The organism is Candidatus Dependentiae bacterium (assembly GCA_018266175.1).
Taxonomy (GTDB): Bacteria; Babelota; Babeliae; order Babelales; family RVW-14; genus JAFEAY01.
Genome location: JAFEAY010000021.1, coordinates 115,344 through 173,014 on the forward strand (window position 1 = coordinate 115,344; position 57,671 = coordinate 173,014).

The 57,671-nt window shown below is 38.2% G+C and carries 48 protein-coding genes (2 of these 48 cut by a window edge); 32 read left to right on the plus strand and 16 right to left on the minus strand.

The annotated features are described in order from the left end of the window. The 10 genes from JST56_04660 to JST56_04705 all read left to right on the plus strand — a co-directional run. On the plus strand, positions 1–340 hold the 3' end of the coding sequence (locus tag JST56_04660) for a trypsin-like peptidase domain-containing protein (protein MBS1988258.1). The gene continues 1,286 nt to the left of window position 1, outside the view; the window shows 340 of its 1,626 coding nt (coding positions 1,287–1,626); the start codon falls outside the window, past its left edge; the stop codon is at positions 338–340. 135 nt (positions 341–475) lie between these two features. Then, complete coding sequence (locus JST56_04665) at positions 476–1,153, plus strand: hypothetical protein (GenBank protein MBS1988259.1); 678 nt, start codon at positions 476–478, stop codon at positions 1,151–1,153. Positions 1,154–1,256: 103 nt separating this feature from the next. After that, positions 1,257–1,442 (plus strand): ferredoxin, encoded by a 186-nt coding sequence (locus tag JST56_04670; protein MBS1988260.1) that lies wholly within the window; start codon positions 1,257–1,259, stop codon positions 1,440–1,442. A 41-nt stretch (positions 1,443–1,483) separates the two neighbouring features. Then, positions 1,484–3,094 (plus strand): acyl--CoA ligase, encoded by a 1,611-nt coding sequence (locus JST56_04675; GenBank protein MBS1988261.1) that lies wholly within the window; start codon positions 1,484–1,486, stop codon positions 3,092–3,094. Between the two features lie 10 nt (positions 3,095–3,104). Beyond that, positions 3,105–4,382 (plus strand): HlyC/CorC family transporter, encoded by a 1,278-nt coding sequence (locus JST56_04680; protein ID MBS1988262.1) that lies wholly within the window; start codon positions 3,105–3,107, stop codon positions 4,380–4,382. A 103-nt stretch (positions 4,383–4,485) separates the two neighbouring features. Next, on the plus strand, positions 4,486–5,286 hold the full coding sequence (locus JST56_04685) for a hypothetical protein (GenBank protein ID MBS1988263.1): 801 nt from the start codon (positions 4,486–4,488) through the stop codon (positions 5,284–5,286). 92 nt (positions 5,287–5,378) lie between these two features. After that, complete coding sequence (locus JST56_04690) at positions 5,379–6,164, plus strand: hypothetical protein (GenBank protein ID MBS1988264.1); 786 nt, start codon at positions 5,379–5,381, stop codon at positions 6,162–6,164. A 153-nt stretch (positions 6,165–6,317) separates the two neighbouring features. Next, positions 6,318–7,196 carry a hypothetical protein gene (locus JST56_04695; protein MBS1988265.1) on the plus strand — a complete coding sequence of 293 codons (879 nt, stop codon included), beginning with the start codon at positions 6,318–6,320 and terminating at the stop codon, positions 7,194–7,196. A gap of 172 nt (positions 7,197–7,368) precedes the next feature. Next, entirely contained in the window at positions 7,369–8,682 is a 1,314-nt protein-coding gene (locus tag JST56_04700) for a hypothetical protein (GenBank protein MBS1988266.1), read from the plus strand. A gap of 12 nt (positions 8,683–8,694) precedes the next feature. Continuing rightward, positions 8,695–9,987, plus strand: coding sequence for a hypothetical protein (locus JST56_04705; protein ID MBS1988267.1), 1,293 nt, complete (start codon positions 8,695–8,697; stop codon positions 9,985–9,987). Here JST56_04705 and JST56_04710 read toward each other — a convergent pair. Together JST56_04710 and JST56_04715 are read right to left on the minus strand one after the other, a co-directional pair. Next, positions 9,959–11,242, minus strand: a complete 1,284-nt coding sequence (locus JST56_04710; GenBank protein ID MBS1988268.1) for an APC family permease — start codon at positions 11,240–11,242, stop codon at positions 9,959–9,961. The genes JST56_04705 and JST56_04710 overlap by 29 nt on opposite strands. Before the next feature lie 5 nt (positions 11,243–11,247). Then, positions 11,248–12,543 carry an APC family permease gene (locus tag JST56_04715; GenBank protein MBS1988269.1) on the minus strand — a complete coding sequence of 432 codons (1,296 nt, stop codon included), beginning with the start codon at positions 12,541–12,543 and terminating at the stop codon, positions 11,248–11,250. A 192-nt stretch (positions 12,544–12,735) separates the two neighbouring features. Between JST56_04715 and JST56_04720 the strand changes: the two genes are divergently transcribed. The 11 genes from JST56_04720 to JST56_04770 all read left to right on the plus strand — a co-directional run bounded on the left by JST56_04720 (position 12,736) and on the right by JST56_04770 (position 26,325). Next, complete coding sequence (locus tag JST56_04720) at positions 12,736–13,704, plus strand: hypothetical protein (GenBank protein ID MBS1988270.1); 969 nt, start codon at positions 12,736–12,738, stop codon at positions 13,702–13,704. 84 nt (positions 13,705–13,788) lie between these two features. Continuing rightward, the gene (locus tag JST56_04725) at positions 13,789–14,538 is read left to right on the plus strand and encodes a hypothetical protein (GenBank protein MBS1988271.1); all 750 of its coding nucleotides are present in this window, start codon (positions 13,789–13,791) and stop codon (positions 14,536–14,538) included. A 90-nt stretch (positions 14,539–14,628) separates the two neighbouring features. After that, positions 14,629–15,435 carry a hypothetical protein gene (locus JST56_04730; GenBank protein ID MBS1988272.1) on the plus strand — a complete coding sequence of 269 codons (807 nt, stop codon included), beginning with the start codon at positions 14,629–14,631 and terminating at the stop codon, positions 15,433–15,435. Positions 15,436–15,595: 160 nt separating this feature from the next. Continuing rightward, a complete protein-coding gene (locus JST56_04735) occupies positions 15,596–16,456 on the plus strand; it encodes a hypothetical protein (GenBank protein MBS1988273.1) in 861 nt (286 codons plus the stop codon). A 155-nt stretch (positions 16,457–16,611) separates the two neighbouring features. Continuing rightward, on the plus strand, positions 16,612–17,664 hold the full coding sequence (locus JST56_04740; protein MBS1988274.1) for a peptidyl-prolyl cis-trans isomerase: 1,053 nt from the start codon (positions 16,612–16,614) through the stop codon (positions 17,662–17,664). 154 nt (positions 17,665–17,818) lie between these two features. Further along, positions 17,819–18,793, plus strand: coding sequence for a hypothetical protein (locus JST56_04745; GenBank protein MBS1988275.1), 975 nt, complete (start codon positions 17,819–17,821; stop codon positions 18,791–18,793). An 84-nt stretch (positions 18,794–18,877) separates the two neighbouring features. Continuing rightward, positions 18,878–20,083 carry a UDP-N-acetylglucosamine 2-epimerase (non-hydrolyzing) gene (wecB, locus tag JST56_04750; protein MBS1988276.1) on the plus strand — a complete coding sequence of 402 codons (1,206 nt, stop codon included), beginning with the start codon at positions 18,878–18,880 and terminating at the stop codon, positions 20,081–20,083. Between the two features lie 26 nt (positions 20,084–20,109). Further along, complete coding sequence (locus JST56_04755) at positions 20,110–21,417, plus strand: nucleotide sugar dehydrogenase (GenBank protein ID MBS1988277.1); 1,308 nt, start codon at positions 20,110–20,112, stop codon at positions 21,415–21,417. A gap of 26 nt (positions 21,418–21,443) precedes the next feature. Continuing rightward, complete coding sequence (locus JST56_04760) at positions 21,444–23,672, plus strand: bi-domain-containing oxidoreductase (protein ID MBS1988278.1); 2,229 nt, start codon at positions 21,444–21,446, stop codon at positions 23,670–23,672. A gap of 207 nt (positions 23,673–23,879) precedes the next feature. Continuing rightward, positions 23,880–24,791 (plus strand): hypothetical protein, encoded by a 912-nt coding sequence (locus JST56_04765; GenBank protein MBS1988279.1) that lies wholly within the window; start codon positions 23,880–23,882, stop codon positions 24,789–24,791. 166 nt (positions 24,792–24,957) lie between these two features. Further along, positions 24,958–26,325, plus strand: a complete 1,368-nt coding sequence (locus tag JST56_04770; GenBank protein ID MBS1988280.1) for a hypothetical protein — start codon at positions 24,958–24,960, stop codon at positions 26,323–26,325. A gap of 82 nt (positions 26,326–26,407) precedes the next feature. Here the strand turns inward: JST56_04770 and JST56_04775 are convergent, their stop codons facing one another. The 6 genes from JST56_04775 to JST56_04800 all read right to left on the minus strand — a co-directional run bounded on the left by JST56_04775 (position 26,408) and on the right by JST56_04800 (position 34,807). Then, positions 26,408–27,310 carry a hypothetical protein gene (locus JST56_04775; protein ID MBS1988281.1) on the minus strand — a complete coding sequence of 301 codons (903 nt, stop codon included), beginning with the start codon at positions 27,308–27,310 and terminating at the stop codon, positions 26,408–26,410. Between the two features lie 28 nt (positions 27,311–27,338). Next, positions 27,339–29,279 carry a DNA mismatch repair endonuclease MutL gene (gene mutL, locus JST56_04780; GenBank protein MBS1988282.1) on the minus strand — a complete coding sequence of 647 codons (1,941 nt, stop codon included), beginning with the start codon at positions 29,277–29,279 and terminating at the stop codon, positions 27,339–27,341. After that, positions 29,276–29,941, minus strand: coding sequence for a hypothetical protein (locus tag JST56_04785; GenBank protein MBS1988283.1), 666 nt, complete (start codon positions 29,939–29,941; stop codon positions 29,276–29,278). The genes mutL and JST56_04785 overlap by 4 nt, the downstream gene beginning before the upstream one ends. A 29-nt stretch (positions 29,942–29,970) precedes the next feature. Beyond that, positions 29,971–30,489, minus strand: coding sequence for a hypothetical protein (locus JST56_04790; GenBank protein ID MBS1988284.1), 519 nt, complete (start codon positions 30,487–30,489; stop codon positions 29,971–29,973). 205 nt (positions 30,490–30,694) lie between these two features. Further along, positions 30,695–33,160 (minus strand): outer membrane protein assembly factor BamA, encoded by a 2,466-nt coding sequence (gene bamA / locus JST56_04795; protein MBS1988285.1) that lies wholly within the window; start codon positions 33,158–33,160, stop codon positions 30,695–30,697. A gap of 108 nt (positions 33,161–33,268) precedes the next feature. After that, positions 33,269–34,807: a hypothetical protein gene (locus JST56_04800; GenBank protein ID MBS1988286.1), complete on the minus strand. Its 1,539-nt coding sequence runs from the start codon at positions 34,805–34,807 to the stop codon at positions 33,269–33,271. Between the two features lie 268 nt (positions 34,808–35,075). Between JST56_04800 and JST56_04805 the strand changes: the two genes are divergently transcribed. From JST56_04805 to tsaB, 3 genes are all read left to right on the plus strand, one after another. Next, the gene (locus JST56_04805) at positions 35,076–37,913 is read left to right on the plus strand and encodes a hypothetical protein (protein ID MBS1988287.1); all 2,838 of its coding nucleotides are present in this window, start codon (positions 35,076–35,078) and stop codon (positions 37,911–37,913) included. A gap of 222 nt (positions 37,914–38,135) precedes the next feature. Beyond that, complete coding sequence (locus JST56_04810; GenBank protein ID MBS1988288.1) at positions 38,136–38,318, plus strand: hypothetical protein; 183 nt, start codon at positions 38,136–38,138, stop codon at positions 38,316–38,318. A gap of 6 nt (positions 38,319–38,324) precedes the next feature. Next, a complete protein-coding gene (tsaB, locus tag JST56_04815; protein MBS1988289.1) occupies positions 38,325–39,029 on the plus strand; it encodes a tRNA (adenosine(37)-N6)-threonylcarbamoyltransferase complex dimerization subunit type 1 TsaB in 705 nt (234 codons plus the stop codon). Position 39,030: 1 nt separating this feature from the next. Here tsaB and JST56_04820 read toward each other — a convergent pair whose 3' ends face one another. Then, positions 39,031–39,699, minus strand: coding sequence for an RsmE family RNA methyltransferase (locus JST56_04820; protein MBS1988290.1), 669 nt, complete (start codon positions 39,697–39,699; stop codon positions 39,031–39,033). Between the two features lie 100 nt (positions 39,700–39,799). Beyond that, on the minus strand, positions 39,800–40,237 hold the full coding sequence (locus JST56_04825; protein MBS1988291.1) for a hypothetical protein: 438 nt from the start codon (positions 40,235–40,237) through the stop codon (positions 39,800–39,802). Positions 40,238–40,354: 117 nt separating this feature from the next. Here JST56_04825 and JST56_04830 point away from each other — a divergent pair, with 117 nt between their 5' ends. The 5 genes from JST56_04830 (at position 40,355) to JST56_04850 (ending at position 46,755) form a co-directional block, all read left to right on the plus strand. After that, complete coding sequence (locus JST56_04830) at positions 40,355–41,923, plus strand: 2,3-bisphosphoglycerate-independent phosphoglycerate mutase (GenBank protein ID MBS1988292.1); 1,569 nt, start codon at positions 40,355–40,357, stop codon at positions 41,921–41,923. Positions 41,924–41,995: 72 nt separating this feature from the next. Then, complete coding sequence (locus JST56_04835) at positions 41,996–42,976, plus strand: sulfotransferase domain-containing protein (GenBank protein MBS1988293.1); 981 nt, start codon at positions 41,996–41,998, stop codon at positions 42,974–42,976. A gap of 60 nt (positions 42,977–43,036) precedes the next feature. Further along, complete coding sequence (locus JST56_04840; protein ID MBS1988294.1) at positions 43,037–44,050, plus strand: sulfotransferase domain-containing protein; 1,014 nt, start codon at positions 43,037–43,039, stop codon at positions 44,048–44,050. A gap of 28 nt (positions 44,051–44,078) precedes the next feature. Continuing rightward, a complete protein-coding gene (locus JST56_04845) occupies positions 44,079–45,398 on the plus strand; it encodes a glycosyltransferase family 4 protein (protein ID MBS1988295.1) in 1,320 nt (439 codons plus the stop codon). A gap of 46 nt (positions 45,399–45,444) precedes the next feature. Further along, entirely contained in the window at positions 45,445–46,755 is a 1,311-nt protein-coding gene (locus JST56_04850; protein MBS1988296.1) for a glycosyltransferase, read from the plus strand. A 9-nt stretch (positions 46,756–46,764) separates the two neighbouring features. Here the strand turns inward: JST56_04850 and JST56_04855 are convergent, their stop codons facing one another. The 4 genes from JST56_04855 to JST56_04870 all read right to left on the minus strand — a co-directional run bounded on the left by JST56_04855 (position 46,765) and on the right by JST56_04870 (position 51,635). Further along, positions 46,765–48,189, minus strand: a complete 1,425-nt coding sequence (locus JST56_04855; GenBank protein MBS1988297.1) for a serine/threonine protein phosphatase — start codon at positions 48,187–48,189, stop codon at positions 46,765–46,767. Further along, positions 48,189–49,535: a hypothetical protein gene (locus JST56_04860; protein MBS1988298.1), complete on the minus strand. Its 1,347-nt coding sequence runs from the start codon at positions 49,533–49,535 to the stop codon at positions 48,189–48,191. The genes JST56_04855 and JST56_04860 overlap by 1 nt, the downstream gene beginning before the upstream one ends. 135 nt (positions 49,536–49,670) lie before the next feature. Beyond that, positions 49,671–50,948, minus strand: a complete 1,278-nt coding sequence (locus JST56_04865; GenBank protein ID MBS1988299.1) for an APC family permease — start codon at positions 50,946–50,948, stop codon at positions 49,671–49,673. 102 nt (positions 50,949–51,050) lie between these two features. Further along, positions 51,051–51,635, minus strand: a complete 585-nt coding sequence (locus JST56_04870; GenBank protein ID MBS1988300.1) for a biotin transporter BioY — start codon at positions 51,633–51,635, stop codon at positions 51,051–51,053. 201 nt (positions 51,636–51,836) lie between these two features. Here JST56_04870 and JST56_04875 point away from each other — a divergent pair, with 201 nt between their 5' ends. Beyond that, positions 51,837–53,825, plus strand: a complete 1,989-nt coding sequence (locus tag JST56_04875) for a sodium-translocating pyrophosphatase (GenBank protein MBS1988301.1) — start codon at positions 51,837–51,839, stop codon at positions 53,823–53,825. A gap of 73 nt (positions 53,826–53,898) precedes the next feature. Here JST56_04875 and JST56_04880 read toward each other — a convergent pair whose 3' ends face one another. Further along, complete coding sequence (locus JST56_04880; GenBank protein ID MBS1988302.1) at positions 53,899–54,573, minus strand: hypothetical protein; 675 nt, start codon at positions 54,571–54,573, stop codon at positions 53,899–53,901. A gap of 197 nt (positions 54,574–54,770) precedes the next feature. On the opposite strand from JST56_04880, the gene JST56_04885 reads away from it, so the two are divergent. After that, complete coding sequence (locus JST56_04885) at positions 54,771–55,571, plus strand: hypothetical protein (protein MBS1988303.1); 801 nt, start codon at positions 54,771–54,773, stop codon at positions 55,569–55,571. Positions 55,572–55,603: 32 nt separating this feature from the next. Here JST56_04885 and JST56_04890 read toward each other — a convergent pair whose 3' ends face one another. Further along, the gene (locus JST56_04890) at positions 55,604–56,842 is read right to left on the minus strand and encodes a hypothetical protein (GenBank protein ID MBS1988304.1); all 1,239 of its coding nucleotides are present in this window, start codon (positions 56,840–56,842) and stop codon (positions 55,604–55,606) included. Positions 56,843–57,025: 183 nt separating this feature from the next. Here JST56_04890 and JST56_04895 point away from each other — a divergent pair, with 183 nt between their 5' ends. Continuing rightward, positions 57,026–57,671 carry the beginning of a DUF1343 domain-containing protein gene (locus tag JST56_04895; protein ID MBS1988305.1) on the plus strand. 2,036 nt of this gene lie beyond the right edge of the window, so the window shows 646 of its 2,682 coding nt (coding positions 1–646); its start codon is at positions 57,026–57,028; the stop codon falls past the right edge of the window.

Here is a 57,671-nt window from a genome sequence, read left to right on the forward strand (position 1 = left end):
ATCAATGATTAAGTACAAAGAAAGCGACAAACAGCTTGAACCTCGTGTTTGCATCACCAGCATACTACCTGACTCTCAGGCACATAAAACAGAGTCATTCAATTCTGCAGACCTGATCATCAGCACGGTTAATGAGATTCCGATCAAAACTATAACCGATTTCCGTGAAGCCGTTACTGCAAGCATAGGAAGGGAATATCTGGTTATTCAAACTGAAGGAGGCTCTCTGGTTGCCCTTTCAATAAAAAATATTATTGAACAGGAACCTATTCTAGCAGCACGCCACCACTATAAAATATCTAATCTAGTCAAAATTTTTGAAGAAAAAAGCGATTTTTAAGCTAAAATAAGCTCTATTTTACATAATTAAACCTGCCATGAAATGCCCTGGCAATATGATTAAAAACAAGTTAAACTGATTTATAGAACTGAACTTTTCTAACAGATAATATTTATTACTCGAAGGGTACCCGTAGTGTCAAAACTAGAAAAAGTAATCGAACAAACAACATTTTTACTTGAGAAGCAACGTCAAGCTCATCAAGAATGCCAAACAGTTTTTGAAGATCTTCTTGCGTATGTAACCAAGAAAATAGATGCTGCTCATGATGAAGAAGAAGTTGAAACGCTTGAAAACATTCATGACATTCTTGCTGGTCAAGCTGAACAGCTTACAGAAGATGCTGGTGGGGACATTAGCTTTTTGACTGAGCACATTAAAGCACTCAAAAAAATTCGTGAAGTCAAAGATGCTGCAAAAGCTACTGAACTTTTAAATGCTTTGATTGATGAACAAGAAGAAATTCTTGAAACAACCGATTTCAAAGATGAAATTACACGCGAATCTGAAGTTGCTAAAGATCAACTTCTTGCAATGGTTGCCGACCTAAAAGATGCGCTTGAAGAAGGCAATTCTAAAGAAGTTGAACTCTATCTTGAATCTCTCTTCCAAGGCGAAGAAGATGCTGATGGCTGTGAAGATGATGAAGACGGCGAGCATGACGAAGATGAAGAAGATGGCTGTGGATCTTGCTCTGGTGGATGTGAAACTGGCGGCGGATGTGGCACAGGAAAATGTTGCTCTTCTGATGATGATGAAGAAGGCGATGACATCTTTTCATTTTTAAATAAAAAAGATGATAAAGATCACTAAACTCTAACACAATGCTGTTGCATCCAAGTGAGTGATCGTGATAGGCTTACTTTTTAGAATGTATTCAGATACCGTTTAGATTGATCAGAAAAAGGCTTTTGTTATGAAAAAAGTGTACATTACTCCTGGATGCATTTCATGCGGAACATGCGAGCAGATTTGTCCAAAGGTTTTCAAGGTTAAGAATGTTGCCGAAGTTATCGAAAACGCTGACCTTAAAGAAAATGCTGAACTCATTACAGAGGCAGCCGACATCTGCCCGGTTAACGTCATTAAATACGAGGAATAATTACACCTGTGCTCTACTATACTATGATAAAACGGTTTTTTATGGGTACTTTTCAAAACATTAAAGCTCTGTTTTTTGAAACAACATCTCCTGTAGATGATGCATTCTATTTTGAGCAAATCAAAAAACGATTCAACATCGACCCAAATGGCTTGTATGCCGGCAGAATTCTGCACGAAGCATACAAGCTCTATCCTGAAAATGATGCATTGATCGATAAAGATCGTTCTTTAAAATATAAAGAATTCTTTTATCGCTCAATCTGCTTGAGTAAAAAATTTCAAGCTATGAATGTTACAAAAGGCGACAGAGTTTTACTCTTTTTTGAAAATTCTGTTGAGCTCTACATCGCTTATTTTGCTGCGTGGCAAGTTGGCGCTGTTGTTGTTCCTGTTAACATTTTTTTACACGAAAAAGAGCTTGTCTACATTATTCAAGACTCTGAGCCTAAGCTTATTACTGCATCATCATCGCTTATCCCAAACATTGAAAAACTTCTTACAGGGGGTGCTCTTGCCACACTCCCACCGGTATTGAGCTCAAGTGATATTGATATAGAAAGCAAGTTGCCAGAAACAGCCGATCAAGAAATGCACAATTTTTCAATAGTCGATCTTGGTTATGATGAAATGTGCACTCTTCTTTACACCTCAGGAACAACAGGCTCTCCCAAGGGTGTTATGCTTTCATCGCGAAATATTTTAACCAACACCATGCAAGGCTATGCTCGATTCATGCTCTGCGGACTTACCGATAAAGAGCGTTTTTTCTGTGTATTACCACTCTTTCACGTTTTTGCTCAAAACACTTGTCTATGGCTTCCTGTTATGACCGGATCAAGCGTTGTGATTGTACGCAAAATTGATCGTAAACTTATTCTTGAAGGTCTTGCAAAAAAGCCTACTGTATTTTTTGGGTTTCCCGCTTTATACGGCCTCCTCTGCCTTATGAAAAACGCACCCCTCGATTCAATTAAGCTGTTTGTTTCAGGAGCAGATATGCTGCCCGATAAAATTAGAGCAGCCTTTGCGATCATTTATGGTAGAAGAATTTGTTCAGGTTATGGCCTGTCTGAAGCATCTCCGGTTGTTGGTGTAAATCAACAAAATACCAGTTTGGCTACAAATATCATCGGCAAACCTGTAGCAGGGCTTACATGTGATATTCGGGATGAAGAGGGCGTATCGGTAAAACAAGGAAATATTGGTACACTCTGGATTAAGGGTGAAAACGTTATGATGGGTTACTATAAATCTCCAGAATCTACAAATCTTGTTTTACGTGATGGTTGGCTTAATACCGGAGATTTAGCATCCATTGATGAATGTGGAAATCTCGCAATTACCGGTAGAATTAAAGATGTAATCATTCATAAAGGGTTTAATATTTATCCTGCTGAAATTGAAAACATCCTCCTCATGCACCCTATTGTTTTTAAAGCGGCTGTTATCGGGCATGAAGAAGAGGCTTCAGGACAAGTTCCTGTTGCTTATGTTGCGGTAAAAAACCGCACACCAGATCTTGAAAAAGCACTTCGCGATTTATGCAACAATAATCTGGCATCGTATAAAATCCCACGTAAATTTATTTGTCTTGATGACCTTCCAATGAATGCAACCGGTAAAGTAGACAAGAAGCAACTCAGAATATAGGAGTTTAGTTATGTCCATTTTGACCGAAATTATATTATTTTTTACGGCACTTACCTTTTCAGCGCTATTCGCATTTCTTGAAACAGCGTTTACCGCACTTCGACTTTTTAAGCTTAAAGAGTTACAACTCAGTGTAGCCAAATACAAAAGTTTATTTGCGTCATGGGAAAAAAATCCCCAACGTATCTTAATTACTATCTTGATTGCTAATAATTTCGCACATGTGCTCACGTCCGTTCTGATTTCAGAAATTATGCAGCACTTGTTTGGAAACATCGGTCTTGCATTTGGTGTTGCTCTGGCAACGATTATGATTTTAATTTTTGGTGAAATCATTCCAAAAAGCTTTGCTAAAACGCATCATGAGCGACTATTTGCCTCATTTTTATGGCTTATCAATATCTTGTATCATGTTTTCTATCCAGTCGTCTCATTTCTCTTGCACATTGCTGATGCAGTTTGTTCACGTATTGGTGGACCACATATCTTAGAAAAACATGATGATGTTTCAGAGAAAGAGATTGAATTCCTTATTGATTACAGCGATGAAAAAGGACTTATGGAAACAGAGAAAACTGAAATGTTGCAAAACATTTTTAGTTTGGGGCAAACACATGTCAAAGAGATTATGAGTCCAAAAACCGAAATTATCGCGTTAAGTACCAGGGCTACATTTGAACAAGCAATTCAAGAATTTAACCAATCTCACCATTCACGTCTTCCTGTATACGACGGCAGTGAAGATAATATTGTTGGAATTGTGCATCAAAAAGATATTTTTGAGATTTTACTTAAGAATCAAAGCATTGATCTTATCAAGCTTGTACGCCCCGTGCTCTTTGTACCCGAGTCCCAAAAAATTAATCAGCTCCTCAGTGAGTTCCTCAAAAAACGCATGCACATGGCTATTGTCATTGATGAGTATGGCAGCGTTGCAGGTCTTGTTACCCTTGAAGATATCGTTGAAGAAATTATAGGCGATATCACTGATGAACACGAAGTCGTTGATGCCTCAATTGTTCCCCTTGAAAAAGGTGGTTGGCTTATTGACGGCGGCACTGACCTTGAAGATCTTGAAGATGAATTTAGCATAACATTCAATGCCGAAGACTCCGTAACCCTTGCTGGATGGCTTACAGAAAGCCTGCAGCACTTGCCACGCAAAGGCGAGCGCGTCTTTTACGAAGGATTCTGCTTTCAAGTTCAGCAAGCAAGTCCAAAAAGAGTTCTTCAGGTTCTTGTTTTTGAAAGCAAGGATGACCTAGGAAATCACACAGAAGAAGAGTGATTACTTTTAAAACAGCCCTCCCTCAAGACTTGCATATTTGCAATCTTTCTATAAACTCCCATTGTGTAAAAAAAATAATAATGGTATTTTTGGAAAGAAAAAAATGGATTCTAAAAGCTTTTTCTCAAGCCTTATGAGTGTCGTTTTTGCAGCAATGTTATTCATAAACTGCACCGCAAAAAGTGAGTCGAACACTGTACCGTTGCCAACAAAAGATTCCTCTCAATCTACATCCGCTCAGCCAAAATCTATGGAAGAGGCGATTGCAACGATTGAAGCAGCTCTTGAAAAAGGTGATCTTGAGCAAAAAGTTCTTACCGGCTTACAAAAGAAAATAAACTCAAAGCCTGCAAATAGCTTTGACGAAGTAGAGTTGCAAGCATTTGTTAATCTTGTTCTTAATACCTACGGTCCAGATCTTTCTCGTGACGGACGAGCAGCTTTGCGCGGCGTGCTCAGTTTTTTAAGCCGAAAGCTCAGTAAGTACAATGTTTCAGGTGTAGCTTTTGCATGCGATCCTAACGTAGCATTGATCGGCGACACTCAAAACCCAAGCTTTACCGCGATATTCAAAGATCAACAGGGCAATATTAAAAGTCGTATTTTCGATGCGCTCATCACTTCGTATGGCCTGAAAATTGCTTTTTCAATTAACTTAAATTTCATCTTCTTTACTGGTAATGTTAATTTTGAAGAATCAAACAAAGTACTTGAACTTGGAACAGGCATTGACATTTCAGGTAGTTTTCTTCGACCAATTTCCGAATATTTGCCAGGACTTCTTTTTCTTTATGCACCATTTAAAAATGCTCCGGGCGGTATTGTAATGGCTGGAATTCCACTTGGTATTGCCGGCGGCTTGAGCGTGGTTACGGGTGGAACCCTCACTCCACGCATAAGCTAAAAACTTTAATACTTTTGTCAGTAATTTTATAGGCCTCACGTTGAGGCCTATTTTAGATAAAAAATAATTTTACTATTTTGCGAAAAGAAACAATGATAAAAAAAAGATTTTTTTCAGCCCTTATAAATACACTCTTATCGATAATATTACTCATAAATTGCTGCGCACAAGACACCACAGAAGCAACACAATTATCCACTCAAAAAGAAGCTATTCTTTCGGTTAATTCAATCAACGACGCTGTCTTTGCAGTAAACGATGTTATTGGTAAATCTGACCTCGAAGACAGAATTATCACAGGCCTTCAAAAGAAAATAAACTCAAAACCTGCAAGTCATTTTGCTGAAGAAGAGCTCCAAGCATTTATCAATCTTGTTTTGAGTAAATATAAACCAGGCATTTCTCAAGATGCTCAGAGCTCACTACAATCGGTCCTCAATTTCTTGGGTAAAAGACTCAGTAAATATAATATCTCAGGAGTTGCCTTTGCATTTGACCCCAATGCTGGATTTTTGAATGACAATCAAAACCCTCGATTCACCGCTGTATTCAAAGATGCACAGGGAAAAATAAAAAAACGTACTTTTGATTGTTTGATCAATTCCGTTGGCTTAAAAATTGCGCTGGGCTTTAACTTTGTATTCATCTTTTTTACTGGTGATATTGATTTTGAAAATTCTAACCAAGTACTTAAGCTTGGAACGGGCGTTGATATTTCTACGAGCATATTGCCAATTCTTTTACCATTTTCACTGCTCGCACTGCATGCTCCATTTAAAAATGCCCCCGGCGGAATAACCATGATTGGTGGCTCACTTGGTTTATCAATGGGATTGAGCATGGTTACTGGTGGAACCTTAACTCCACGTATGAGTTAAAAATTGTGCTCTTTTTATAAGACTTTTTAAGACCCCTCATTGGGGTCTTTTTTTTGCAATCAAGCAAAATTGTTAGAGCTTGTTTATTCATATTCTTTCTATAGACTCCAACTAGGTAAAAAATAATAATATTATTTCTGGAGAGAGGAATTTATGTTTCAAAAAAGGTTTTTATCCGGTTTTATGGGTGGAATTTTTGCGATAACATTGCTTTTTAATTGCACGGCAAAAAATACTCCCAAGATTGCAGTCGCTAAAAAAATTCGCTCAATTGAAGATGCAACTTTAACCACAGAGGCTTTCCCTCAAGAACTTCAGTTAACAGAAGATATAACTTCGACTCCCAATAGAGCAGCACTTCCTGCAAAACTTCAATCAATGGACGATGCCGTTTTGGTAGTTGATGCTGCACTTGATAAATCTGAACTTGAGAAAACAGTTATCGCTGACCTTAAAAAAAAGGTACATTCAAAACCTGCAAATAACTTTAAACAAGAAGAACTGCAACTGTTTGTTAACACTGTTATGGATCAATATGGAGCAAATATTCCTCAAGCAGCGCAAACATCGCTACGTTCAGTTCTTGGCTTTCTGAGCAAAGAACTGAGTAGTTACAAAGTATCTGGTTTTGCTTTTGCATGTGACCCGAATCTTGGTCTTATCTGGAATACTCAAAATCCAAATTTTACTGCTGTTTTTAAAGATAACGAAGGCAATGTAAAAATAAGAAACTACGATGCTTCAATTGAATCAGTTGGATTAAAATATGCACTTTCATACAACTTAAATTTCATCTTTTTTACCGGTGATCTTAACTTTGAAAATTCAAATAAAATTCTTGAACTTGGCACAGGCATTGATGTTTCATTAACTACGCTGTTTCCACCACTCATGGCCCTACCTGTTTCAGTCTTTACGCTCTATGCACCATTTACAAATGCTCCTGGCGGAATTTTAATGATTGGAATTCCACTTGGATTTACAGGAGGCCTGAGTTTGGTTACCGGTGGAACATTGATTCCACGCAGCTAAAAATTTTTATTTCATAAATCACTTTTTTTATAAAATACTTATGGGCCCCAAGTTGGGGCCTTTTTTTATTTGCCACGATTTCTGGATAAAATCTCTCTCTTGAAAACATCGTTGAGCCTGATAAGCTGCTGCTAAAAAGACGTGAATCGAGCTTAAAAAGGAGATTAGTTTTATGATTCATCGCTTTGGCAAAGCATCCAGCCTTGCAACACTTATGCTTGCATCAATAACAATAGTCCAGGCAAAACAGGTTGAAAAAGCAACGAATGTTTTTCGTAAATGGATTGACTGTCAGGAGGTTTACCAAGATTGTAATTTTGAAAAAAAAGCACAATCACTTAATGACAACTTCTTGCTTGCCTTCAAAGAAAATTATGAAAACAACTTTGCGGAACTCAAGACTTTTAATCTTTTTTTAAGTGGTCTGAGCAATAATCACATTAATGAAAATGGCTATCAATTAAAACCTCCGCTTGATGAAACGATGAAAAATCGATTGGGGCTTTTATACCACTTAGTAGATGAAGACTTTGAATCATTTATTGAATGCCTCAGACTCAATGGATTTACATCACAAGAGGATAATGATCAAGAGACACAAAGGCCAACACTTGATGTTATTGAAAAATATAAAGCATTTGCACGACTTCTCTTTACCGATACAAATAAAATATCTGAAGATGAATCACTTTTTGCTTTCGGTAACCGACTTTTTGAAGGGTGCTTTGGTACGCAGACCGCTCCAATCTATCAATCAATTCTTGCAAATCAAATCGATTACCCTATTGCGCGTTTTTTAAATTCAATTATTTGGCATCACCTTGTTGGCGAAGGCTGGAAGCATTGGCACGAAAATTGCATTCTTGATTTGAAAAAAGAGGCTGATGCAGGGAAAGAAATTGTCTACATAGCAGGAGGCTCCGACATACTCGCCTTACTGAAAAAAGGTATTTATTCAATACGAGTTATCGACCCATTTCTTCCAACTCAAACACGCTTTTATTCCGAAGGCTGGGATTTTTTAATCAAAGGTCTTTTAGGAGATGAAATACGTTTTGGTTCTGACTGCAACCAAATCACCATGCGTCGTACAACACATCAAGAGATCGGTCGCTTCCAAACCAAGCTTTCAAATGGGACATTACAAGAGCTTCCCCACACCTGCACAACATGGAATATTGTTGATAAGCATGAACAAAAATTAGGCAGCGTAACACTTGAACGGCGCCTTACAACACAAAATGATTTTGTGCCTCATGCAAACCAAGTATTAATGATGTCGTACGACGAAGCAACGTATGTTGCCATGCCTGACTCACTTAATGGCTGGGGAATTGATGTCACTCAATTTGATGACTCATTTAAACTCTTTGTTAAGCAACTCAGAACGCCAATAGGCAAAGCTGAATTGTGCAACTTGCGTATTGCCGGTCTGCTTAACGTTGCAAATCTTAAGTTTATCAATTTTGGCTCTGACGCATCGTAAGGATAATTACTCATGTTTTTTCGTATAACTATTATTTGCTTTGCTGCATTTACAACAAGCACGCTCAACGCAGCAGAAGTTCGACAAGCATCTGATGTTTTTAAAAAATGGTCTTCTTGGCAACAGGTTCTTCCTGACCATAATCTGGCACAAATATTTTGCCAAACAAATAGAGCCCCAGCAATCAAGAAATGTTATGAGCACAACCTCACTAAGCTTCGACCATTTTCAGACTTTTTAACACCGCTGAGCGATAATACCATCAACAAACATGGTCACCACATTTCAACAGTGCTGCCAAATATTTTTACAAACAATCTAGAGGATCTAACCACTCAAGCAGAAAATAATATCCACAATTTTATAAAGTTACTTAAAGTTAATGGTTTTACCGATGTATCGAATGCCTCAATGATTGAACAAATTAATGCTCACACAGCACTTGCAGCGCTCATACTTGCACATGACAACGAACAAACTCATCTAGAACTTATGTTTGCCCTTGCAAATCGTTTTTTTGAATTCTGCTTTTCTCCGCAAACAGCACCTACATTTCAGCAGCTTTTTTTAAATAAACAAGACCATGCAATTGTCAAAATGATGTATGCAGTCATGTGGGATAAGCTTGCAGGAAGCGGCTGGAAGCATTGGCATCAAGAAAGTTTAAATGCTCTTAAAGAAGAAGCCGATCACGGCAAGACGATTGTCTATCTTGCTGGAGGGAGTGACATCTATCAAATGATCCGTCATGGCATTTATTCCATCCACGTTATTGATCCACAACTCCCTACACAACCAAAATACTACGCCGACCAGTGGGATTGGCTCATTAAGAATAGCACGAGCATTAATGCTGGCTTGGGTGATAAAATTATATTTAACGAGCTCAATATTATTATGAAGCGAACTTATTTTCATGAAACAGGAGAGTTTTTCTCTATACAACTTTCAAATGGTTCGCATGCTTACTTAGCGCAAAGCGTCACAGAATGGACCGTGTTAGATTTAGAAGAAAACATTTTGGGCAAAATAACCTTTGAACGCCGCCCAATATGTCAAAAAGATTTTAGCCTACAAGCGAACACAACATTACTCATGTCTTTTAATGAGCTCTATTTTATTGCACTTCCACAAAACCTTGGGGGATGGGGAATTGAGCCAGCCCAATTCCCTAGAAATTTTCAGATGATTATTAAGCAACTCCGAAAACCAGTTACCAAGACGATGATTGGCGCCATGCGTAACGCAGCCCTGTTGAATGCATCTGATCTAAAATTTATCGACTTAGGAACCTGCGTGAATTAAGCAGCTGTGCAAGAACATAGAGTATAACACCTGCAAGCATAACAACCATAAATGGCATATACGCAAGTATGCCATCTTGCCATAAACCTTCCGCACAAATGTAAATAAGCACTGCACAGCTTGCAAGAGCAGCAACACTTACCAATGATGCACGCAAACGGAGTGCTGAAAAAACACACAATGCGTAGGCAAGCAGTACACCAAAATCACCCACAGTAACCAATGCGTGACTCGTTTGTAACGCAAAAACTGCCGCCATCACTAAGAACGATTGCACCAACACGCAAACCCATGGAACTCCATGTCGATTTTTAATACTTATATATGAAGAGGCTGGAATTGATCGTTCCTGTGCCATGGCATAAAGGTTCCAATTATTGTAGTAAAACATGCCGTAAAATCCGGCAAGAAATGATGTGAGGATAGAACAGAAAACAATATTGTTTCCCCACGCAATAAGATAGTGGTTTGACGTTAAACGAGGCAAAATATTAAAAAATGCATTTACTGAAGAGTCACCACTACAAACCAAAATTCCCTGAAATAAGGTATAGACTGAAACAATAATGAAAAATGATATCAAAATAGCGCGTGAACCTGCACGATGCCCACCTTTAATTTGATCGATAATGGCACAACAAGCCTCAATGCCAATATAAGCAAAAAGAACGAATGGAATGCCCGAAAGTAAACCGCTGATATCATATGAAATTTCACCCATTACCGGAACACTGCACACCGCCGGTGCTGCAATCAAAAGCAACAAAAAAGGAATCGATTTAATGACGGTGAAAGTGATTTGTAGGCGCTCAAAAAAAGCAACGTTGAGTAAATTAAAAAGCGTGAACAGTATCACCAATAATGCATCAACCCAAGCATCCGAGATATTCCACGCCACTAAACAAGCAGAAATATTTGCTGACTGGTGAAGCTGGTGGCTAAAGGCGTGAATAACCGCTGCGTTTCCTGCAACTGTTCCAATAAAATAACCCCAACCACTCAAAAATCCCCAGATGTTACCCAAACGCTCTTTGCTGTACACATAAATGCCGCCAGCTGTTGGATATTCTCGTGCTAACCGAGCAAGAACTAATACCAAAGGCAGCAAAAGCAAGCCACACAAAAGCCAGGCTAATGGTGCAAGCATACCACCAAGCGCTGCAATACGCGGAGCGCCTAAAAAGAAGGCGCTCCCAATTACTATATTAATATTGATAACAATAGCGATCCAAAAGGGGATCTGAGGAGATTGCATTATCCTTATCCTTGCATCTGAGATTTTCTAATTTTAAACATAGCGTACCCTGCAAGAAGACCAAGAGTTAATGGGGCAGAATAGACAAACCGCATCATAGGATCTGGGCTTAAGGTTGTCCAGTTAAAATAGTTCAAGAAAAGCCATGATGCAAAGCCAAGTTTAACAATAGCAAGTTGCAGATAGTTTCTGCTCTTCCAGTAATGAAAAAAGAGCGCAAGGAGTGTTAAGAAAAATGCAATACTAATACCTAAGCAGGTAAACGCAATAAGCGCCGCTTCAACACCAACAAACATTACTAAACAGAAAACCAGGATGCTGTTTAAAAAGATAATCCGAATTGGACGACCATTTGCATTGGTCTCGCTCAACCATGCGGAACCGAATACAAGCTTACGACTAACCAACGAACCAAAGCTTGAAACGTTTGCAACACATGAACCATACGATGCGTTCATATAAATGAGCAAAATAGCATATGAAATTAAAGTCTGAATAACAAAGGTCAGCCCGCTATTAAGACCCAAAAAGCGTGGAAATTCTATGGCACCAAAGGCAATAAGATTTTCGGTTCCCATGATGTACGTCATGCTCAAATGAAAGAGCGTATACAATGCTGCGGTAATAAAAAATGCGGTCATCATGACGCGTGGAACACGAGAGGTTCCACCTTCAATTAAATGACCAATACTTGTGCAACATTCCCAGCCATTGTAAGCAAAAATTGCAAACGGTATTGTTGAGCCAACACGCAAGAGATCAGACATTGGAAATGTAAGTGATGGTGACCAGTAGAAAACAATCAACGCAACACCAAAGAAAAGAGGCATTATCTTAAAGATGGTTGCCCAACTTTGAATGCGACTAATTACTTCAATGCTCATGAGGTTGAGGAGTGCGAGCAACACAAAAAATCCAATGTAAAAAATGACGGGATTATGCTCAACAAAGCCTATACCTATTTGTTTAATAAGCACATCTTTAATGACCATTGCCTGCGTGGAAACAGCACCTATGTAGCCCAAGAAAAATCCCCAGATAGCAAGAAACCCTGCCGTTGGATTGATACCTTGAGAACAGTAGGTATAAAAACCACCTTCTCCTGGAAAAATAAGCGCCGCCTGTGATACGTTCCAAATAATTGGAAACAGCAAAACTGCAACAAGTGGCCAACCCAAAAATCCCCAAGTACCGGCATACTGTGCCATAAATTTAGGACCAATAAAAATACCTGCACCAATCATGATGTTCAAGCCCATCAAGACGGCTGCACTGAACGAAATCTTTCCATGTGATGACATAAAAAAAATCCTTATAGGTTTAAAAAATTTTACAATTACTCATGTTTTAAAGTATAGCTGAGCACCTGATTAAAACAACTAATCGTAAAGTAACACCGTAGAAAGCTCCCTTATATTGACTTATTGATCTTTTTTTCTAAAACTAACCGAAGGTCGTTGGTTGTCAAAAGTCATAGGATAAGGAGATTCCTGATGTCAGTATTTCGTACATATTTTAGCAGCTGTCTAGCTCTTGCAGTCTTTTCATGCGCAACAGTACAAGCAGAAAAATTTGAGTTTACGCTGCACGATTTCCAGATCAAAAAAGATTGTGCTGCTTTTGGATTAAACTTAGATGCAGAATGGCAAGCGCTCTTTGATGAAAGCGGCACTATTCAAGAAAATAATCGCTCTGAATTATTGCAAAAAATATGCAACACTTTTGAAAAAATTACTGTTGAACCGCCTAGCTCTGTAATACCATCAACTGATCATGGTTTTTCTTCTATTTTTGATTCTTTAAATTATGCGCCTATAAGCGAGCAAAGCGCCGATCATACCACCAACAGCCAAAACTTTAATGCCCTGCTCGAAGATAAACACCAAGATCGAGTAATTAATTGTGCTGATAATCAAATTAATTACCATGCATTATTAGTAGAAATCGGTGCAAGTATTTGGAGCTATATGACTCAAGAAGCAATTACAGCTCGCTTAGAGGCTGATAGAAATGTAACAATTGGACACTTACACATTTACATCAAACTTATTTTTGATACTGAAGAAAGAACTATTACACTTCAAACGGCACCACATGCAGCGCAAGATTGCTTTGTGATAACATACTCTCAAGAGGATCTTGCGAGTTGGGTTAGAGAAGACGATGCTTCAGAAGAGCTGGACCTAAAAGACGATCTCCTACCAGCTCCAAAGCAATTTTTTTTAAGCTCTTCAGCTCCACGGACATCAAGAATGAGAAGCTGCTGTGGTCGTTTTACAAAATTAGCAACCTTGTCAGTCATTACCATTGGACTGGGTGTTTTGGCTAATTCATATATGAATGGCACGCTGCCTGACATGGTAGACATCGAAGCGCTCGGTGCTTATGTCGAGGAATTAGGTGTAACCGGTTACATAGAACAACTCACTGAGTACTTTGGTAATTTAACGATTACTCAGTAACAACTCAATTAAGTTATTACGCTTATTTTTGTGCGCTTGTCGGGGAAAACCAGACAAGCGCCTTCTTTTTCTTGGAGATTATTTATGAACACGTTATATCGAGTATTGTTTATTTTCTGCGCAGTATTTTATGCCACAACGACAACAGCTCGTGAAGCAATTAATATTAAAATAACCGATCAGCAAGTTCGACAGCTTTTCCTTGATCAAGGACTAGATATTCGTGCGCGATGGAACAACATATTTTACGATAAAGATTTTTCAAACCAAGAAGATCTGCAACGTATTGAATCGGATTTTAACCAACTGATTACAGAAATTGCAGGAATTTCTACTCGAACTTTTGATCAGGAATCCTCAGTATCGCTTGAAGAACTAGCACAAGCTATCGGAATAAAAGATGCAAGTAATTGCACGGTAGCCATGCGCCGCCAAAGCGTGGAAAACTGCTCATACTGCAGAAATAAGTCAGCACGAGGGATGCGCGCTCCCAAAGCATTGCATTACTACACCATTCAAAAAAACGCGGACCAAAGTTGCAATCCTCAAGAATTTTTTAAGGTAATTTGCTTAATCACCCAATACCATCTTGAATTCGCATTGTATAAAAATATGTCACACGATTGGCAACATGCGGTTACTCAGCTTCCTCGGTTAGGAATTTTGGTCAGTACCTGCATAGATCAACCAATTTTTATGTCTGGAAATTTACCCGAAGAAAACAATTCACATATTTCAGACGATGATTCAACAACGCATCTTGAGCAAGGAACCCCAGAGCCATCATGTTTTTCAGGGCCATGGCAAGCTTTAGTATCATTTTTTACCCGATAAAAAATCCATTCAGAATTGACTTTCTTTGCCGATTATTTAGGCTACGAGCCAAGTATTGAAGATTTTAAAAATCACAAAAAAGGAGATGTCATGTTTAAAATTGCAAAGCTTTCTTTATTTATTTTTACCATATTTTTTAGTCAAATTGCACGACTAAATGCAGATGTAATTGAAGTAGTTCTTCATGACCAACAAATTAAACAGCTCTTGGCTCAGAATGGATTAAATTTTGATATGCATTGCGAAATGGAAGCCGCCGATAGTCATGATAAAAAAACAAGCTTAATAACACTGATCACAGTAATATTTGAGACTAAAATATTTAATCCAAATGCTTCGTTATTCCCAGAATCTGAAGAAGATCTTGTAGCGGTTCTACGTGATGAACTTAAAATACCAGAACTGACCGAACATGAGAGTAATCAAACCAATCAAGAACTCTTTAACTCATTACTCCAAGACGTCAAAATCCATTCAAAAACAATCAGGTCAGAGCCCCACTACCAATCATTAACTCCTATCAATGAAGATTTGCTTTCACTTGACGATTTATACAGAGCCATTGGCGATGCAATTTGCTCATATCTGTGCTTTATAGATCAAAGCTTAGCTCATCTCTATATCAAAATTATTCTGGATACAGAGACAAACACAGTCACCGTGCAAGCAGCTCCAAACCAAAATCAAGATGGTTTTACTCGTACCTACGAAAAAGAAACGATTGAAAATCTAGTTGCTCAAGCTGAAGGGAAAGGTGCTTACAAACTTGGCCATGAGCTCCAAGAACCTCAACGATCAGCTTTTTCCTGTTTTTCATATGTAGCTATTCCTGTTGTTGTTGCCGCAATAAGCCTTGCAGCCTATGCAACATGTGATGAAAGCTCTGATCCACAATAGAGCTATTCTTCTATAAAACGCATTAAAAAAGCCCACCTTAAATGAACCTCTGGTGGGCTTTTCTCTTATTTGTCTACGTTGATTTATTGACACTCAAGATCTGCAACTTTTATGATCACATCTAGGGGAGTTTTTGTTGGGGATTTAAAAGGAGAAAATCATGAAATCTCATTACTGGAAAATTTTTCGCATTGCCATGTATTGCTCAACACTCTGTATGCCATCAGCACTTATTTGTATGGATGCAAGTGGCGATGAATTTGAAGACCATGATAATCACCATGCAATTGAAATGGATGACATGGCTGACCTTGAAGCTGGGAAGCATTTTACCTTGCAAAATACACAGGTTGCCGTTATTACCGGTGAGAGTATTGGCAACTTTATCACGCAGAATAAAAACATTTCGGTATTTAATCCACAAAATCGAACTGCTTTAGATTTAATAAGAAACTGCAATCTCAAAGCGTTTAAAAATTTAGCCCAGCAAGATGTTATAAGAATTATTGATGGAGTAAATGGTCTTTATGAGCAAGATGTCTGTGATCAATTTGCTTTTCATCGCATAGACATGACAAGCCCATTAGCTCATGATCAAATTTTGCATGCTCTTGGAAATATAACAGGACAATACTGGTCGCAAGATGAACGTCCTTACGGTTTTAATATTATTATTTTATTACGAAATCATACTGAGCTTTGGCTGTGCGAAATTCCATCAAAGAGCGAACTTGCAGCTATCAAAAAAAAGCGTCTTAGAGCTGGAGAAGAAGCTTCTCCATTTGAAGGAAAAGAAGCTGAAGTAGTCTCAGCAATGACAATGTTTGAACCTCTTTTGAGTAAATTATTTCTTGAAGGCCGTTCGCAAGAAGTACAGGAACGACGCAAAGCGTGTTGGTCATGTACCAAAGGTGCAGCAGTTATTCTTGTTATTATTATAGTTGCTGGATTTATGTTTGTTGGTGCAGCAACCGGTTTAATTGGTGCGATAAATAGCATTCAAGATAGCGCCAGTAGCTAAACACCGATATCAAGCTCCTACCGCCTTCTTGCAAAATTAAGAACCTATGCTACGATAATTTGCGATACGAATTATCGTAGCATTCTTTATTTTTTAACACTGATTTTTAATTTTGGAAGTAAGGGAATAAACAATATCGGAAGGATAATGACCCTATGAAAACAACCAACATGTTACTTACCCGTGGATCAGTAATGATCGTTGCTTTGTCGCTTTTTGCAGGCTGTGGCTCATTGAGCAAATCTAAAAAAGAAGAAAAAGCTGCGCCGGTTGCAAGTACACAAAGTGCTTCATCTGAAAGTGGCGCTACGCTCTGTAGCATCAATGGCAAACCGGTTATTCATGAAGCTGATTTTATGAAAAGCATTGCCCAAGTTCTTCAAGCAAATCCTTTCTGGCGCGGTGCCGGCGGTGCAGATGCACTTCCACTTGCAATCAAACGTAAATTTCTTGATGAAATGGTTAAACAAGAACTCATTATTGCTGATGCACAAAAGAATGATGTTGAAGCAGATCCTGCATTCCAAAAAGAACTTGAAGAGATGCTTAAGCTTGTTAAGCGCTCATTGATTGTTCAATTCTTTGAAAAGAAAATATTTGATGGCATCGAAGTAACAGACTCTGATGTTAAAAAGCACTACAACGAAAACAAAGATCGCTATGTTAAAGTTGCTGGCGGCGTGCTTGTTTGCTCAGTAGCATTTGATAACGATGCTGCAGCTGAAGCATTTAAAGCAAAAGCTCCTACCGATATGCAAGCATTTGAAAAACTTGCAAAACAAGAAACTGCAGGCAGCTTCAATGATTACGGTCGCGTAAGCAAAGATGCGCGTGGTGAAGCCGGTGTTGAAATAGCTCCAAAAGCACTCAAGAGCGCGGCTCTTGCGTTGAGCGACTTCCCAGCAGTTGGCAAAGCAAAAGTAGGCAAACAATTCCATGTTTTCTGTGCTGCTGATCCAAAAGAAACTGAATTCTTTGGTCTTGATGAAATTCGCACACAAGTTGAAGGCATTTTAAAAAATAATCTCTTCAGAGACAAACTTGATGATCGTCTTAAGTCTCTTTCTGGATCATTTGAAGTTACAATCAACGAAGATTACTTCAATGAAAAAGGAAAAGAAGCTCCACAAGATGAAGCTGATCAAGGTGCTCCTTCAGTAGAAGAAATGTCACTTGAAAGTGAGATGGATGCTTCTGCAGCTGCATAAACTGATTCGATAACGAATATTAAAAAAGGCGGGCTTTAATGGGCTCGCCTTTTTTAGTGTCTGAGCTTGTCAGGTAGGCCAATTATAACGTATGCTAATTGCAGCCTGATAACCTATTCAGGTTTAAATAACTTCAAAGAAATTGAGGCCCATCATGAATAAAAAAAATATCATTATTTTGCTTGTAAGCATCATTGTACTCCCCCTTGGAGCAGAAGATACAATCAGTCGATTTGAAAAAACAAAGTTACCGTCACGCTTAAAAAAATCTCGTCCATCTATTCAGCGTGTAGACATGGTAAGTACTGCAACAACAGCTCAAATGACCAAGAGCGCACCAAAAAAAGTTACACCAACACGTAAGCGATGGGTTATTGATAAAATAGTTCGCCGTGTTAACGGTGCAAATATTTTGCAGTCTGATCTCAATCTTCCACGCATTTCCAAAGAAGGCGGCCGTTACACGCTTGAAGAATTGACGATGGAAGAACTTCTTATTCAGAAGGCTGGCGAGCTGCACATGCTCCCAACACCCGCAGACATCGAACGACAACTCGTTACCTTTAAAATTCAAAACAATCTCACCGGCATGAGAGAAGAAGAATTTGAGGATCAACTCAAAGAAAGCGGTTTCTCGCTTATTGCTTACAAAACTCAACTTGGTCGATTGATTGCATCAGAAAATGTACGTCGCGTTGAATTGAGCGAACGACTAGTTATAACATCGCAAGAAGTTGAAAAATTTTATGAAAATAATCCAAGTTATTTACCGGAAGCATATCATCTTTCAATCTGTACAATACCTGCTGATAAAATAAAAAACGCTCAAGAATTTATTGCATCACATGATGCTTCATGGCATGACTTGGGGCTCATTGAAAAAGAAGAGATCGGTGAAAATTTTTCCTTTGTTCTAGGCATGCAAACGGGGCAGATTTCCAAGCCATTCAAAATTGATGGTCAACGTAAAGTGATTAAACTTTTAGCAAAGCAAGATCGACGCCTTAAGACACTTGATGAACGCTACATTGAAATCGAACGAGAGCTTCAAGATAAAAGAAAATCTGAGCACTTGGAACAGCTTGAAAAAGAATTGCATGACAAGGCGTCAGTCATTGACTTGAAGTAACGGATAACGTACGTTACTTGCATTCTTCCCCCCCTTTGCTATCTTTGAGTTGTTATTTACTTCAAAAAGTGAGAATGAGAGAAGATGAGGCCAATTATTATTGTGGTGGGCACTCGCCCTGAAGCAATTAAACTAGCTCCGCTCTACCTGGCATTAACCAGAGAAAACATTCCAACTTTGTTGTGCGCAACTTTTCAGCACTCCGAACTCTTGGCTCAGGTTTTTGATCTTTTTCAAATTACTCCAGACATCAGATTAGATGTCATGCGAGAAAATCAGGATCTCTTTTTTCTTACCTGCACTATTCTTGAAAAGATTGGTCGCGTTTACCAAGAATACAAACCAAGCTTAGTACTTGTTCAGGGAGATACAACGACGACTTTTGCTGCAGCACTCGCTGCATTCTATCTCAAAATTCCTGTAGGACATGTTGAAGCAGGACTACGTTCCGGCAATAAATATTCTCCTTTCCCTGAAGAAGTAAATCGTGTTTTTACCAGTACCTGTGCATCATTTCACTTTGCACCAACAGCACTTAATGTTGCCAACCTTTTAAAAGAAGGGATTGCCCGAGAATCTATTTCTTGTACAGGCAATACCGCTGTTGATGCACTTTTTTGGATTAGAGATCGGATTAACAGACAGCAGATTAGTATCTGTCCAAAACTGATAGAGCAGATTGAAAATTGTAAAAAAAATAAACAGCAAATTGTGCTTGTAACAGCACATCGTCGAGAGTCTTTTAACGGAGGTCTTGAACAAATTTTTTCAAGCATCAAAAAATTTGCGACTCAACATCCTGATGTAACTTTTTTTTATCCATTTCATCCAAACCCACATGTCCTCAAAGCAATTGAGGCCTCGTGCATCAAGGATATTCAAAATATACATCTTATGCCTCCACTTCTCTATAAAGACCTTGTTTACTTGCTCATGGCATGCAATTGGGTAGTTTCAGATTCGGGTGGGATACAAGAAGAAGCAATCAGTTTGGGTAAATCTGTTATTGTGGTACGCGAGTATACGGAACGCCCAGAAGGCATCTGGGAAGGCATGTTGACACTTGCAGGAACAGACGAAAAAAGTATATTACATGAAATGTTAACTTTGTATGCTCAACAAAAAAACAACCACACAGACTCCTTGGTCTATGGGGACGGAAAAGCATGCGACCGTATTGTAGCAATCATAAAGAACCTGATACAACCAAGCCACTCAACATTGAATGAAAACAGTGCATTGAAAACGGCTTGTGCAGAGACAGAAAAAATTATGAGTAGGCACCAGTAACACTTTCTTTAGAGATGGAGAGGCTAATGAAGCGCGTTTCGGTATTAGGGCTTGGTTATATTGGTTTGCCGACAGCCATTCTTGCTGCTCAAGCAGGATATAATGTAAGTGGCTTTGATACCAATCAAGAAAAAGTAAAAAAAATAAACACTGGAAATCCGACTATTTTTGAACCAGAAATTACTGAACGCCTCTGGGAAACGCTCAAAGATAATAATTTTAAAGCTTACACAGATTTGCAATATGCTGACTACTTTGTTATTGCAGTTCCAACACCTTTTAAAGAAAATAAAACAGCAGATCTGAGTTATGTATTCGCTGCAGGAGAGTTTATTGCTCAGCGTCTTCGCCCTGGGAACTTAGTTATTCTTGAGTCAACCGTTCCTGTTGGTACAACAGAAAAATTAACGCTCCAACTGGAAGAGCTGTCTGGCCTCAAAGTTGGTATTGATTTTTTTGTTGCACACTGCCCGGAACGAGTCCTTCCTGGAAGAATATTTAAAGAACTTGTTACCAATGATCGTATTGTTGGTGGGATCTGTCAACGCTCATGCGAGCTCTCTCAAGCTTTTTATGCAAAATTTGTGAAAGGTTTTATCCACGTCTCTGATGATAAAACGGCAGAGATGGTGAAGCTCATTGAAAATAGCTCACGCGATGTGATGATTGCATTTGCAAACCAAGTTGCTGGCATGTGCGAGCAAGCCGGCCTTGACCCTCATCACGTTATTGAACTTGCAAATAAGCATCCACGCGTAAAAATTCTCAAGCCAACATGTGGCGTTGGAGGACATTGCATAGCAATTGATCCATTTTTCTTAATTGAAACCTTCCCTGAAGAAACATCACTGCTTAAGACAGCACGTATGATTAATGACACAAAACCCTTTAAGGTTCTGGAAACAATTTTCAACAAAGCTCAAGAGCTTAAAAATCTTGGTGTTGAAAAACCACACATTTTGACACTTGGCCTGACGTACAAGCAAGATGTTGATGATATTCGTGAATCGCCAGCACTTAAAATAGCGCAAGAGCTCGGACAAAAAAACTCATTTTTCGATCTTCAGGTTTTTGATCCTAATGTTCCACAAGCAACGATTAGTGCGCTTGATTTTAAATCACCTCAAAGCTTGCTCAAAGGAATTGCTTGGGCTGATATGGTTGTTATTTTAGTCAAACACAAAGAATTTTTTCACATCAGAGAAGAAATTCTTTCAGATAAAGTTGTTATTGATAGCTGCGGGCTGCTCTACGATTTACGAACCCGTCACACACAAGACTTTCTTGAAGGCGCTATTAAAACGAGTTATAACCTCGTGCGAAGCGATCCATAAAACTACTAAAAGGAGTAAGAGAATCGATGAAGCAAGTATTCCTCCAGCGCGGAAATGTTCAACTGCATGACATTGCTATGCCACTTGAACATGAAAATAACATCATAGTAAAAGTTCATTATTCTTTTATTAGTACAGGTACTGAAGGTGCAACGCTTGTCGCCTCAGGACAATCGCTTTTTAGTAAGTTTACTCAAAATGCTCAAAATCATGCGCAAAAGGTTCTTGGCGCACTCAAAGAAAATGGAGTTGCGGGCACTATTGCGCTCATCAAAGAAAAAATCAATCAGGTAATGCCACTTGGATATTCGTGCGCAGGCCAAGTAGTTCATATTGGCAAAAATGTTACCAACTTTCGGATTGGTGATTATGTAGCCTGTGCAGGCGCAGCATATGCTCATCACGCAGACCTGGTAACAATACCACAAAATCTTGCCGTGAAGATTTATGATCAAGCAATACTCAAGCAAGCAAGCTTAACCACTATTGGCTCTATTGCTTTGCAAGGAGTCAGGCGTGCACAACTACAACTGGGTGAAACGGTCTGCGTACTTGGTCTTGGTTTGATTGGCCAAATAACGGTTCAACTTGTTAAGCTCGCCGGCTGCAAAGTGATTGCATCAGATTTGATTGATACAAAAGTAGATCTTGCCCGAAGCTTTGGTGCGTCCCACAGCTTTAATGCTCTTAAAAATAACATTGTTGATGAAGTAGCATTTGCAACAGCTCACAAAGGTGTTGATGTTACGATTATTGCAGCATCATCTGAATCAGGAAAAATTATTGATCATGCCATGCACATTACCCGCCGAAAAGGAAAAGTCGTTTTGGTTGGTGATGTGAAGATAGATTTTAATCGTGAACAATTTTATACCAAAGAGATCGATTTTCTCATCTCTTGTTCCTATGGTCCAGGTCGATATGACAAATCATACGAAATTGATGGAAAAGATTACCCATACGATTATGTTCGCTGGACTGAAAATCGCAACATGGAACTTTTCATTAAACTCTTGGAAGAAAAAAAGGTTAACGTTGACCCACTTATCTCGCATGAATTTGATCTGAATAACGTTGAACAAGCCTATGAATGTTTACAAAAAAGTGATGCTTTGGGTATTGTTCTTTCATATTCATCTTCCAGTAACCAGCAAAATTTTACGGCACTTGATCAGCTCCTTGAGCCCGACCAAACCAAGAGATTTGTTACTATTGATAAGAAAATTAAGGTTGGCGTTATTGGAGCCGGTGGCTTTGCTAAAGTAAAACTATTACCGATCATCAACACCATAAAAAATTGCCATATCCACACAATCATCGATTCTGACGCATCAACAACACTTAATGTCGCTCGTCAATATGGCGCACACCGCATTAATAATGATTACAAAAAAATGCTTGCCGATGATGATGTGAATGTCATTGTTATAGCAACTCCTCATGCACTTCACATGCAACAGACCATTGATTGCTTAGCTGCGGGGAAAGCGGTTTTTTGCGAAAAACCAGTAGCAGTAAATATTGAACAACTCAATCAACTTGGCACCTTTCTTACTGCTCATCCAGATGCTATGTACTGTGCCGATTTTAACCGTCCTTTTGCACCATTTATGCAATCAACAAAAGCTGCTCTTGGTTTGCGAAGCAATCCTATTCAAGTTATGTATCGGGTTAATGCGGGATATTTAGGGCAAGACCATTGGATTCAAAGCAAAGAACATGGCGGTAGAATTATTGGCGAAGCGTGCCATATGTTTGAACTCTTTTGTTTCCTTACCGATGCTCTTCCTATTTCCGTTGCCGTGTCATCAACAAACCCTCGTAATAAAGACCTTGGCCATGACAATTTTGCAACACATATCACCATGAGTGATGGTTCATTATGCTCGTTGGTGTATAGTACCCTTGGCAGCAATGCCCTTGGCAAAGAGTACATGGAAATATTCTTTGATGGCAAAACTATCAAGATGAATGATTTTTATGAACTGACCGGTTACGGTATGCCGCTTTCTTTTAATCAAAAATCAATGTCTCAAGACAAAGGACATGAAAATTTGATTAATGCGTTCTTTCAAGCAACGCGTACAGAGGGTGCTGCATCGCCTATCCCATTACAACGAATCCTTGCAGCAACGCAAGTGAGCATTGTTGCAGATCGCTTAGCTGCTCGAGGTGGTGGTTTTGAGTATCTGAATATGGAATATCAGATTGTACATACAACGGACGAACAAAAGAACCTGCATGAACAACAATAAAAGATAAAATTTTAACTCAATCAAGAACAAGCTCAATCAAGCTTCTTGCTATCACTTAGAGTTGACCTCAAGCACTGAAGACTCCTATTTACTTACAATTTCAATTAAAAGTAAAAAATAATTATTAATTGACTTATAGGAATCTTAATGTAGCATAAACCCTCATAATTATTATTTTTTTTGCTACTTAAACTCAAGGATTTATTGATGAATCGAAATATGCTTAACCTCTTTTTTGTAATGAGTATTCTTGCATGCAGCACACCAGCTACCGCTTATGGGCTAGCAGAAGAAACGTTAATCAATTCAGGCCTTGCTGTGATGAATGATAATAAAATTACCGATAATAAACTTACACAGGATCTAGATAAACTCATTGCACTTCTCCAAAAATCTTCACAATCAACGCTTGAAAACAAAGCCGCTGCCACATGTAGCGCTCTTGGACTTGGAGGCCTAGCTGGATTATTTGTTGGAAGTACATATCGGTTAAGTCAAAGAAAAACGGTTACAAATCCTTGGTTTGGCGAGCATATCGATATGTCAGATTTTGTAAGTTCAACGGCAAAGGTAGGCGTTCCGGTTGGCTTAGTTGTAGCTGGACTATCATTCTTGGTTCTGAAAAAAATAATCGAACCTAAAAATAGTTCATCGCTTAATAGCTTTGCTCAAAAGCTCAATGATTTTAAATCTGAATTATCCCGTAATGAAACATTAACTGAGATCAACCAAATCAAGCTTGAAAAAATCATTACGCTTCTTACACATGTTTTTGAAAAAAGTAGCGCAAATTCCACTGCAACTATTATCAAGAAAATAGTGGCAATGTTGAGTGGAGGAGTTATTTCTGGTACTTCAAGTTTTACTAGTTATCTTGGTTTCGCCCTGATTTTTGCACAATTGAATGAAACACTAAAAGATCACTTTAATTATGATGAAGATCTTTTAATCCAATTACCATTGGCACACGCATTACCAGCTTTCTTAGCTGGAGCAGGGCTCACCTCTCTAGTTGCAAATAAAATTCTTGAGCCGGAACTGCTTAACCTCGAGGGAATTGAGCAAGCAAGTATCAACGCGCTGTATGACTTTTTACCAAATAAAGCATCAGTCGCTTAAGCAAAAAAAATCTTATGATTGGGTTGCTGCTTCACAACAGCAACCCTTTTTTATTCTCATAACTAAATCTAAAACTCTCAAACTTGAAGCACTTCAAGTGGTTATTAATGCGTTGTATACTCTCTTAGGTAAAAAAACGTAAAAATAATTAAAATGGGTTTTTATTATGCTCACGCTATTTATATTCTTGCTCTATCAATTCGTTCAACTATTCATCTTGCCAATAGTTATTCCTTACACATTTATCACACAAATTAATGCTCAAGAGGTCTGTGCTTTGGTTAAAGAGCAGTCGGGATTTGTTCCACAAACCGACAGCTCACAGCATGTGGTCTGGATTCATGGCCTCAACGCCGGTGAAATTTTATCGATTCAAGCACTGGTTGAAAAAATTAAACATGAAATTCCAGGAAGTGCTTGTTACATAACTTCAAGCACGCAAGAGGGCAAAAATATTGCTGAAAAAACAATTAAGGCCGATTACGTCAGCATGCTGCCTCATGATAACATTGCATCAATGTCGCTGGCTTTTGCTCGTATTAACCCGACAGCTATTATTGCTCTTGAGCACGAAGTATGGCCAACCATGGTCATGTACGCACATATGAAAAATATTCCCATCTATTTGCTCAATGCTCAAATGACCAGCTGCACCGCAAAGAATTTACAGAATAATAATCCTCTTTATCACAATCTTTTTAGTAATTTTTCTGAAATTTTTGCTCAAAGCATGCAGGACAAAAAACTCTTTGAAGAGGCCGGAATTGCGTCTCACATGGTTACTTCTCTTGGCAACATCAAAGCATTTAATGTCATGCCAAAAAAAGAATCTCTCTTGCTCGGGCACGCAGACAAGCTTGAGCAATTTAACAAAGAGAAGCAATCAACCATCATGCTTGTTGGCTCAGTGCACAAGGGAGAAGTTGACCATTACCTCAATGTTTTCACCACACTGAAAAAAGATAATCCTTCACTCAAGCTTATTCTTGCTCCAAGATTTAAAGACTGGCATGATGAACTAATTCAAAAAGTAACACTCACAAAACTACCATTTTTTATATGGAGTGACGGTTCTCTAAAAATTTCAAATCTCAGCGAGCTTATTTCAGAACTTGGAGAAAAAGTTCTTGTTGATAACGATATTGTGGTGGTAAATACCTTTGGCACGCTGTTTATGCTCAGCTCGATTGCAGACCTCTACTTCCCCGGCGGCACATTTGTTCCTGTTGGCGGACATAACGTTCTAGAACCAGCAGCCTGGGGAAACCCAATGATTATTGGACCTCATGATGAAAACACGCGAGAAATTGTTAACTTGCTTGCCGAGCAGCAAGCTATTATCAAAGTACAAACTCCTGAAGAGCTTTTTGAACAAACCGAAGCACTGCTTAAGAATCAAAAGAAACGACGTAAACTTGGAAATCATGCTCTTACATGGATTACGCATGAAGCTGTTTATGTTGAAGCTGGACTTGAAAAAGTTGTTTCACTGATACAGGATACAATCACTCATAATTTGCAAGAATATGCTTGAATAAGAATATTATTAAGTGATATTAGAAAGGGCTATAACTTTAAAATCATAGCCCTTTTAAATTTTTCTCAAACAATAACATTTAAGCAATAATACAGGATGCTTTTTGATTAAGTAATTGCTCAATTGCCTCAACAGCATCTCGAGCATTAATGTATTTTTTTAATAGAGATGGCTTATGTTCTTTTAACCAAGTAAGTGCATTGGGAATTTCACGCTGAATATTCAAATCCAATTTACACGCCAAAAGCATTTCAAAAATTTCACTCGCCTTTTGCATATCTTCCGGAGATCCTGCATAGGGAAAGGACTTTAAGGTAAGCATAAGAATCTTGGCATCAACTTTTACATCACTCTTCTGCAAAAGAAATAATACTGATTCTTTTGCTCGCGCAAATACTGCTAAATGCAAGGGAGTGTAACCTAAATGATTATGCTGAAAGACACGAATTTCTCCGAAAGACATTACGCCAAATACGCTATGGCTTATATCGGAAATAAAACAATAACAACCGGCAGAATCTTTACAATATGTTATCGGAAAAGATGTCCCCAGATTAACATAATCACCCCCACCCAGAATCAATTCAAGCATTGGAACATTATTATAACGAGCTGCAAGATGAATTAACGGGCTATAAAAGTCTGCCACTGGCAATTTAAGATCTTCACATGAAAGTGCAAATTCAACAATTTGCTCAAAGGCAATATCTTCGCAGCTTTTTTGAGCGAGTATTTTTACGACAGTTTCAATTCCATGTCGGGCAATAATTCGAGCAAATAAATAGTTATTGTATTCACCTGATTTACACATAACACGTGATTGAGCCGCAGGGCTCGTACGCATATCTTTTTCACACTGCGCTTGGTACACAACAAAATCTGCTACGATGGTTGCAATAAATGCTTCAGACTGGGAGTAAACAGTGCTCATCATGACGCTGGCGCTCAATGCAAGAACCAAGGTTAAGAATCTATTCTTCATAATACTTTCTACATAAAAACGTGGTGATTTAACGACGACGAAAATTTTTCTCAATAGTAGGTTTGCCAAGAGTCCACATAGTTGGACGACCATGAACACAAATAAAGCGATTCTGAACGATCATAAGGTCACTCACAAGTTGGTGCATAAAAATAGGCTCTAACAAATCGCCCGCTTTCACGGCTGCTTTGCAGGCCATATGACTATGTGTAAACTCATTAAGTTTCTTGCGAAAAAATTCACGATCAATTGCTTCATGCTCTTGAATAAATTCTATAACTTCAAAGACTAGATCTTTCAAATCATGCTGGGCAATTAAAGGAGGACTGGTTTTAATAACAACCTCCAACACTCCAAATTGTTCAAGGAGAATACCCTGTTCTTCGAAAAAATCAAATACCGTTTGCAAAATTTTCATCTGTTCGCTACTTACTCGAATCACTTCAGGAAAGAGTAAAACAGTACCCTCTTTATGCTGAAAGTTTTTAAGGAACTTTTCATATAAAACGCGTTCGTGAGCTGCATGCTGATCGATGATAATAAGCTGGTCATTACTTTGAATAAGAATATAGGTTGTAAAAAGCTGCCCAATAATTGAAAATGAAGTAACAACTTCGCTTTCTTTTTCTCTTGCTAAAGAAGAAAAAAGCTTTTCTTGGTTTTCTTGAACAACAGCTTCTTGAATAATAATATCGCGCGATTGCTTGGATTGTTGAATAGGATTCTGCAATTGTACAGCACTTAAATTAAGCAAAGTATCCCAATTAACCGGCGATTTTGCTTGATACATGTGAGATGGTAGCTGAGTGCCAGATGAATATTTATTTACTAAAAAGTTTTTATTAACAGAATGTGATTCGTCTTTCTCCCCGATTCCAGATGACTGCTCAAAACTCATCTGAGGAGTTGGAGTTTCAAAGTTTAATTCAGAAATTAATGTCGTATCTGGCTGGAGTATACGATTAAGCTGTTGCTCAAGCGTTGCTTTAACCGCATTAAAAATTTGTGCGTCAACCGTTGCAGGTTTAATAAACCGAACTTCCTCTTTTTTAGGATGTACGTTGATATCAACGTGAGCTGGGTCAACCTGCAAAAAGATGAATGCTGCTGGAAATTTTCCGGGAGGTAAGACATTCAAATACCCTTTTAAAAGGGCCTTACCGAGCTCTTGATTTTTAATCCAGCGTCCATTTACAAAGAAAAAAATATGAGTACGACCATATTTCCAAAACTGGTGTCTAGAAATAAGCCCTGAATAACTTAACCATGGCAATTGTTTTTCAGGCTGTTCAAGCTGGATAAGATTTTGCGCTAAATCATGATCCCAAACTTGCATAACTCTCTCTTTAAGTGTTGCAGCTGGAGGTGCATTGATTACAAGCTTATCGTCATGAAAAAGTTTAAAATGAAGGGTATGATGACTTAAACAGAATGCCTGAACAATTGCTTGAAGTTGATTCCATTCGGTGCTGTCAGCTTTTAAAAATTTTTTTCTTACGGGGATATTATAGAAAAGATCTCGGATTGCTAAATCTGTACCAATAGGGCACGCAATAACCTCTTCTCTGATGATAGCACCCTGCTGAAAATCAAGCTTAACCCCAACACCTGATGTATCATCATGCAAGCGAGTAATCAAGGTAACTTTACTCACCGCAGAAATACTGGCAAGCGCTTCACCCCGAAACCCGTATGATCTCACCGCATAGACTTCGTCAAGTGAAGAAACCTTACTGGTTGCATGGGGCAAAAAGCACATATTCGCATCATCTGCGCTCATACCACAGCCATTATCAACAACTCGAATGAGTTGTTTACCAGCTTGCTCAACCCATATTGATATTTGAGTAGCTCCAGCATCAATTGAATTTTCAAGTAATTCTTTAAGAATATGAGCTGGGCGCTCTACAACCTCACCTGCAGCAATTTTTTGCGCTTCATGAGGAGGTAGAATCTTGATAATATTCACGATTGCTTAACAGCTCCCTTTTTTGGTTGCTGTTGACGCTGTTTTTTATCGGTTTTATTTCTGATAATTGGATGATCTTGAAGATCAATGACAGTGCTTACCGGACTCTTTGAAGAACCTGCAAGAAGGATTTGTTGTGAATCAAGTCTAATCGTTGCAGCATCACTTTTAACTTGTACAGGAACATCTTTAGGTGATTTTTTTTTGTGCTCAATCTGAACATTACCACGTAATGAGCACAAACGTTGATCAACTAAAATGTCCGCATAATCTGCAGTAGCTTTAAATTCATCTTTATTGATAACAACATGTTTTGAAAAAGTAATTTTTTTAAATTGAGATAAAGCCTTAGATTTTTGATCTGAACTTTTGTTCCCACTTTTTTCTGGCAATGTTTTTGATGGAGACTTATTCAAGTTACAAATCACTTCAAGCTCTTGAGATGTTACTGTTGAATGATCTGCAAATTCAACATGCACATCATCAAGATACGTGAGAACTATATCTTTTGAATCTGTTTTATTTTTGCCACAAGTAGCTCGAGAGCTTTTGATGGTAATCTTGCTCAAGGGGTCAATCGATAAACAAAATATTGTGTCAACAAATAAAAAACCTGCTCCAAAAAGAATAAGACTTTTCATTTTAACAGCTTTTGACATCATCTAAGTACCCCTTGCTCAATTAATTCTTTTTATACTGCTTCTGCTGCCGGAAGATTAGGAAAGGCTTCGCGATATTGATCACGAGCCCATTTTGCAAATGTATTACCATGTTTGTATAATTCTAACGACCCTGGAATAAGCACTTCGCTGCCGGTCCAACAGGTAATCAACATAACTACTTCCAAGGTATTCAAGAAAAGTTTACCTGACTTTTTCAAGATATTTTTTAAAGTAACGTTACGTGCATACCAATTTGGATCTTGTTGTCTAAAAAGCTTGAGTTGAGCTTGAGCATCAGTTGGGGTTAAAGCCCCAGTTTCAGGATCAATATAAATCAAAGCAAATGCTGCATTTGGAAACTCTTCTTTAAGAGCAACATCTTCACCATTTTTTAGAAGCTCAGCATACACTTCAAGGCTCATTGTTTCTTGGCACACAAAGCTGCTATTTTCTACATCAATAATTGCAACATATAAGTTGGATTGAGCTAATGCTCTACCAAAAATTGCTGTTGCCACAATTGCCATTACAAACATCATACGTTTCATGAGCGTTTTCCTGTCACTTAAAAAGTGCTTCTACAATAACTATTAACACACCACACACCATTACCGTTTTCAATTCACCATCTTTATAGAAGCGAAAGGAATTGTAGATCTGATAAGGACAAAAAGCAAGATAAAAATAAGAAAAAATGCAGCGGAGATGCAAAATCTCCGCTGCACAAAAAAACAATTATAAATGATGGCAACTTTACCAAGCGTAATTCATACTCAAATGGAACTCATGTGGCGACTCGCCATCCTTCTTTTTACGATCAAGTTTAAAGCCCCAATCAATCTTTGCCGGCATCGGTTTAAGCAAGTTCAAACCAAAACCAACTGCATGACGAAGATCAAATTTATCACGCTTAATCGATGAGCGATCCGGAATATCCGACTTTGGCGTATTCCATCCGGCACCTGAATCATAGAAGAAGTGAGCCTTCATTGAATAGTCAGGAATAAGGGGGAACACAAGCTCCATATTAAAGAGAACCGCATTTTGTGCACCAATTGGGTCGCCGGTTGTCCATGCTGGTCCAATACTGCCCCAAACGAATCCACGAACTGTTGTCTGACCGCCCATATGGAAAAGCTCTTTATATGGAATTATTTTTCCTGATTCTGGAGATCGAATAGCACCACCTTTTCCATGCAATGCAAGAACGAGATAATCGGTACCAATTAATGAAGTATAATAACTCGCCTCAAGCTCAGCTTTAATAAAGCTATAGCGTGAGTTAAATTCAGGTGGAGCAGTTTTAGTGGTAACTGCCCAACGATAACCTTCGCTTGGGTATACCTGGTGATTACGCGTATCCTTAATCAAATCAAGGCCAAGCCAGAACAAGGTGCCTCTTTGGAAAGTACGTTTTACAATCAGTGAAAAGTCATCTAATTGCTGTTGTGTGCCAAAAAAGCGCGGGTTGGGTTGCGGGTTATTATTTTTAATATTTTCAATACCTATATCAAGAATTAACTGCAGGCGCTTATCAATAAATGGTAACGCAAATCCAAAGCGAGCGTCGATTCCTGCAACCTTTTCAACGGGAGTTGGTGTTACGCTGCGCCATTCTTCAAGCTCATTCCAGCGTTTGTAAAAGTAATAGGCACCTGAGATGTCACTATCAAAAATGTGTGGATCGGTAAAATTTGCTTCAATACGCTGAAGTCGACGCCAACTTGATTGAACCATACCACCAACGTCGTAGCCTAAACCAAAAAGATTAGCTTTGCTTACCGTCAACGAACCACGTAATGAAGGCTTTGCGGCATAACGATCGCTTCCATAACTGAGCATAAAATTAAAGTTGCCGGTTTTTGCTTCTTGAACATTCATCTCAAGGTCTGCAAGCTCATCTGAAACTCGATGAATTTTCCAGTTTACACCCTCACGCTCGAAAAAGCTTAAGTATTCAACACCTGAGCGAGAGCGGTTCAGTTTCTTAGAAGTAATCAAGTCACCCTCAATAATATCAAGCTGACGTCTAATTACTTTGTCTCGCGTGTAGCTATTTCCCGTAATATTAATTCGATTCACATAGAGCTTCTTGCCACGATCAGCATGAAAAGAGATATCAACTTCATTCGATTCTTCATCAGGCTTTACCTGAGGATAAACATCAGCATAAATATAACCCTTCTCACCCCATATATCCCGCAGGCGGTTCATTGAGCTGACCAGCTTGGTTTGAGAGTAGGGCTCACCCTCTTTGATTGAAATAAGAGGAGCTAATTCATCGTGTGTAAAAATATCGTCGCCTGGAGATCGAACACTGCGCACAATAAATTGCTCACCCTCTTGAATATGAAAGGTAACCGAAATATCCTGCTTATTCTCAGAGAACTCAACATCTGCTCGCGGAACCTTGACCATCAAGTAGCCGTGATCGCGATAGAAATATTCAATGCGGTGCTTATCCATTTCAAGCATGTCGTCTTGATAGGTTCCTGCGCTATCTAAAAAACCAAAGAGCCAATTTTCACGCGTAAATAAAATAGAACGAAGCTTGCGATCTGGAATTTTTTTGTTCCCTTTAAAAAAGACACGCACAACCGTTGATTGTGGACCTTCTGTAATAGTAAAAATGGCAGCCGCTTTATCAGGATTATCTTTATTCACTTGAATACGCGAAGAAATTTTGACCATGTGTCTATTTTCTTCTTTATAAAGCTTAATGATTCCAAGCTCTATCTTGCGGACCGTTTCTTCGTCAACTGCTGACATTTTTTCAAGATTAAGTTTTTCTTTGATAGTTTTTGTTCGAACAGCCTTGTTTCCCTCAAACTCAAACCGATCAAGAAGCTTCTTTTCTTCCACAATAATATGAAGGTTCATGCTTTTTTTGCTGAGCTTTTCGCCTTCAAGTTTAACTTGCCGAAAGCACCCAAGTCCATAGATATTATGAATGGCAATACTACTTTTTGTAGCATCAAAAACTCCACCCTTTTGGTAAGGTAATCGCTTAAGAATAACTTCTGTTTTTATGTGCTTATTACCAGAAATAGTAATATCGTTAATAGTAAGACCATCTCGAACTACTCTATTCAAATCTTGTTTTTCAGATTCCTCTTTTTCTTGATCTTGAGCATTTACAGCACTTTGCAAGAATATCCCTGAAACAGCGATAAGCATGCATGTGTGAAAAAAAAATTTCAGATTTTTAAGTGGCATCATTCTCTCCTGTTGCAACCCTTTACTCTCAACGCGGCACAGGGTGCTGCCTTTTGACAGTCTGTATAGGAAACTATGATACCCAGAGGTGAAAAAAAAGCAAAGCCATGTTTAATCAACCACATGCTTATAAATAGAATCAAATTCTTCTTTTTTTGTTTTTAGAGCAGGCTTCCAACTATTCAAATGAACTTTTATCATCTCAATTAAGTTGCGTGGAATTTTTTGTTCAGCACGAATAATTGTTTGTTCGTGATCTGCAAGGCTGGCCTTAACAAATTTATTATTCAAACGAATATTAATATCAATATCATGCATTTGCTTAAACGGCTCAAGAAGCTTTAAAAACATTGGAGTAAGAATCATGATAGGCAAAGGCAATAACCCAACTTGATGCTGAGACCCAGAAGAATAATCTGGCCATGAAATAAACCAAAACTCTTTGTGCGTAGGATCAGCAGATGTTCGCTCAACCGATTTTTTTCCAAAAAACATTTTCTGCCACCATGAAGATGATGCTGGTGCGGAAATATGATTTGTTGTTGTTAATTTTTTATCCATCTCCTGAGTAATTATTCCTGGACGCTTGCTCCACTGACGACCAATCATAATTCGAGCCTGAATAATTTGAGGAAACTCCATCTGTCCATCTTTGGAAGAAGAAAACCTCTCATGAGAAAGTCGCTGATCACTGAAATAACGTCGAGTAGAAACCCAGTCAAACCGCTGAATAAAATCTTCACCTGAATAAAAATTAAAAATCTTTTTAAAGATAGGAAAGGAACAAAAACCTTGAGTTTCTGGTTGAATAGGAGCTCCAAACAAAATAAGCTCATCAATGACCAAATTTTTTGATTCTGGAACATAATCCAAAACTTTTTGACCAGTTTTGGGTGGCATATTTGCCCTACTTGGTAACCCTTTTATAATTTCAAGCATGGCACGAATTGAACGATCGGTATCTTCGTCTTCAGAAAATTTTTGTTCATGATTAAATGATTTAAGACTGAGCACCGTACTTATTGCTGCAAGATTAAGGCTCAAATTTCCACCATGACTGTGCGTAACAAGTCGTATTTTTGGATTTTTACCTTGCTCTTTAAGTCTCAAAAGCTCTTTTACTAATGCATTATACAAACGAATAGCTTCGTAGCGCCTACTGTTCTGACTCATCAGACCAGTCCAGCCAAAGGTATAAAAAAACTGTTCACCACGTTCGGGAGAAAGGTGTTCATCAATAACATCATAAGCTTTAATAAGTGGATATGCGGAATATTTTTTACCTTTAGTTGCTTGCAGATTAAATGATGGAGATATACGCGTAAGGCCACGACCAAGAACAGGTTGCTCACTAAAAAATAGATCATCCTCTCGCAGTCTACGACTCACTTCTCGATAAGAAGAACCTCGAACATTGTCATCAAGTACACGTGGAATACTTAAAAGCCCAAGCGTTGAGCCAAATGAACCATGTATAAAAACGGTCATCCATGCCTGATCACTCTGAATAACAACATCATTTTTTTGGTCTGAAATACTTTGAGTAGAAGAAAAATAGTGTTTTCGAACAATACTCGTTATGCGATACCCCAAAAGACTGAGGGCTGCTATCAAAAGCACATAGCGAATAAGCACCTGAAATTGAATCATGCCCGGTCTCCTTCTTTTTGTACAACAAACAACTCTTTGGATCTTAGCACTATTCATCGCCAAGTAAAATAATGCACTGATTAACAAAATAATTAATAAGCAAGTCAAGAGTCTTAATCTTTTATTCAACCAAATGATCAACCCATCGGACTCTTTTTTGCAAATTGTTATTTTCTTGTATTCGGCTGGAAGCATTTTTTATAGTGAGGGATAGGAGACTAATCGGCAGCCTCCTGGATGCTCGATTCGAAGAAGGGTGGGTTATATCATGAAAAAAATATTTTACTTAATCGTATGTGTTGTTTTAACGATAGGAAATACGTTAAATATTTCAAGTCTTTGGGCAAAGCGAACTGGAAAAAAACATAAAAAAATGAATACCCAACCTGTCTTGGGTGCCGCTTCACTTCTTGGTTCAACAACCTCTTTTGATAATGGGGTAATGACCGATCTTTTGCAAGCTGCTCAAGTTAAAGCACGAGAATTGGAAGAAGAGGTTAGCGAGCGAACCAAACTCTTACATGAAAAAGCCGAAGAGCGCTACCAGAAAATGCAGGAAGAGGTTGCTCAGCGAACAAAAGAAATTCAAGAACTTGCAAAAAAACAATCTGAAGAGCTTACCAAAAAATTCAAGGAACAGGCTCAACAAGTGCAAGTTGAAGTTCAACAAACATCAACAGCATTGCGACATCAAGCTGCACAACAAGTGGTCTCTTTACTGAACCAAGCAGAAGAAGAAGCAATCAAACGAAAACGCCAAGAAGAAGAAGATGCCATTAGACGCAAACGCGAAGCTGAAGAAGAAGAACTCAGGCGCCGCAGGGAAGAACGGGCGCAAGCGCTTACCGATAAACTTGAGCAGTCCTTTGAGAAACCGCTGCTTGCGAGTTCAAGCTTCTTTCAAACAACTCCGCTATCACCACTCGGGGAGTCTCTGACGCGCGTTGAAAAAACATGGAAAGATAAAACATCTCATGAATTTCATAATAATATGTCGCTCATGAAAAAAATCATCTTAGAAGGCGAATCTGAAACCGAAGCGCAAGATTTTATGAAACGCTTTGCGCGTCAAAGTCGTTGGTTTGATGCAACTATTAGCAATACAACCTATGTCTGCGATGAGCACTACAAAGAAATCGTAAAACGAGCAACGCGTCTGCGTAATGTTGTACAAGCACAAAAATCAGCTGATCAATTTCTGGAAGATCTTGCAAAAGAAAAAAATCTCACCATGGAAGAAACAAAAAAAGTTCGACTTGCTGTGCTTTACGAACTTAATGCTCAACTAAGTCGGGCTGCGGCAAATAACCGTAGCACAAACCCGAGCGACACAGAATTAAAAAAAATTGTTCATCAAGCCATGGATGAAACGATTGGTAATCCTGAAGATCGTCCACCTCAACTTATTGCTCTTAAACGCACTCCTCAACCGCAATCTACTGATACTTCCGGAACAATCCCTTTAGCAATCTCATCAAACATACAAAGTGACCTTGAAGTACTTACTCAAGAAATTAAAGATTTAAAAAATACACTGACGCGTGAAATAAAAAAACGTAAGCAAACGAAGAAAAAATTAAAAGATAAAGATTCAAAAATTATTGAGCTTGAACAACGGCTTATGCAGGCTCAAGCAAGCATTACTAAATACAAAGATACAATACCTAGTCCAGAGCATAAACTCGCTTTAGAAGTTCAACATACTGCACAAAGCCAAGCGGCATCTCAAGAGCAAAAAGAAACTATTAACACATTACAAAAAGAGCTTGATCAAGCAAAACAAGATATTGAGCAACTCACCGGAAAAGCATCCGGCGATTTATCTGAACTGAGGCGGGAAATGGAATCTCTCTCTGGATCCGAAACAGAATTACGCAAAAAATTTGCTCAATCATTGGAACAAGAAAAACAGAATAACTTAGAACTTGAACGCAAGGCACGAGAAGCTCTTGAAGAAAATGCGGTCGTTCAAAAAAAACTGACACGTGCGCAAGAAGAAAAAATAGCCGCGGTCAGTGAGATAAAGCAAGAAGTGAAGGGTAAACTTGAAGATGTGAATAAACAACTTTTAAACACACAAGTTGATGCTCTTCAGGCAACTGAAAAAGCATCTAAGCTTGAGGGTAAAGTAAAAGAAACTGAAGGCAAAGTTCTGCAATTAACTCAAGAGAAGTTACAACTTATTCAAGCAAAAGAACAAGAAGTTAAACAGACCGAAGATAAGCTTATCCAGCGCTTCAAGAGTAAACTTGAAGATACTCAAGTTCAAAATCTTAATCTGCAAGTCGAACAGCGAAAAACAGAACAAACAGTCGCTCATCTGAAAGATAAAGTTCAAGAAGCTGAACAAACAGCTGCACATTTCAAAGACAAAGTTCAGCAAGTTGAACAAGAAAAAAATAAGACACTAACCCTTACTCAAAAACAACTGCAGGATCAATTTAAGAAAACATTAGATGAAAAAGAAAGTGCTCATCTATCAGCCCAGAAAAAATTGCAATCACAGATTCAACAAACGCAACAAGAATTAAAAACTCAACAAGAAAATGCCCGCCAAGAACAAGCGGCCGCAATTGAACAGACAAAAACCGAAGTAATTTCGGAGTTCAGGCCAAAGCTTGAAGAAAAAGAAAAAACTAATCTTGAGCTTGAAATTGCTGCACGTAAAGCACGTGAAGAAACAAGGAGCTTGAAAACAAAATTAACCTCTTCTCTTGAAGAAAAAGAACAAGCAATTGCTCAAACAGAGTCAAAAATGAAGGAACAATTTAAACCTAAACTTGAACAGGCGCGTCAAGAACAACTGCAAGCAGAACTTGAGTCTTTTTCGGTTAAAGAAAAAAACCGTAATCTTAAAGGACGTGTTGAGCAACTCGAAAATAAATACCAAGAAGCTATTGTTGAACAAGCAACGATAAAAAATACCGCAAAGTCCCTGATTGAAAATGCCAACAAAGAAAACCTTGAAGCTTCTCTTGAAACAAGCCGTCTGCAAGAAAAAATAAACGCTACAACTCAAAATTCTCGAAATGAAAACATAAAATTCATACATGAAAAAGTCATTCCTACATTAGAGATGCTCGATCAAGACCTTGAAGGTATGTAAAATAACCCTAAAATTTTGTCCGTTTAAATATTTCAAATGAAAAAAACAATAAAAGTGATCGTAGAAAAAAGCTGCTGGCTTAAGCAAAAACCCATTTTTTTTACAACTCAAGAAAACTGTTTACACTAGGAGAGGGGAATGGCCTTCTCAATGGATAGCGCTGCTTTCATTTTTTTTGGCGATTCTTTCCTAAAAATGGAAAAAAGGTGAGGAGGAATATATATGAAATGCCCAAAGTGCAGTGGCTTAATGGTCATGCAATCTTTTTTTGACCATTTCATTAACTTTGAGGGATGGAAGTGTCTTAACTGTGGAAAAATTATTGAAAAACGAGAAAGGACTATTAGTGATGATGCATTTAGCCTTTTTTATAAACGACAAAAACTAAAGAAAGATTACGATTAACCGCTCATGAAAAAAATTTATTTGGGAATCCAAGCAACCTACAATACGACTGACATTGCGCTTTTTGAAGATGAGAACTGTCTTGAACAATTTTTTCGAGCCGATCTCAAAGCATCTTCTCATCTCATTCCCTATCTGGATTCTCTGCTACGCAACAATGGCAAGACTCTTTCAGATCTTGCGTTTATTGCACTTGATAAAGGCCCAGGAGCTTTTACAACATTACGTGTTACCATTGCCACGTTAAATGGGATCGCATTTGCTCATAAAATACCACTTATCGGTATTGACGGACTCGAGGCGCTTACTTATGAACAACTTTATACGTTAACAGCGCCTCAAAAAAATTTTCCGATTACGATTGCTTCTCTCTTAAATGCGTATAGCAATGACGTTTATTTTATGATTTCTGAGATTAATAACGGATTTGCCACTCAAATTGATTATGGCTGTAAAAATATCGATATCGTCCTCGAGTCACTTGCATCACGAGCTTCTGAACAAAAAATATTCTTTACGGGAAATGGAGCATTATTACATCAAGAACGTATCTCAACAAAATTCACACGCTGTGAAATTACTCCTACATCGACAGCAAATGCAAAAACCATTGCTCACTTAGGGCTTAGCAATTTTATAGAGCACAAAAACTGCGTTGATAAAATACTTCCTAACTATGTTAAAACACAGCTTTTTAATATAAAAAAGTGAGTCAACGAGACAAGCTGCTGACAAATGAACCAAGCCCTATAGCAACGGCATCAACTGCGCGTAAGACCGTTGGCGTCAAAACTGTGCACGAAAAACCATGTTGATCAAGTGCTGCAATTTCTTGAGGTACAAGCCCACCTTCTGGGCCCCAAAATAAAGTGATTATTGACGGTTGCTTGACGCTATGCTCATTAAGCTGATCAAGCAAAGGCTCTCCATGAACATCAAAATAAATTGAGCTTTGGTCTTGGGTTGTACAAAATGGAGATGTAATAAATTGATCAAAAGGAAGAGGATTTTCTATTTTAGGTAAAACAAATTGCTTTGATTGCTCAGCGGCAGCTATCATAACTTTTATGAGCCGCTCTTCTTCTTTCTGACCAGCCCAAGAACGTTGAACTTTGCTTGTAATCACCGGAACAAGATGAGTTGCTCCCATTGCTGCTGCATAGTATGCAACTTCTTGAAGGGCATCTTTTTTTAAAAGACCAATACACAGATTTATTCGTGGCTTGAGCTGTTTGTGCATTGTTTGCTCAAGCAACGTCGCAGTGATTATTTTTTTATTTTGGAAAGTTGGCGATTCTAGCTGAATCAGCTGTGATTGAACATCATCAAATATAATAACATTCTCTCCTGCACGTAAGCGCAAAACACGAGTAACGCGCATGCACAAATCTTCATCGAGGATTTTAATAATCTGCCCAACTGCACTACTGGGCAGGAGTTGATTACTGTAAAGGGCAAAGCAGTGAGAAGAACTATTCATATTACTGAGCAGGATTTACATTTTTAGGAGTATGACATTTATAAAGAATGCACAGTGCACCCAATACTACGGCACTCAGTACCACAGTACCAAGAATGCAAGTCTTATGCTCATTGGCCTTAATTTTTAAATACTCGTAAGCAAGCTGAACTTTTGCTTCAAGGGGAATATCCATCTGAGGATTCTCTTGTTCAAATGCTTGTATTTCTGCAAAAAGATCATCCGGATTCATATCACCTAAATCAAAATCGGAGTCAGGAAACTGATCAGGAGCTTCAAGAAAGCGGTCATCAACGAGGTCTTGAAAGTATTCTTGATCACTTGAAGCTTGAGAAGCTGATAATTCAAGGTGTTCAATGTGAACTTCTTGGGCTGTACACAACGGCTGTAATGAAAGTCCTGCTAGTGATCCAAGTAAAACTATTGCTCGAATATTCATAGTCATTCCTTCTAGGATATGCTGTTTCTCATGTAAAAGCTTTACCCCGCCAGAAGCGTTCAAGTAAAGTTAACGCATTGTAACCCAAGATGATTATTTTGTAAAAAAGGGGGCCTTATGCCGCATAATTACGCAGACAAACCTCTGGCACTTATTATTCTTGATGGCTTTGGCTTAAGCCCCCACCAGCCTGGGAATGCCGTAACTACGGCTTGCATGCCAACCTGGGAGAAGCTTTGGAAAAATTACCCACATGCCTCATTACAAGCATCAGGTGAGGCTGTTGGCCTTTTGCCCGGTTTTATAGGAAATTCCGAGGTTGGACATCTTACCCTTGGTGCCGGCAGGGTTATTCCTTCAGTATTCAAAGAATTTCACCAGGCCCTCGTTGATGGATCACTCTACTTCCATCCGGTCTTAAATAAGAGATTTTCAACACTCGCTCAAGAAAGTGGACGACTTCACATTATGGGACTTGTTTCTGATGGTGGGGTTCATAGCCATGAAGCTCATCTGCATGCGTTGATAAAACGAGCTGCTGAATTGGGGATACAAGAAATTTTCGTTCATGCTTTTCTTGATGGAAGAGATGTTGCTCCAAAGTCTGCATCCATCTTTTTAGACCGCTTAGATCGCCTTTTTATTGAAGTCGGTAAAGGAAAACTGGCAAGTATTCAGGGGCGTTTTTTTGCCATGGACCGTGATAACAACTGGGAAAGAACTGAGCAATGCTACCGCATGCTAACTCAAGGTAGTCCAGCAACTCTAAAATCGTGGCATCAACTACTTGAATCCTTTTACGCAGAAAATATTACTGACGAATTTATTCCACCAACACTTCTGATAGAACAAGGAAAAATACAGCCCCATGATGGAGTACTTTTTTTTAACTTTAGACCCGATCGTGCACGACAACTAACACGAGCCTTTCTTGATCCAAGCTTTAAAGAGTTTAAGCGAACAATTACAAGAAATAATCTTGCTTGGTTTATCACCACAACGCGTTATTCCTATGAATTTTGCTATTGGAATAATGACATTTTGTTTCAAGATTCCTCAATACAATCAACGCTACTTGATGAAATGCATAGTCAGACAAATGGACAGCTCAAAACTTTTGTGATTGCCGAAACCGAAAAATATGCCCATGTTACGTACTTTTTTCGAGGCATGCGTGAAATTTTTAAACCGGAAGAAATCTATATCTTAGTACCTTCGATTAAATCAAAAAATTATAGTAAATATCCGGAGATGTCGGCAGAAAAAATCACTCAACACGTCGTTAAGTCTTTAAAAAAAGATGCAGCCGATTTCTATTTAATTAATTATGCAAATGCCGATATGGTTGGACATTCTGGGGATTTTAAAGCAACCGTTCAAGCGTGTGAATGCCTTGATCAACAACTTTCAATACTGTACGAAGAAATTGTTATTAAACGAGATGGAACACTATTTATTACTGCTGATCATGGAAACGCTGAACATAAAATTGATACTCAAACAGGGCAACCACTCACCGCTCATACAACTAATCCAGTTCCCTTAATTATGGTCAACCAGTCTTGGACTGGTCGATTAATAGATCAAACGCAAAAACTCGGATTAAGTAATATTGCTCCAACAATTTTAGAGCATTATGGCTTACAAATTCCAAAAGAAATGTCTCATCCAATAATTCTTGAATAAAATTTTAAAACCAGCAGAAGATCTTGACATCTAGGGCAATTTTCAGCAATCCTTAAATAAAAAGGATTTGAAATGTTTTCATCACGGTCATTAAAAATGTTTGCTTTTGCAGCATTTTCACTCAACCTTCTTACGTTACAAGCTCAAGTAACAAACCAAGGTATTTATCAAAAAAAAAGTTCCTTCCAATTAAAAAATCAATCGACACAAGATCGAGTTCTTTGCGTAACTATTCCAAAATGCGGAACACATCTTCTGGTAAAATGTATTACCGAATTAAACATTCCTGGGCTTTCTTATAACTATACCAAAGAAGCAAAAACAACCTCGATACAAAGAATACGAAAAATTAATAAAAGACCTCCTCCAAATCATTTTAAGGGTGTTTATTACGACACACTTAAAGGCATACTCCCCAAAATATTGACCAGTAATTTAATTCATCGCACTCCTCAAAAACTCTTTTTTACTCATTGTCCATATCTGCCACAATTTGACCGATTCTTACAATCTCGAACTTTTTCTAATTTTTTAATGATACGAGACCCTCGCGCGATGGTTGTATCTTTTGCATTTATGGTCCACAAAAGCAAAGAGGGAAAAACTGCCAATCTTGATAAAACAATTCTCAGCTTAATCAATGGCAATCAAAAAGATTATGTTCCTTGGGCTGTGGAGCAACACGAAATGTATCCACTGATATGGGAAATTGGATTATATAATTTTTATAAAATGTATCTTCCATGGGCCACATCAAAAAAATTTATGCTTATAAAATTTGAAGATCTTATTGGGGAAAAAGGGGGAGGCTCAACTCAAAAACAAGTTCAAACCATCATGAACATAGGACAACACTTAGGCGTGAAAATGACTCCACAAAAAACTCAAACGCTTGTAGATAACCTTTTTGGTGGAACTTGGACATTTAGAGAAGGCCAAATAGATTCATGGAAAAACTATTTCACCCCAGAAATCAAACATGCTTTTAAAAAAAATAAAGACCTCACCAAACTCTTGATTGAGTTGGGATATGAACAAGATATTAACTGGTAAAACAACAATAGACTTGAAGCTTTATCGCTTGAGTCTAATTTTGAACAGAAGGAGATTTTAATGTTTTTATTTATACGGCTGAAAGTAATCATCTATCTTATATGCGCTTCATTTTTTTTAAGTACTCAAGCAGATAATGAACAACAGATACCTCCAACTATTCAAAATATCTACACAAAAGCTCATCTTCCAATTAGAACTATACGCTATGGAAATGGAAGTGGGAATGTATTACTCATTTGTATACCCAAGTGCGGAACTCATTTACTCACAAAATGCATATCATTATTTAAAGAAGATGGACTTTCTCTTAATTATAAAAAAGAGATAAAGCCACCACCAGCACGCTTAGCTCAAATCAGAAAACTCAACCGACATATGCCTCCCAACCACTATAAAGGTGAATTTTACCCTGGATACTTAGGAGCATCTCCTTATAGTTTAATAAGTAGATTAACCATGAAAACATCAAATCGCAGACTGTTATGGACACATAATGTTCATAATACTCGATTTGAAAATGCTCTGGTAAAAATTAATACGGCAAATTTTTTAATGATACGAGACCCTCGAGCAATGGTTGTTTCATTTGCTTTTATGATCCACAAAAGCTTTGAAGGTAAGACTGCTAATTTTCAGAATATTCTTACAGATTTGATTACAGGAAGAAAACAACATTACATCAGATGGGGAGTAGAGATTCAACAAGCTTATCCACTCCTTTGGGAAGTAGGATTAGCAAAGTTTTATGAATTGTACCTTCCTTGGATTAAGGCAAAAAACTTTATGCTCATTCGCTTTGAAGATCTTGTTGGTGGAAAAGGTGGTGGATCAGACGCCAAGCAGCTTGAAGCTATGATTAATATCGGAAAACATATAAATATTAACATGAACGAACAGCAAATCAAAAACGTTATTAATAATCTTTATGGTGGAACATGGACCTTCAGAGAGGGGCAAATTGACTCATGGAAGAAATACTTCACCCCGGAAATTAAATCTTTATTCAAAAGCCAACCAGGCCTCAATCAACTCCTTATCAAGCTTGGCTATGAAAAAGATACTAATTGGTAAATAAAAACCTTACAGAAAAGTTGTTCCTATGAAAAACAAAATACTTTTTTACTCCGTTGTTGTTTCTTTTTTTAGCTTTTATAATTATGCCCATTCACTGCATGACATAAATCTTATTGGCTATTTAAATAACTACGACAGCCTTGCACGACACACATCAAGTTTTATTAACACACTCCCTCAATCTTTAAAAATAAATATTTTTAAAACGAAGAGATGTTCAGGCAAAGGACTTCCAGAAAGACATCAGAAAATAATTGCTTCAGGTATTAATTTATTTAATAAGCAAGAGCTCAAGCTTCTCTTAGCAAAAGGCCTTCACCTGTCTGGCATATCGATATACACCGATAGTTGGTGGCATAGTAATGAATGGAATAACTATAAATCAGTACCAAATAACAGCATTAAATTCGCATATTGCGTCGTAGAATCGACAAAGGTTCCAAAAGATATCGTTGAAAAGTTTAATAAAAATTTTGATGCGGTTATTGTTGTTGATGAATGGTTTGTTGATGTTTGTAAAAACTCTGGCGTCACTATTCCAGTGTTTGCATTACCGCTTGCGTTGGACTCAGACCTAAACTCACTCCTATCAAGACCTTTAAAGAAAAAACGTAATAGCCCATTTACCTTTGGGTGCTCCGGATTATTTAGCCCACGAAAAAACCAAACACTCCTCATGAGAGCTTTTGATCAAGAATTTAGAGATGATCAAGATGTTCATTTAATTATACATGGAAAAAGTGAGCGCTATTTCAAAAAAATTGAACAGCTCGCACGCCACTTGCGTCACCCTGGCATCAAACTTTTTAGAAAAAATCTACCACGAACAGAATACGAAAACTTTATTGCAAACTTAAGCTGCTATGCATTAATCTCAAAAGGTGAAGGTTTTTCGATAACGCCGCGAGAAGCTCTTGCCGCTGGAGTTCCTTGCATTCTTTCAAATAATACCGGACATAAAGTAATTTGTGATGCAAATGTTGTGTATTCTGTTGCATCAAATATCCAAGAACCTACCTTTATTTTTGTAGGCAATAAACTTTCAAAAATGGATGGAATGCAGTTTAACTGCCATATCAGAGATGTGAGAAAAGCATTGCGAGACGTTTACAATAATTATGAGAATTATCTTAAACGGGCACAAAGTGGGCGTGATTGGGCTAAAAAATATCTTGCCGAAAATCTAAAATGGAGATATCTCAATCTTGTTAACCCTAAAAAAGTTATTCTAGGATCTCAAAATAAAATCACTGATGATTTTTTCATGACAAATTCAAAAGCTCTTTTCAGTAAATACCAAGAGCTATGCGGAAAAAATGCTCAGTATGAGATATTAATAAAATAAGAAAAATGATTTTTTCTGAAATTTCCTTAAACCATGAGTTTTGAATATGCAAAAATATCTTTTTGTTTCACTGCTTGCGTTACTTCCATTGAGTATTCCTAGCGCTTTATTATCGTATGATATAAATCTTATTGGTTTTCTTAACGACATTCAAAGCATTTCTCGACACACATCCAGCTTCATAAGCTGTTTGCCTGATACTGATTCAATAAAGCTTTTTCAAACAAATAAATGCTCGCCTAAAGATCTGACTGCTGCTCAAAAAAAAATACTTCAACACAGTATTGATTTAAAAGATAAATTCAATCTATCACAGCTTATTAATAATGGACTTCGCCTTTCAGGCATAACCATATGTACTGAACACTGGTGGAATAAGACCAATTGGAGGGCGTATAAAGCTATTCCTGATGATAGCATTATTAAGTACCATTATTGTGTCACTGAAAGAACTAAGCTTGCTTCAGAATGGATCGCCAAACTTAATAGTAACTTTGATGCTCTTATTGTTGCGGATGATTGGCTGATTGATATTTACAAAAGCTCAGGGGTAAAATTACCAATATTTACATTACCATTGGCACTGGACTTACATTCACTCTTATCAAGACCAATTAAACGATCTGTTAAAAAGCATTTCACCTTTGGTTTTTCTGGAATATTTTACCCAAGAAAAAATCAAAAACTTCTTATTAATGCGTTTCATGAAGAATTTAAAAATGAACCGAATGTTCAACTTGTGCTACAAGGACGACATACTGGAGCTAGCTACATCAAAGAAATACAAGATCTTTTAAGCAGTCTAAACAACAAAAATATTACGATCATACAAAAGAAATTTTCTCGCCAAGAATATGAAAATTTCCTGGCAAAAATTGACTGCTATGTGCTTCTTTCAAAAGGCGAAGGCTTTTCAATAACCCCACGGGAGGCGCTTGCCTTGGGCACTCCATGCATTCTTTCAAATAATACTGCACACAAAGTTATTTGTGAGAGCGGTTGCGCATACCCTGTAGCTGCAAATATCATACGATCCTCGTTTTGCTATATAACAGGACACTACCTTGGACATGACTTCAATTGCACAATAAAAGATGCACGTAAGGCTTTGCGGGAGGTTTATGAAAATTATAACCGCTATACAGAGCAAGCAAAGCATGGACGCGCATGGGTTCAACAATATTTACCCGAAAATTTAAGTACAAAATATCTTAATTTAGTTAAACCAAAGAAGGTAATCCTTGGTAATGAAAACAAAATTACCGAAAACTACCTCATGACTAATTCAAAGGTAATTTTCGGTAAATATCGTAAGCTCTGCGGATCAAGCGATACACTATTTGAGGTTGCAAAATAATTACTCACTCTATTCTTTCACTAACCCCTGCTCGCAATTCCAGCTCTTACTCTGGCATGCATGCCACCAATGCGAATAGGACCATTCCTCAAAGTTGGGGGAAGCGGTTTTTATTACCACAAAAGAGTCAAATAAAAAATCACATGGAACATGCTGCTCTGTACTACAAAAGGTCGTTGAGGCTGTTGCACTAAAAAGTGTGTTTACAAGGCCACCCCACGAACGCACAAGCCCTTTGTTTTCAACAAGCTCCTGATAAAGCTTGCCATGATGTTGGTGCCCACGCATAACAGCATGCACACCAACAGATCGATTTTTACAATCAAGGAGTGCTCTGGTTATATTTTTACCAAGCGTCCATGAGCGCGTCATGCGCAAAGCGTCTGGATCTTGGGCATACACATCAAAGTCATGCCACAGGAAGCCAAACTTTTTAAGCCACAAATCGGGGGACATATTTTTTTCATCAATCCAGCGCATGCCCTTTTTTAAAGCTTTGTTTTTTGTAAGAACAAAGTCTTGCTGTTGCCGTGTACCGAACTGGAGTGATTCAATTTTTTTTCCAAAAAAACTCTTGTATTTAAGTTCTTCAATTTTTTGAAATTCAATTTTTTCAGATCCTAATAATAATTCAGATGGATCAAAGCCAACATCTGGACCGCCGTGACAACACAAAATAAAGTCTTGCTCTCCCTGATCATTCTTGCAACCAATGTAGTTTGCCATAGGGAGAAGGTTGAAAAATCGTTCGATAGCTGAGATATCGCATCCACTACCATATTTAACATGCGCTTCCTGCCCAAAGCCCCAAATACGATTAACTGCGACGTTTTCGTGATTACCTCGCACAATAAATACTCGCTCTGGATTTGCAATTTTCAGCTTCATCAAAAGATATAAAACCTCCAAGCTGTAGGCACCTCGATCAACGTAATCACCAAGAAACGTGAGATAAAAATATGGATGATCTTGTGCAATAGAAAAGTCATCACACAAATAACCCAACGCGCATAAATGTTTGAGACAACGCACTAATGAATGAGCTGAGCCATGCAAGTCTCCCCATAATGCAATTTCGCTTGCTGGGGAAACAATTGTTTTTTGAACATAAGGAAGAAAGTAGTTACTGGCAGAGACATTCTGTTTAGATGGAGTCATACGCCTGTGTAGCCATTTTTGCTGGCTACACAGATTTTCTGTTAATACTGGGATACATTTTTTTATTAGTGCCAAAAATTCTTGCTGAGAAAAAATAGGTCGTAATGATTTATGACGCTTAAAAGATACACGCTCTGGTTGCTGCATTAACACCTGTTCAAAATTTGACAGCATGCTCAAGTCATGAGCATAAACAACGGCACTTGATAGGAAAACGACTAACAAAAGAACTATCCATAAGAATACCTTTTGTTTATCAAAAATTCTGCTCAACATTAAGCTCGCCCCCCCTTACTCACTCGAATCATCTTTGCATAAATCTTTGCAAATGCTGGAAGAGCAATCGCTTTGACATTTGCAAAGTCATCCGCGCTCACCAAAATTCCGGTAAAGCCAGGTTGCTTCACAGAAATAGTTTTGTGTTTTTCAGTTAATGATCCATGATCACTCAGTGATTTATGAGGAATCTTCCAGTAAGCTCCAAGAATATTCACATACACCTTACCTTGATCATGACGAGCAACCCAAACGATGCGCATTGAAGGGTCATAAACTTTACTTTTAATCGTTAGAGGTTTTGAAGGTTCATAGGCTTCAACCATAAATTCATCGTTGCGGTCCAAGTTCCAATATTCATATAATTTCGTCTTAATCGGCATAACGCCAAGATTTTTTCCCTTACCCGATGCTTTTGATTGATAACCGAGCAAAACTCTCTTGAGTTCTTTATCAAGATTATCGTTATCGGTAATAATTATTCCATTACTTCTGCCTGAATTAACCGGCTTAATAACAAACATTTCTGATTCAAGATCTTTGCAAATTTTTTGGGCCAGACCTTGAGAGTAATTCTTTTTGTACACGCCCCATTTTGGTTTATATTGAGCAAGTTCTTTATCCGATAACAACTGAGCAAGTACTTTTTTATCAGCGGCATAAGTCCATGAAGCTTCATCAAGTACTAAAAAATCCTGATGTTTTTTCTTAAACGTATTGAGCATACTTTGATGAACAGGTGAGCGATTATCATTATAAACGTAGATAATAATTCCCTTATAAGATCCTAAATCACTGATAGAGCTGCTTTTTTTAGTCGCAGCAAGTTGATTAAAAAATCGATCTTTTTCAAGCGCTCGCAACGTCGAAGCATGACGTCCGCCCATGGCAATAAACTGAGTCCAAGCATATGATTTACCTAGGATAGATTCACCTTTAACATCAGCTTGATTAACCCGAGGCTTCATGCCGACGAACCAAACAGGCAAGCCTAATTGAGGTAAAGAGTTCCAAAATAAATTCCAGTAAGGCTTAACCATTCGCTCAACTTTTCCATTGATCAAAATTTCACCGGGAGCTGTGCCTGAATTTTTTGCTTCTCCAAATTCGCAAATCTTAAGCGCGCCTTCTCGATACTTAACATCTGCAAACATGTAGGTGACATCTGCTCGTTTACCAATACAATCTTTACAATCAAGAACATACGTTTCATCTAAAAAAGATAAATACTTATGCTCAATGCCTTTAAGGGAAAGCGATGGCACACGCGATGATAATGAAAATAAACTGCTGAAAATCAAAAAGTAGGCGAATAAATTACTCGCAAAAAGAATTCTGCTCTTCATGAAAAATCTCCTTTTTTACAAACCTCACATTACCCTTTTTATGGGAAAAGTTTTGATCATAAAAAAAGGAGAGTCAACAAGTGCTTGTAAAGCAAACAGTTTGAGCAGTTTATTCAAATCAGTTTACATGAAAAGTCATGCAATTTTTACAAATCGACGAATAAACATGCTCGCAATCCCAATAAACAAAATTGCTGCAAATGAGAATGAAACGCCGGAGTTAATAATCCGAAGGAGCGCCAGTGACAACACACATAATGAACTTGCAATACCTAACTGAGGAATCCATGCAGGCATAGAAGTAGCTTTAAACCATTTCACTGCGCTCAGAGCAGCAAGTGTTGTGAAAAAATATGAAACAACCTGAGCAAAAACAGTCATATTTTGTAAAGAAATTTGATCGGTTGTAATGGCAAGAAAAGCACATGAAATAGCTCCATGCGCCAATAAGCTTCCCCAGGGAACATTGTTTGCACTCACTCGAGTCAAAAATGATTTAAAAGGTAAGTGATTGTTATTTGCTAACGTAAAAAGATTCCAACAATTGCTCGTCAATATTCCAAAACAGGTTCCCAAGATCGCAACAAATACCATTGCTCCAAAACAAGATCCAAAAATTGGATTCAACGGCATAGCAACCTCAAAAAGCTTATTCAAGGGTGAGTCGATTATTTGTAAAGATAGACCTAAAACTCCAAAAACCGCTAATTGAAAAAGCAGGCTTAATGTAGCGACAACGCCAAACGATGTAAGAATAACTCGCTTAATATTTCTCTTAGAATCTTGAATCAGATGACCAACAGCACAAATCATTTCAAATCCAAGAAAAGCAAAAACTGCTATTGGAAGCGAAAGAAAGACATTTCCAAGGTCAGTAAAAACAACCTGAAAATTGTTTCCATTAAAAAGTGTAAAGCCAACTGCAAAGGCTGCTAAAAGCGGAATTATGCGCATAGCAGTAAAAATATATTGCGAACGACCGCCAATAAAAACACCTGCTAAATTAAGCCCGATGAGTAAAAAAATAAGAGCAAAATCACACACCAAAATGGGAATGTTTGCCAAAGCTGGAATAGCACCTTGTAGAAATTGCATAAATTTATGCGCCATAAGTGCCGCGGAACTTGTTTTGCCAACAAAATAACTCCAGCAGCTTAAAAAGCCAAAAACTGGTCCTAAATACGAACGACCAAAAACATATATCCCACCGGAAACTGGATGCAAACGAGCAAGTTCAGCGGTACAGTAAATAATTGGCAGTAAAACTATAGCTGCAAGAATATACCCCACAAAACCAAGTGGACCTGCAATAATGGTTAACGGTTTTGGATTGATAAAAAGCCCAGCACCAACCATTGAATTAAGACAAATAAGCGTGGCAATAAAAGGCCCTATCTTGTTTTTTGCATGCATACCTGCAAGCCCTTTCTACAAAAAAAATTATATCTGTATGTGCTCGCGTAAGATCATCTATGTAAGATTATCAAAAACTCCACTTCTGGAAGAAAGAATATTCTATTGACAAGAATTTCGATCATTTCTTCCAAAAAGTATCACGAGCGCCAGCAGTTTGCAAGCATCGCCAATGATAAATGGATAGAGCCCAGCCTTAAGCACATGAGCTGTTGGAACAAAGATCCAGAGCTGCGCGAGGCCACATCCAAAATAAATAATCGCACAACAAAAGAGTTTGGCCAGTAAGAGAGGCCGAGAATGTGAATTTACTGAGCGCATGAGACACAACAACATTGCAAGACCAAATCCGAAAGTATAACCTCCCGTTGGACCAAATAGGTAAGAAACCCCTGCACGCAAACCAAGAAAAACCGGAATTCCTGAAGCACCCTGCATCAAATACAATCCATATGCATACACAGCATGAATCCCTAAAAGGTGAGCCGCTACCAGTAATGGAAAGGGGTTAAGTACCAAGGGGACTAACGTAAAGGGAAGCGGAATAACCACCTGTGCACCAAGTGCGAAAATCCATGAAAGTGCAAAATATCCAGCAGTTCGGTGTGAAATAGAAGCCTGATCAAACCACTGTTTGATCGCGGCAGTATCGCAGATTGTAATCAAATTTTTAACACATGAAATCATTACTTTCTCCTTGAAATAGGCCTGAGGTTTATCCGGTCAATTGTGCGCCAGAGTAGCACAAGCAAAAACCTCATGCAAAAGGGCTACTCTTAACAGAGAGAGACAGGCTCTTCTTTACAAATTTTCATTCACCTTTTAAAATTGAACACGTAGTTTTTATGAGATAATCAAGGCAAATGTTACTATTTAGGAGTTTTTTGTATGGATGTGATTCATTACTTTCTTATTTTTTCTGGAATTTCAGCAATCGGCCTTGCGCTGACTGCCGCTATTTTTGCAAAAATATCTCAGTTCAAAAACACTGATGCAAGATCAGCTCATATTGCACTGCTTATTCGCAATGGAGCAATGACTTTCTTACGCAAAGAATACTCTGTACTAGCAATTGTTATTATTGTTGCCGCAATTATTCTCACGCTGGCGTTTGACACAACATGCGCTCTTTCTTACACCTGCGGTGCTCTTTCTTCAATGCTTGCAGGATTTATTGGTATGAAGGCTGCAACCAGAGCTAACGAAGCAACAACGATTGCTGCTCGTGACCAAGGTGAACGCGCTGCGTTTCTGACCGCATTACTTGGCGGTTCAGTCATGGGCTTTACCGTAGCAACCATGGGCCTCTTCTTCTTGGGTCTGTTATTTTATTTGTTTGCAACTTCTATTCACTTCAACTTTGTTCAAGTTCTGACCTGCTTTGGCTTGGGTGCAAGCTCTATCGCTTTGTTTGCACGTGTTGGTGGCGGTATTTTTACCAAAGCTGCTGACGTTGGTGCAGATTTGGTTGGAAAAATTGAAATGGATATTCCTGAAGACGACCCACGCAACCCTGCAGTTATTGCGGATAACGTTGGTGACTGCGTTGGTGACACGGCTGGCATGGGTGCTGATATCTATGAATCATATGTTGGTTCAGTTATCGGAGCTATCGCTTTATCAGTAAATTTATATCCAGGCAATATGGCCATGCTTGCACTTCCTATCGTGCTCTGTGGTCTTGGACTTGTCTCATCAATTCTTGGATTTTTCTCAATTTTCCTACTCAGATCTAGCTTAGGTGCAATGCTTCACAAGGGAACATATGTTGCTATTCTTTTCTTCATTTTAGGATCATACGGTTATCTTTCATGCGCAGGCATTAGCATGGACCTTTTTGGCTCCATCGTTCTTGGTGCACTTTCAGGCGTAATCATTGGCCTTGTCACTGATCATTACACAAGTGGCGCTCCAATTAAAAAGCTAGCAGAAGCTTCTAACTCTGGCGCAGGAACAAACTTAATTTATGGACTTGCAATTGGATTTGAATCTATTGTTATTCCTGTTTGCTCAATTGCTATTATTGTTTTTATTGCTCATAGCTTTTTCGGCGGCCTTTACGGCGTTGCATTGGCAGCAGTTTCTATGCTTGCAACCGTTGGTATCACCATGACCGTTGATGCGTACGGCCCTATTGCAGATAACGCTGGTGGTATTTCTGAAATGTCCGGCTTTGGACCCGATGTACGTAAGATCACCGATAAGCTTGATGCACTTGGTAACATGACCGCAGCTCTTGGTAAAGGTTTTGCAATTGGTTCTGCAGTATTTGCATCACTTGCAATTTTCACCGCATACTGCCTTGAAGCAAAAATTCCTCGCCTTGATTTGCTTGAACCACTCGTTATTACCGGCTTATTTATTGGTGGATCTCTTCCATTCTTGCTTTCATCATTCACCATGAAGGCTGTTGGTAAAGCTGCATGGAAAATGGTTATTGAGGTACGTCGTCAATTCAAAGAAATTGATGGACTTCTTGAAGGCAAAGCTGAACCTGATTATGAACGCTGCATCGGAATTAGTACTAACGCTGCACTGTATGAAATGATTTTGCCTGGCGTTGTGACTATTGGCGCTCCAATTCTTATTAAATTTGCATTTGGCGCAAATGGCAACATGGTGCTTGGTGGATTCCTTGCAGGCGCTACACTGTGCGGCGTTGTTCTTGCATTGACCATGGCAAATGCTGGTGGTGCATGGGATAATGCTAAAAAGTATATCGAAGCGGGTAACTTTGGTGGTAAAGGCTCTGCTGCTCACAAAGCTGCAGTTGTTGGCGACACTGTTGGGGATCCATTCAAAGATACATCTGGACCATCGCTTAATATTTTGATTAAGCTTATGTCGATCTTGGCATTGTTGCTTGCAACAATTTAAGAAATCAAATAAAAAAGGGCTCGCATTGTTACGAGCCCTTTTTTATTTGATAAATCATTTTTTTGTTTAAAATCTAACTTTTATTTAAACGAGTCTTCTTAGGCTTAGGTTTTGATTTTGCCTTAACCTTTGAGTTAAGCTGGCCAGTCTTAAATAGTTTACTGCAATCATGTATCATTTGATCTGGGCTTTTTTCTTCAAAGTCATCTTCTAAAATATAATCCATAAGAGCATCGAATAATATTTTATAAGCAGCTTCAAATGAACTCATACATATCTCAAGATTAACCTCAAAATGCTTCCCGGTTATTCCTCTTTTTGCGCGTTCTTCAGGTGGTAAAAAATACCCAGAGGTCAAAACAGTAAGTCTACGGAGCGTCAAAGCAATGCAAGAAAATGCTTCTTGAGCAAGAGGGTGTAATTTATCTTCATCATCACTATATCCAAGATCAATTAATTCTTGGGATAAGCCAAATTCTGTTTTATCTTGAGAAAGTTTTTTAAAAAACTCTTCTTCTGTCAGCTTGCATGACTCCTGCTTCTTACAAAAATCGCTTACTCTTATTTTCCAAAACATTCTCCACGCTAAAAGCTCCCTATGGATCTCGACAAAAAATACTTTGTGAATATCAGGCTCATCTCTTATCTGTTTGATTACATCAACAATAATGTGTGACATAAATTTTTCATACCGCTTCTGAATATTCTCAAGACCATGCTGCGCATCTACTTGATATACAGAGCTCATACACAAAGCACTCAGTAGAACCATCAAAATATTTTTTTCATAAAGAACCCTTTAATTTGGTATAGTATTTTTACAGGAGTTGCATTATACGAGAAATATAGATTGTGTAAAACCCTCGGCTACAAGTTACTTTCACATAAAACTATGTTGAGGCTCTATAAAATTTGTCTCACATCAAAAAAGAGAAGCTCTTTATTATGAAGCAATCAAGAAACTTTTTTTTTAAGATTTTCGTTGGATTCTTTTTGGTTACATCATCTATAGAAGCAGCAATGCTCCCCAATATAGAACCTGACCTTACAAATCTTTCATCAGAAGAAGCCTACAACGTCATGAAATCTGCACTCGAAATTGGCTATCGTCGATTTGATTTTTCAAGCATTGGAAACCATGGCAATATCGTTAAGCAAGCAATTCAAGAATACAACGCTCATGATATATTGATTTCTTGTGCAAAGCTGAAAGATCTTTCAATTGCTCAGGAAATATCGAGCAATCCCGTTGGGATTGTTTGGTCAGAAGTGGGAATTGGTAAAGGAAAGTTGAGAAAACTTCAAAAAGAGAAAAAAGCTGTCACTCAAGGGGTTGCTCAGTCACTGATTGACCCTCAGTTTTTTGCCTACTCTGTATACCTCCCCTTTAAATTTATAATACTTGGCGATCAAATCAATGTTGAAAGTTTATTCAGACAGGTTGTAACCTTAGAAAACTTGAGTAGTAAAAAAAAGATAACTCCATTTATTTCTTTGCCTATCAAAGATGATCATTACCTCAACGTAGATCGTGGGTTTTTACATATTGCACAAAGACTCAACTGTAAAACCTACCAAGTCATCTTTTCACTGCTTAATCAAATGGGAATATTTGTTATTCCTCTGGTAAATAAGCCAATAACTCAAGAGCTTCACACAGAAATTATGCAAGCTTTTGATTTTAAATTTATAGGAAAAGATTGGAAGTCTATTACTCATTTACTCACCCCCAGAGCTCGCTTATAAGCATCGTTAATAGGACTGATTGCTCTTGGATTTCAAAGTTTGCTACCCCACCAGCTATCTAGATTTGGAAGATAACTACTGACACCAGGAATCAAATTACTCGCCTCTGGAAGCGAGTTCCAAGCTTGTTCAACGATTGATCCCTCAGGAATATCTTCAAAAAGAGACAAGTTGCCGTTTTTGCTGATTGTTGCACAATATTTACCATTACCAGACCAAGCAATATAATCAGCACCAACTGCTTTGAAATCTAATATCGAAAAGTCTGTTGTATTAACAAAAAATATAACCTGATTAGCAAGCCCTACGGCAAGAATCTTTCCTCCAGGCTGAAGAGCCATTGAGTTAATTTCTACATTATTACATAAAGATATCTCTTGAACTTTTATGTATGCTTTCTCGTAACTAAAATATGATGAATACTGTTCTCGAAAAACAAGAATTCTACCATCGCTTAACCCAACAAAAATACATAAAGGACTCAAAGCTAAAGATCTGCAAATACCAGAAGCTCCTTCAGGTAAATAATCAAATTCGATTGTTGATGAAGTATTACTGAGCGATCCGACAATAAGCTTAAGTTGCTCTGTTGCAACAGCATAACGATCACTAAACCGATCAAGATCGCATGCAAGTAAATTATAATTAAAATTGAATGTTCTTAAATGAAAACCTTGTTGCATAATAAAAATCTGTCCTGAATACATAGTCAACACAAGCTGCTTTGTTATTGGAGAAAAATTTAATCCTCTTATTTTATTCACACAAAAATCAAAAACTCGTGACATTCTATCGACTTTTTCCATCGATTTAATATCGTTTTCTTGAGCTTTTCTGCATTCATTTTGAATATCAATAAATTGAGGTGCTTCTTGTTCTTCTGAATGAATGATACCTACATTTAATTCATCATCTTCTTCAACAGAGAGAACCTCGTTATATTTCAAAAAATTAACTATTCCTCTTTCATCGGCATGCACATAGATATCCAGAGAAGGCAAAGCTGAGAAAATTGCTTTTAAGGCTGAACCATAGATATATGAAGAACTTAATAATTCCTGCTTTTGAATATCATAATATGATCGTTGATTTTCGCCGTGCAGTGCAATCACTTTTTTTGAATCGCAAGACCAGCCAAGGGACCGAATTTCTGCAACTTCTCTTGATAGAAGGCACATATTAAAATCAGAAACAATTTGCTCTATTTTGGCTTCAAGTATATTTACAATTCCCAAGACTATCCAAAGAAAGCACAGTTTTTTGATTATCATTATGAAACCCCACCGTGATACCACATAAAACTTACCTAAAAATATCTTAACAAGATGGCTAACCCGGAACAATAAAATGATCAAGAATCTAACTCAAGATAAGAGATCTTTACATCTCCTGCTCATTTTTTTAACACTAAGAGATAAATAATCGATTATAATTATTGAAAAAAAGGGTATTCTATGAAGAAAATAATGCAACTCCTTATGCTTGTTTGTGTTCTGATATTGCAATCCTTAAGCGCTTCAATGAGTGCTTCAAACATTGGTCAACGGTTTATTATTACCCTTCCTGAGAATCAAGATCTTAAGCAATTGGCACAGTGGCTTGAGCAAATCAAGCCTGGTGGCGTTATGCTTACCGCGCCACACATGAGCAACCGTGCACAGACAAAAAAACTCTGCACATTTTTGCAAAATACCGCACGTAAACTTGAGATCCACCCTCTTTTTATTTGCGTTGACTGGGAAGGAGGCATTGTCTCACGCCCAAACGAAAGCGGCGGATTTTTTTCTGTGCCAAGCCCTTGGTCTCTTGCTCAGGCAGGCCGACCCGCATGCTTTCTTGCCGGCATGCTCATTGGCCATCAACTGCACAGTGTTGGCGTGAATGTGAATTTTGCACCATCACTGGACCTCTTTACACCGCAAAATTATATTCTTGCAACGCGCTGCTTTGATTCAAATTCAGAAAAAACAGCCGAGTGTGGGATCGCTTTTGCTCAAGGTCTTCTGAGTCAAGGAGTACTTCCAGTCGTTAAACACTTTCCTGGCCTTGGACTTGGCGTAAAAGATACACACCTTGATCAGACTATTATTTCGGTTGATA

Bases quoted from the DNA above. Each gene is read 5' to 3' on its own strand.
- JST56_04705 (MBS1988267.1), top strand. From the start codon at position 8,695: ATGTTTTTTCGTATAACTATTATTTGCTTTGCTGCATTTACAACAAGC.
- JST56_04865 (MBS1988299.1), bottom strand. From the start codon at position 50,948: ATGCATGCAAAAAACAAGATAGGGCCTTTTATTGCCACGCTTATTTGT.
- JST56_04805 (MBS1988287.1), top strand. From the start codon at position 35,076: ATGAAAAAAATATTTTACTTAATCGTATGTGTTGTTTTAACGATAGGA.
- JST56_04670 (MBS1988260.1), top strand. From the start codon at position 1,257: ATGAAAAAAGTGTACATTACTCCTGGATGCATTTCATGCGGAACATGC.
- JST56_04715 (MBS1988269.1), bottom strand. From the start codon at position 12,543: ATGTCATCACATGGAAAGATTTCGTTCAGTGCAGCCGTCTTGATGGGC.
- JST56_04860 (MBS1988298.1), bottom strand. From the start codon at position 49,535: ATGAAGAGCAGAATTCTTTTTGCGAGTAATTTATTCGCCTACTTTTTG.
- JST56_04840 (MBS1988294.1), top strand. From the start codon at position 43,037: ATGTTTTTATTTATACGGCTGAAAGTAATCATCTATCTTATATGCGCT.
- JST56_04675 (MBS1988261.1), top strand. From the start codon at position 1,484: ATGGGTACTTTTCAAAACATTAAAGCTCTGTTTTTTGAAACAACATCT.
- JST56_04725 (MBS1988271.1), top strand. From the start codon at position 13,789: ATGAACACGTTATATCGAGTATTGTTTATTTTCTGCGCAGTATTTTAT.
- JST56_04745 (MBS1988275.1), top strand. From the start codon at position 17,819: ATGAATAAAAAAAATATCATTATTTTGCTTGTAAGCATCATTGTACTC.
- JST56_04730 (MBS1988272.1), top strand. From the start codon at position 14,629: ATGTTTAAAATTGCAAAGCTTTCTTTATTTATTTTTACCATATTTTTT.
- wecB (MBS1988276.1), top strand. From the start codon at position 18,878: ATGAGGCCAATTATTATTGTGGTGGGCACTCGCCCTGAAGCAATTAAA.
- bamA (MBS1988285.1), bottom strand. From the start codon at position 33,160: ATGATGCCACTTAAAAATCTGAAATTTTTTTTTCACACATGCATGCTT.
- JST56_04830 (MBS1988292.1), top strand. From the start codon at position 40,355: ATGCCGCATAATTACGCAGACAAACCTCTGGCACTTATTATTCTTGAT.
- JST56_04700 (MBS1988266.1), top strand. From the start codon at position 7,369: ATGATTCATCGCTTTGGCAAAGCATCCAGCCTTGCAACACTTATGCTT.
- JST56_04690 (MBS1988264.1), top strand. From the start codon at position 5,379: ATGATAAAAAAAAGATTTTTTTCAGCCCTTATAAATACACTCTTATCG.
- JST56_04755 (MBS1988277.1), top strand. From the start codon at position 20,110: ATGAAGCGCGTTTCGGTATTAGGGCTTGGTTATATTGGTTTGCCGACA.
- JST56_04880 (MBS1988302.1), bottom strand. From the start codon at position 54,573: ATGAGCTCTGTATATCAAGTAGATGCGCAGCATGGTCTTGAGAATATT.
- JST56_04800 (MBS1988286.1), bottom strand. From the start codon at position 34,807: ATGATTCAATTTCAGGTGCTTATTCGCTATGTGCTTTTGATAGCAGCC.
- JST56_04825 (MBS1988291.1), bottom strand. From the start codon at position 40,237: ATGAATATTCGAGCAATAGTTTTACTTGGATCACTAGCAGGACTTTCA.
- JST56_04875 (MBS1988301.1), top strand. From the start codon at position 51,837: ATGGATGTGATTCATTACTTTCTTATTTTTTCTGGAATTTCAGCAATC.
- JST56_04760 (MBS1988278.1), top strand. From the start codon at position 21,444: ATGAAGCAAGTATTCCTCCAGCGCGGAAATGTTCAACTGCATGACATT.
- JST56_04835 (MBS1988293.1), top strand. From the start codon at position 41,996: ATGTTTTCATCACGGTCATTAAAAATGTTTGCTTTTGCAGCATTTTCA.
- tsaB (MBS1988289.1), top strand. From the start codon at position 38,325: ATGAAAAAAATTTATTTGGGAATCCAAGCAACCTACAATACGACTGAC.
- JST56_04790 (MBS1988284.1), bottom strand. From the start codon at position 30,489: ATGAAACGTATGATGTTTGTAATGGCAATTGTGGCAACAGCAATTTTT.
- JST56_04855 (MBS1988297.1), bottom strand. From the start codon at position 48,189: ATGTTGAGCAGAATTTTTGATAAACAAAAGGTATTCTTATGGATAGTT.
- JST56_04820 (MBS1988290.1), bottom strand. From the start codon at position 39,699: ATGCGCGTTACTCGTGTTTTGCGCTTACGTGCAGGAGAGAATGTTATT.
- JST56_04845 (MBS1988295.1), top strand. From the start codon at position 44,079: ATGAAAAACAAAATACTTTTTTACTCCGTTGTTGTTTCTTTTTTTAGC.
- JST56_04685 (MBS1988263.1), top strand. From the start codon at position 4,486: ATGGATTCTAAAAGCTTTTTCTCAAGCCTTATGAGTGTCGTTTTTGCA.
- JST56_04680 (MBS1988262.1), top strand. From the start codon at position 3,105: ATGTCCATTTTGACCGAAATTATATTATTTTTTACGGCACTTACCTTT.
- JST56_04810 (MBS1988288.1), top strand. From the start codon at position 38,136: ATGAAATGCCCAAAGTGCAGTGGCTTAATGGTCATGCAATCTTTTTTT.
- JST56_04775 (MBS1988281.1), bottom strand. From the start codon at position 27,310: ATGAAGAATAGATTCTTAACCTTGGTTCTTGCATTGAGCGCCAGCGTC.
- JST56_04770 (MBS1988280.1), top strand. From the start codon at position 24,958: ATGCTCACGCTATTTATATTCTTGCTCTATCAATTCGTTCAACTATTC.
- JST56_04890 (MBS1988304.1), bottom strand. From the start codon at position 56,842: ATGATAATCAAAAAACTGTGCTTTCTTTGGATAGTCTTGGGAATTGTA.
- JST56_04885 (MBS1988303.1), top strand. From the start codon at position 54,771: ATGAAGCAATCAAGAAACTTTTTTTTTAAGATTTTCGTTGGATTCTTT.
- JST56_04720 (MBS1988270.1), top strand. From the start codon at position 12,736: ATGTCAGTATTTCGTACATATTTTAGCAGCTGTCTAGCTCTTGCAGTC.
- JST56_04785 (MBS1988283.1), bottom strand. From the start codon at position 29,941: ATGATGTCAAAAGCTGTTAAAATGAAAAGTCTTATTCTTTTTGGAGCA.
- JST56_04710 (MBS1988268.1), bottom strand. From the start codon at position 11,242: ATGCAATCTCCTCAGATCCCCTTTTGGATCGCTATTGTTATCAATATT.
- JST56_04740 (MBS1988274.1), top strand. From the start codon at position 16,612: ATGAAAACAACCAACATGTTACTTACCCGTGGATCAGTAATGATCGTT.
- JST56_04765 (MBS1988279.1), top strand. From the start codon at position 23,880: ATGAATCGAAATATGCTTAACCTCTTTTTTGTAATGAGTATTCTTGCA.
- JST56_04870 (MBS1988300.1), bottom strand. From the start codon at position 51,635: ATGATTTCATGTGTTAAAAATTTGATTACAATCTGCGATACTGCCGCG.
- JST56_04850 (MBS1988296.1), top strand. From the start codon at position 45,445: ATGCAAAAATATCTTTTTGTTTCACTGCTTGCGTTACTTCCATTGAGT.
- JST56_04695 (MBS1988265.1), top strand. From the start codon at position 6,318: ATGTTTCAAAAAAGGTTTTTATCCGGTTTTATGGGTGGAATTTTTGCG.
- JST56_04735 (MBS1988273.1), top strand. From the start codon at position 15,596: ATGAAATCTCATTACTGGAAAATTTTTCGCATTGCCATGTATTGCTCA.